This is a genomic window from Asanoa siamensis, from assembly GCF_016862555.1.
Taxonomy (GTDB): Bacteria; Actinomycetota; Actinomycetes; order Mycobacteriales; family Micromonosporaceae; genus Asanoa; species Asanoa siamensis.
Map to the genome: position 1 here is coordinate 1 of NZ_BONE01000016.1, position 57,671 is coordinate 57,671.

At 71.6% G+C, this 57,671-nt stretch carries 46 protein-coding genes and 3 pseudogenes (1 of these 49 running past the window's edge); 32 read left to right on the forward strand and 17 right to left on the reverse strand.

Going from position 1 to position 57,671, the window contains the following annotated elements; translation table 11 throughout:
* Window positions 1-276, reverse strand: a pseudogene (locus Asi02nite_RS12220) (hypothetical protein); the annotation flags it as partial.
* 294 nt (window positions 277-570) lie between these two features.
* Between Asi02nite_RS12220 and glmS the strand changes: the two are divergent.
* Entirely contained in the window at window positions 571-2,469 is a 1,899-nt protein-coding gene (gene glmS, locus Asi02nite_RS12225) for a glutamine--fructose-6-phosphate transaminase (isomerizing) (RefSeq protein ID WP_203712617.1), read from the forward strand.
* Between the two features lie 136 nt (window positions 2,470-2,605).
* Window positions 2,606-3,502, forward strand: a complete 897-nt coding sequence (locus tag Asi02nite_RS12230; protein WP_203712618.1) for an alpha/beta fold hydrolase — start codon at window positions 2,606-2,608, stop codon at window positions 3,500-3,502.
* Here the strand turns inward: Asi02nite_RS12230 and fxsT are convergent.
* The 5 genes from fxsT to Asi02nite_RS12255 form a co-directional block, all read right to left on the reverse strand.
* Window positions 3,480-7,457, reverse strand: coding sequence for an FxSxx-COOH system tetratricopeptide repeat protein (gene fxsT, locus Asi02nite_RS12235; RefSeq protein WP_203712619.1), 3,978 nt, complete (start codon window positions 7,455-7,457; stop codon window positions 3,480-3,482). The genes Asi02nite_RS12230 and fxsT overlap by 23 nt on opposite strands.
* A gap of 51 nt (window positions 7,458-7,508) precedes the next feature.
* Window positions 7,509-8,606, reverse strand: a complete 1,098-nt coding sequence (gene fsxC, locus Asi02nite_RS12240; RefSeq protein ID WP_203712620.1) for an FxsC protein — start codon at window positions 8,604-8,606, stop codon at window positions 7,509-7,511.
* A 134-nt stretch (window positions 8,607-8,740) separates the two neighbouring features.
* Complete coding sequence (locus Asi02nite_RS12245; protein WP_203712621.1) at window positions 8,741-9,556, reverse strand: AAC(3) family N-acetyltransferase; 816 nt, start codon at window positions 9,554-9,556, stop codon at window positions 8,741-8,743.
* The gene (locus Asi02nite_RS12250) at window positions 9,556-11,871 is read right to left on the reverse strand and encodes an FxsB family cyclophane-forming radical SAM/SPASM peptide maturase (protein WP_203712622.1); all 2,316 of its coding nucleotides are present in this window, start codon (window positions 11,869-11,871) and stop codon (window positions 9,556-9,558) included. The genes Asi02nite_RS12245 and Asi02nite_RS12250 overlap by 1 nt, the downstream gene beginning before the upstream one ends.
* On the reverse strand, window positions 11,871-12,119 hold the full coding sequence (locus Asi02nite_RS12255) for a hypothetical protein (protein WP_203712624.1): 249 nt from the start codon (window positions 12,117-12,119) through the stop codon (window positions 11,871-11,873). Before Asi02nite_RS12255 ends, Asi02nite_RS12250 begins: the two co-directional genes overlap by 1 nt.
* Before the next feature lie 458 nt (window positions 12,120-12,577).
* On the opposite strand from Asi02nite_RS12255, the gene Asi02nite_RS12260 reads away from it, so the two are divergent.
* Window positions 12,578-16,459 (forward strand): HEAT repeat domain-containing protein, encoded by a 3,882-nt coding sequence (locus Asi02nite_RS12260; protein ID WP_203712625.1) that lies wholly within the window; start codon window positions 12,578-12,580, stop codon window positions 16,457-16,459.
* Window positions 16,460-16,682: 223 nt separating this feature from the next.
* Here Asi02nite_RS12260 and Asi02nite_RS12265 read toward each other — a convergent pair whose 3' ends face one another.
* Genes Asi02nite_RS12265 through Asi02nite_RS12275 form a run of 3 tightly spaced genes read right to left on the reverse strand, consistent with a single transcriptional unit; the run spans window position 16,683 to window position 19,956 of the window.
* On the reverse strand, window positions 16,683-18,044 hold the full coding sequence (locus Asi02nite_RS12265) for a pentapeptide repeat-containing protein (protein ID WP_203712626.1): 1,362 nt from the start codon (window positions 18,042-18,044) through the stop codon (window positions 16,683-16,685).
* Window positions 18,045-18,074: 30 nt separating this feature from the next.
* Window positions 18,075-19,661: an alpha/beta hydrolase gene (locus Asi02nite_RS12270; protein ID WP_203712627.1), complete on the reverse strand. Its 1,587-nt coding sequence runs from the start codon at window positions 19,659-19,661 to the stop codon at window positions 18,075-18,077.
* A 7-nt stretch (window positions 19,662-19,668) separates the two neighbouring features.
* Window positions 19,669-19,956 carry a hypothetical protein gene (locus tag Asi02nite_RS12275; RefSeq protein WP_203712628.1) on the reverse strand — a complete coding sequence of 96 codons (288 nt, stop codon included), beginning with the start codon at window positions 19,954-19,956 and terminating at the stop codon, window positions 19,669-19,671.
* Window positions 19,957-20,101: 145 nt separating this feature from the next.
* On the opposite strand from Asi02nite_RS12275, the gene Asi02nite_RS12280 reads away from it, so the two are divergent.
* The 12 genes and pseudogenes from Asi02nite_RS12280 to Asi02nite_RS12330 all read left to right on the forward strand — a co-directional run bounded on the left by Asi02nite_RS12280 (window position 20,102) and on the right by Asi02nite_RS12330 (window position 31,249).
* The gene (locus tag Asi02nite_RS12280; RefSeq protein ID WP_203712629.1) at window positions 20,102-20,470 is read left to right on the forward strand and encodes a holo-ACP synthase; all 369 of its coding nucleotides are present in this window, start codon (window positions 20,102-20,104) and stop codon (window positions 20,468-20,470) included.
* Window positions 20,467-21,927, forward strand: coding sequence for an NAD(P)H-hydrate dehydratase (locus tag Asi02nite_RS12285; RefSeq protein WP_203712630.1), 1,461 nt, complete (start codon window positions 20,467-20,469; stop codon window positions 21,925-21,927). Before Asi02nite_RS12280 ends, Asi02nite_RS12285 begins: the two co-directional genes overlap by 4 nt.
* Before the next feature lie 10 nt (window positions 21,928-21,937).
* Window positions 21,938-23,059, forward strand: coding sequence for an alanine racemase (alr, locus tag Asi02nite_RS12290; RefSeq protein ID WP_203712631.1), 1,122 nt, complete (start codon window positions 21,938-21,940; stop codon window positions 23,057-23,059).
* A complete protein-coding gene (locus Asi02nite_RS12295; protein WP_203712633.1) occupies window positions 23,056-24,120 on the forward strand; it encodes an alpha/beta fold hydrolase in 1,065 nt (354 codons plus the stop codon). Before alr ends, Asi02nite_RS12295 begins: the two co-directional genes overlap by 4 nt.
* A pseudogene (gene tsaE, locus Asi02nite_RS41525) lies at window positions 24,117-24,584 on the forward strand (tRNA (adenosine(37)-N6)-threonylcarbamoyltransferase complex ATPase subunit type 1 TsaE); the annotation flags it as partial. The gene Asi02nite_RS12295 and the pseudogene tsaE, both read left to right, overlap by 4 nt.
* Window positions 24,573-25,277, forward strand: a complete 705-nt coding sequence (ung, locus tag Asi02nite_RS12300; RefSeq protein ID WP_239126667.1) for a uracil-DNA glycosylase — start codon at window positions 24,573-24,575, stop codon at window positions 25,275-25,277. The pseudogene tsaE and the gene ung, both read left to right, overlap by 12 nt.
* A 38-nt stretch (window positions 25,278-25,315) precedes the next feature.
* Complete coding sequence (gene tsaB, locus Asi02nite_RS12305) at window positions 25,316-25,981, forward strand: tRNA (adenosine(37)-N6)-threonylcarbamoyltransferase complex dimerization subunit type 1 TsaB (protein ID WP_203712635.1); 666 nt, start codon at window positions 25,316-25,318, stop codon at window positions 25,979-25,981.
* Window positions 25,978-26,418: a ribosomal protein S18-alanine N-acetyltransferase gene (gene rimI / locus Asi02nite_RS12310; protein WP_203712637.1), complete on the forward strand. Its 441-nt coding sequence runs from the start codon at window positions 25,978-25,980 to the stop codon at window positions 26,416-26,418. Before tsaB ends, rimI begins: the two co-directional genes overlap by 4 nt.
* A complete protein-coding gene (gene tsaD / locus Asi02nite_RS12315; RefSeq protein WP_203712639.1) occupies window positions 26,411-27,454 on the forward strand; it encodes a tRNA (adenosine(37)-N6)-threonylcarbamoyltransferase complex transferase subunit TsaD in 1,044 nt (347 codons plus the stop codon). The genes rimI and tsaD overlap by 8 nt, the downstream gene beginning before the upstream one ends.
* Before the next feature lie 11 nt (window positions 27,455-27,465).
* The gene (locus tag Asi02nite_RS12320; RefSeq protein WP_203712641.1) at window positions 27,466-27,720 is read left to right on the forward strand and encodes a hypothetical protein; all 255 of its coding nucleotides are present in this window, start codon (window positions 27,466-27,468) and stop codon (window positions 27,718-27,720) included.
* Between the two features lie 44 nt (window positions 27,721-27,764).
* The gene (locus Asi02nite_RS12325; protein WP_203712643.1) at window positions 27,765-29,462 is read left to right on the forward strand and encodes an ABC transporter transmembrane domain-containing protein; all 1,698 of its coding nucleotides are present in this window, start codon (window positions 27,765-27,767) and stop codon (window positions 29,460-29,462) included.
* Window positions 29,459-31,249: an ABC transporter ATP-binding protein gene (locus tag Asi02nite_RS12330; RefSeq protein ID WP_203712645.1), complete on the forward strand. Its 1,791-nt coding sequence runs from the start codon at window positions 29,459-29,461 to the stop codon at window positions 31,247-31,249. Before Asi02nite_RS12325 ends, Asi02nite_RS12330 begins: the two co-directional genes overlap by 4 nt.
* A 10-nt stretch (window positions 31,250-31,259) precedes the next feature.
* On the opposite strand, the gene Asi02nite_RS12335 is transcribed toward Asi02nite_RS12330, so the two are convergent.
* Window positions 31,260-31,538, reverse strand: a complete 279-nt coding sequence (locus tag Asi02nite_RS12335) for a DUF1707 SHOCT-like domain-containing protein (protein WP_203712647.1) — start codon at window positions 31,536-31,538, stop codon at window positions 31,260-31,262.
* Between the two features lie 237 nt (window positions 31,539-31,775).
* Here Asi02nite_RS12335 and Asi02nite_RS12340 point away from each other — a divergent pair, with 237 nt between their 5' ends.
* The 3 genes from Asi02nite_RS12340 (at window position 31,776) to Asi02nite_RS12350 (ending at window position 35,075) form a co-directional block, all read left to right on the forward strand.
* On the forward strand, window positions 31,776-32,885 hold the full coding sequence (locus Asi02nite_RS12340; protein WP_203712649.1) for a sugar ABC transporter substrate-binding protein: 1,110 nt from the start codon (window positions 31,776-31,778) through the stop codon (window positions 32,883-32,885).
* A gap of 97 nt (window positions 32,886-32,982) precedes the next feature.
* Window positions 32,983-33,804, forward strand: coding sequence for an ATP-binding cassette domain-containing protein (locus Asi02nite_RS12345; protein ID WP_203712650.1), 822 nt, complete (start codon window positions 32,983-32,985; stop codon window positions 33,802-33,804).
* Window positions 33,801-35,075, forward strand: coding sequence for a sugar ABC transporter permease (locus Asi02nite_RS12350; protein WP_203712652.1), 1,275 nt, complete (start codon window positions 33,801-33,803; stop codon window positions 35,073-35,075). The genes Asi02nite_RS12345 and Asi02nite_RS12350 overlap by 4 nt, the downstream gene beginning before the upstream one ends.
* A gap of 646 nt (window positions 35,076-35,721) precedes the next feature.
* Here the strand turns inward: Asi02nite_RS12350 and ybaK are convergent.
* Entirely contained in the window at window positions 35,722-36,207 is a 486-nt protein-coding gene (gene ybaK / locus Asi02nite_RS12355; RefSeq protein WP_203712654.1) for a Cys-tRNA(Pro) deacylase, read from the reverse strand.
* Between the two features lie 9 nt (window positions 36,208-36,216).
* Window positions 36,217-37,377: a class I SAM-dependent methyltransferase gene (locus Asi02nite_RS12360; RefSeq protein WP_444541769.1), complete on the reverse strand. Its 1,161-nt coding sequence runs from the start codon at window positions 37,375-37,377 to the stop codon at window positions 36,217-36,219.
* Between the two features lie 217 nt (window positions 37,378-37,594).
* Between Asi02nite_RS12360 and groES the strand changes: the two genes are divergently transcribed.
* The 3 genes from groES (at window position 37,595) to Asi02nite_RS12375 (ending at window position 41,248) form a co-directional block, all read left to right on the forward strand.
* Complete coding sequence (gene groES / locus Asi02nite_RS12365) at window positions 37,595-37,903, forward strand: co-chaperone GroES (protein WP_505605519.1); 309 nt, start codon at window positions 37,595-37,597, stop codon at window positions 37,901-37,903.
* A 79-nt stretch (window positions 37,904-37,982) separates the two neighbouring features.
* Entirely contained in the window at window positions 37,983-39,620 is a 1,638-nt protein-coding gene (gene groL, locus Asi02nite_RS12370; protein WP_203712656.1) for a chaperonin GroEL, read from the forward strand.
* A gap of 74 nt (window positions 39,621-39,694) precedes the next feature.
* Complete coding sequence (locus tag Asi02nite_RS12375) at window positions 39,695-41,248, forward strand: molybdopterin-dependent oxidoreductase (protein WP_203712658.1); 1,554 nt, start codon at window positions 39,695-39,697, stop codon at window positions 41,246-41,248.
* A gap of 51 nt (window positions 41,249-41,299) precedes the next feature.
* Here the strand turns inward: Asi02nite_RS12375 and Asi02nite_RS12380 are convergent, their stop codons facing one another.
* Complete coding sequence (locus Asi02nite_RS12380; protein WP_203712659.1) at window positions 41,300-41,710, reverse strand: WhiB family transcriptional regulator; 411 nt, start codon at window positions 41,708-41,710, stop codon at window positions 41,300-41,302.
* A 204-nt stretch (window positions 41,711-41,914) separates the two neighbouring features.
* Between Asi02nite_RS12380 and Asi02nite_RS12385 the strand changes: the two genes are divergently transcribed.
* On the forward strand, window positions 41,915-42,736 hold the full coding sequence (locus tag Asi02nite_RS12385) for a helix-turn-helix transcriptional regulator (protein WP_203712661.1): 822 nt from the start codon (window positions 41,915-41,917) through the stop codon (window positions 42,734-42,736).
* A 53-nt stretch (window positions 42,737-42,789) separates the two neighbouring features.
* Here Asi02nite_RS12385 and Asi02nite_RS12390 read toward each other — a convergent pair whose 3' ends face one another.
* Window positions 42,790-43,215, reverse strand: coding sequence for a DUF5319 domain-containing protein (locus Asi02nite_RS12390; protein ID WP_203712663.1), 426 nt, complete (start codon window positions 43,213-43,215; stop codon window positions 42,790-42,792).
* A gap of 104 nt (window positions 43,216-43,319) precedes the next feature.
* On the opposite strand from Asi02nite_RS12390, the gene guaB reads away from it, so the two are divergent.
* From guaB to Asi02nite_RS12410, 4 genes are read left to right on the forward strand one after another with little or no spacing between them, the layout of a single operon-like run.
* Entirely contained in the window at window positions 43,320-44,858 is a 1,539-nt protein-coding gene (gene guaB / locus Asi02nite_RS12395; RefSeq protein ID WP_203712665.1) for an IMP dehydrogenase, read from the forward strand.
* A 15-nt stretch (window positions 44,859-44,873) separates the two neighbouring features.
* The gene (locus tag Asi02nite_RS12400; protein WP_203712667.1) at window positions 44,874-45,992 is read left to right on the forward strand and encodes a GuaB3 family IMP dehydrogenase-related protein; all 1,119 of its coding nucleotides are present in this window, start codon (window positions 44,874-44,876) and stop codon (window positions 45,990-45,992) included.
* A gap of 17 nt (window positions 45,993-46,009) precedes the next feature.
* Complete coding sequence (locus Asi02nite_RS12405; RefSeq protein WP_203712669.1) at window positions 46,010-46,666, forward strand: TMEM175 family protein; 657 nt, start codon at window positions 46,010-46,012, stop codon at window positions 46,664-46,666.
* A 26-nt stretch (window positions 46,667-46,692) separates the two neighbouring features.
* Complete coding sequence (locus Asi02nite_RS12410; RefSeq protein ID WP_203712701.1) at window positions 46,693-48,099, forward strand: M1 family metallopeptidase; 1,407 nt, start codon at window positions 46,693-46,695, stop codon at window positions 48,097-48,099.
* On the opposite strand, the gene Asi02nite_RS12415 is transcribed toward Asi02nite_RS12410, so the two are convergent.
* Window positions 48,096-49,217, reverse strand: coding sequence for an LCP family protein (locus Asi02nite_RS12415; RefSeq protein WP_239126665.1), 1,122 nt, complete (start codon window positions 49,215-49,217; stop codon window positions 48,096-48,098). The two genes, Asi02nite_RS12410 and Asi02nite_RS12415, sit on opposite strands and share 4 nt — an antisense overlap.
* A gap of 61 nt (window positions 49,218-49,278) precedes the next feature.
* Here Asi02nite_RS12415 and Asi02nite_RS12420 point away from each other — a divergent pair, with 61 nt between their 5' ends.
* Together Asi02nite_RS12420 and guaA are read left to right on the forward strand one after the other, a co-directional pair.
* Window positions 49,279-50,940, forward strand: coding sequence for an FAD-dependent oxidoreductase (locus tag Asi02nite_RS12420; protein WP_203712672.1), 1,662 nt, complete (start codon window positions 49,279-49,281; stop codon window positions 50,938-50,940).
* Between the two features lie 124 nt (window positions 50,941-51,064).
* Window positions 51,065-52,618 (forward strand): glutamine-hydrolyzing GMP synthase, encoded by a 1,554-nt coding sequence (gene guaA, locus Asi02nite_RS12425; protein WP_203712674.1) that lies wholly within the window; start codon window positions 51,065-51,067, stop codon window positions 52,616-52,618.
* A 431-nt stretch (window positions 52,619-53,049) separates the two neighbouring features.
* On the opposite strand, the pseudogene Asi02nite_RS42735 reads toward guaA, so the two are convergent.
* Window positions 53,050-53,251, reverse strand: a pseudogene (locus tag Asi02nite_RS42735) (PspC domain-containing protein); the annotation flags it as partial.
* 145 nt (window positions 53,252-53,396) lie between these two features.
* Between Asi02nite_RS42735 and Asi02nite_RS12435 the strand changes: the two are divergent.
* The 3 genes from Asi02nite_RS12435 to Asi02nite_RS12445 all read left to right on the forward strand — a co-directional run bounded on the left by Asi02nite_RS12435 (window position 53,397) and on the right by Asi02nite_RS12445 (window position 56,545).
* The gene (locus tag Asi02nite_RS12435; protein ID WP_203712677.1) at window positions 53,397-54,344 is read left to right on the forward strand and encodes an NUDIX domain-containing protein; all 948 of its coding nucleotides are present in this window, start codon (window positions 53,397-53,399) and stop codon (window positions 54,342-54,344) included.
* 77 nt (window positions 54,345-54,421) lie between these two features.
* Complete coding sequence (locus Asi02nite_RS12440) at window positions 54,422-55,330, forward strand: NUDIX hydrolase (RefSeq protein ID WP_203712679.1); 909 nt, start codon at window positions 54,422-54,424, stop codon at window positions 55,328-55,330.
* Between the two features lie 336 nt (window positions 55,331-55,666).
* A complete protein-coding gene (locus Asi02nite_RS12445) occupies window positions 55,667-56,545 on the forward strand; it encodes a CDP-alcohol phosphatidyltransferase family protein (protein WP_203712703.1) in 879 nt (292 codons plus the stop codon).
* A 69-nt stretch (window positions 56,546-56,614) separates the two neighbouring features.
* Here the strand turns inward: Asi02nite_RS12445 and Asi02nite_RS12450 are convergent, their stop codons facing one another.
* A complete protein-coding gene (locus tag Asi02nite_RS12450) occupies window positions 56,615-57,235 on the reverse strand; it encodes a TetR family transcriptional regulator (protein WP_203712681.1) in 621 nt (206 codons plus the stop codon).
* Between the two features lie 72 nt (window positions 57,236-57,307).
* Here Asi02nite_RS12450 and Asi02nite_RS12455 point away from each other — a divergent pair, with 72 nt between their 5' ends.
* Window positions 57,308-57,671 carry the 5' portion of a biotin transporter BioY gene (locus Asi02nite_RS12455; RefSeq protein ID WP_203712683.1) on the forward strand. Its footprint extends 212 nt past the window's final position, so only the first 364 of its 576 coding nucleotides appear in the window; the start codon lies at window positions 57,308-57,310; the stop codon falls past the right edge of the window.

The following is a 57,671-nucleotide window of genomic DNA, read 5'->3' on the forward strand; positions in this document are numbered from 1 at the left end:
GGAGCTGACCGGCGGCGTCGGCGCTGGGGGCGGAGTCGCATCGACCGGTTGGGTGGCGTCGCCGGCCGAGGACGGGGCCGGCGGCGCCGGGCTGACCGGCGGCGTCGGGGCCGCGGAGACCGGCGCCGTCGCGTCGGCGTCCGGGGCCGGTGGGGCCGGGGTCGACGCCGGGAACGGCGGCGGAGGCGGATGGGCCTGGGTCCTGTCGGCCTGCTGCTCGTCGCCTCCCGGTTCGGGGCCCGCGGCGGCCGGCTCGGGAGGGTTATGACGGCTCATCTGCGCTCCAAGCGAGGGGCGGCCGAGGGCTGGCCACCCGCGGCGCTGGGACGCCGTCGAGCGTCCCCGAATCCGATGCCGTGGACAAGCGGAAATGCGTCAGGAGACGGAAGGGCCCGGCCGCGGCGATACGGCCCGACAGTACCGGTTGCTGTCCACAACGGCCGGTCTCACCCGCGCTGCCCGGCCGGGTCGGCGGACACGGACCGTACTCGATGCATCGCTCATGTCAGATGATTGATAGGCACACTTTCGAGCACGCGCCATGAGCGATTTTCGGCTAGAGTCCTCCTCATGTGTGGAATCGTGGGTTACGTGGGCGCCCGACCGGCGCTCGGCATCGTGCTCGACGGGCTGCGGCGGCTCGAATACCGCGGCTACGACTCGGCCGGCGTCGCCGTCGTCGGGGCTGACTGCCTGCTGACCGAGAAGCGCGCCGGCAAGCTGGCCAACCTCGAGAAGGCCCTCGCCGAGCTGCCGATCGACACCGCCGAGACCCACATCGGCACCGGCACGACCGCCATCGGCCACACCCGCTGGGCCACCCACGGCGGCCCGACCGACCGTAACGCCCACCCACACCTGTCGCGCAACGGCCGGGTCGCGGTCATCCATAACGGCATCATCGAGAATTTCGCGGTCCTGCGGGCCGAGTTGGAAGCCACGGGCATCGAGTTCGCCAGCGACACCGACACCGAGTGCGCGGCGCACCTGATGGAGATCGCCCTGGCCGCCGTGCACCTGGAGCAGCCCCACCTCGACGGCCCGCAGGCGATGGCCGAGGCGATGCGCCGCGTCTGCCGGCGCCTGGAAGGCGCGTTCACACTGCTCGCGACCGACGCCGGCACGCCCGGCGCGGTGGTCGCGGCCCGCCGCAACTCGCCGCTCGTGGTCGGTCGCGGCGTCGACGAGAACTTCCTGGCCAGCGACGTCTCCGCGTTCATCGAGCACACCCGCGAGGCGATCGAGCTCGGCCAGGACCAGGTCGTCCTGATCACCCCCGAGGCCATCGAGATCACCGACTTCGCCGGCGCCCCGGCGGCCGGCCGCGACTTCCACATCGACTGGGACGCGTCGGCGGCCGAAAAGGGCGGCTTCGACTACTTCATGCTCAAGGAGATCGCCGAGCAGCCCCAGGCGATCGCCGACACCCTGCTGGGCCGCCTGACGGAGCACGGCGAGATCCGCCTCGACGAGGTGCGCCTGACCGACCAGGACCTCCGCGACGTCGACAAGATCTTCATCGTCGCCTGCGGCACCTCGTACCATGCCGGGCTTGTCGCCAAATATGCCATCGAGCACTGGACCCGCATCCCGTGCGAGGTCGAGCTGGCCAGCGAGTTCCGCTACCGCGACCCGGTGCTCGACCGCTCGACGCTGGTCGTCGCGATCTCCCAGTCGGGCGAGACCATGGACACCCTGATGGCGCTCCGGCACGCCAAGGACCAGAAGGCCCGAGTGCTCGCCATCTGCAACACCAACGGATCCACGATCCCGCGCGAGTCCGACGCGGTGCTCTACACCCACGGCGGCCCGGAGATCGCGGTCGCGTCGACGAAGGCGTTCCTCACCCAGGTGGTCGCCTGCTACCTGATCGGCCTGCACCTGGCCCAGGTCCGCGGCATCAAGTACGCCGACGAGGTCGGCGCCGTCGTCGCCCAGCTCCAGGAGATGCCCGACAAGCTGCGCGCGCTGCTGGACCGGATGGACCCGGTCCGCGCGCTGGCCCGCGACCTGGCCAGCGCCGGCACGGTGCTGTTCATCGGCCGCCACGTCGGCTACCCGGTGGCGTTGGAAGGCGCGCTCAAGCTCAAGGAGCTCGCCTACATGCACGCCGAGGGCTTCGCGGCGGGCGAGCTCAAGCACGGCCCGATCTCCCTGATCGACCACGGCACGCCGGTGGTCTGCGTGGTCCCGTCACCGGCGGGCCGCGGCATGCTCCACGACAAAATCGTCTCGAACATCCAGGAGGTACGCGCCCGCGGCGCCCGCACGATCGTCATCGCCGAGGACGGCGACGAGGCGGTCCTGCCCTACGCGGACCACGTGATCTCCGTGCCCCGCACCCCGACCCTGCTGGCCCCGCTGGTCACGACGGTCCCGTTGCAGGTGCTGGCCTGCGAGATCGCCGCAGCCCGCGGCCACGACGTGGACCAGCCCCGCAACCTCGCGAAGTCGGTCACCGTCGAGTAAGAATATTTGGGTCATTCGGCGCTTGCTGAAAGGATCGGAAACGGGACAGCCCCTTTCGACGTGAACCGGCCATTCATCCATGCCCGCCAGTTATCATGTTGGCTCGCCATCCACGCCAATACCGGAGGCGGGCCGAATGCCCCACCAAAAGCTGGCCGAGCACGACGTTGTGGTTCACGGGGGACGGCGGTTGGCGGTGGCGGTCTCGGGCGCCCCTGATGGTCATCCGGTCTTTCTGCTGCACGGCACTCCGGGCTCCCGCAGTGGGCCCAAGCCGCGCAGCGGCGTCCTCTACCGCCTGGGCATCCGGCTCATCAGCTACGACCGCCCCGGTTACGGGCTTTCGTCGCGCAGCCCCGGGCGACGCGTGGCCGACGCCGCGCGGGACGTCGACGCGATCGCCGACCATCTCGGCCTCGAACGGTTCGCGGTGGTGGGCCGCTCCGGCGGCGGCCCCCACGCGCTGGCCTGCGCCGCCCTGCTGCCCGACCGGGTCACCCGCACCGCCGCCCTGGTCGGCCTCGCGCCGTCCAACGCCGCCGGGTTGGACTGGTTCGACGGAATGGCGGCCGACAATGTGCGCGGCTATTCGACGGCCGACCGTGACCGGAGCATTCTGGCGGAGCATCTCCGCCTCCGCGCCGACCGAATAATTCGCGACCCGGAGAGCCTGCTCGAATTCCTCCGCACGCAGATGGCCGAATCCGATCGACGGGTGGTCGACAGCGCCGTCTTCCGGCGGTTGCTCACCCAGACCTACGCCGAAGGCCTCCGCTGCGGCCCGTACGGCTGGATCGACGACGTGCTCGCCCTGCGCGACGACTGGGACTTTCCCTTCGACGCCATCGCGGGCCGCGTGCTGCTCTGGCACGGCAAGGACGACACGTTCTCGCCGATCAACCACCTCTGGTGGCTGGCCAACCGGATCCCCGGGGCGGAGGTGCGCGTGCAGACCGACTCCGCGCACTTCGGCGCCGTCGAGGTGCTGCCCCGGATCCTGGCCTGGCTGATCAGAACGGGTGCGGATCGATGATCCGATAGAGATAGTGCCGCCGGCGGAAGGCCCGCACCACGGGGTGCTCGCCGCCGACCCGTTCGACCAGGCGGTGCAGAGCCGTCTCGATCTGCTCCTCCGCCTCCGGCCGGTCGAGCGCCGCGAGGACCAGCGTGACGTTGGCCCGGCAGCGCAACGTGTTGGGATGGTCGGGCCCGACCACCGCCTCCATCGCGTCGGCGGTCGCCTCGAAGATCGTCAGGGCCTGTTCGAGCCGACCGGCGTCGACCTCGCAGATGGCTCGGTTCATGTGCGACGAGAGCGTGTACGGATGCACCGCCCCCAACACGGTCTGCAGTCCCTCGGCCGCCAGGTCCACCCAGATGCGCGCCTCGTCCGGCTTCCCGGCGGCGCGTTCGGCGATGCCCCGGTTGTTGGCGCAGACCAGCGTGTGCGGGTGGTTCTCGCCGAACTTGTCGCGGAAGTAGGCGCCCAGATCCGTGAAGTCCCGCGAGGCCTGGACGGGGTCGCCGACCGCCAGCCGGCTCAGCGCGAGGCTGACCCGACAGCTGAGGGTCTCGGGGTTGTCCTTGCCGAACCGCTCGTTGAGCTTCTCGTAGACCTCCTCGTGGATCTGCACCGCCTCGCTGTGGCGACCCGCGCTGCGCAGCGACACGGCGAGGTTGGAGCGTGAGGTCAGGGCGGCCCGCGACTCGGCGCCGCGGGTCGCCACGCAGGACTCGTACACCGTGGTCAGGGCGACCACGGACCGCTCGTAGTCGCCCGCGTCCCGGATGTCGCGTGCGACGTGGGCGGCCGAGGCGAGCGTGAACGGGTTGGTGTCGCCGAGCGCGACCCGGCGGCCGCGCAGCGTCTGCTCGTCCCGTTCGCGCGCCGTGCGGAAGTCGCCGAGCAGGCGGTTGCAGGCGGCGAGGTTGTTGAGGGCGGCGAGCGTACGCGGGTGCTCCTCGCCGTGGCTCTCCAACCAGGACCGGTAGGTTCGCTGGTCGAGTTCCAGCGCGTCCGCGTACCGGCCGATGCCGCGCAGGTCGCCGGCGAGTCCGCCCGCCGTCATCAGCGTGTGCGGGTGTTCGGGGCCCAACAGTTCGGTCTGCCGCTGCAGCACCTCGGCGTTCATGGCCCGGGACGCCTCGAACTCGCCGAGGTCGCGCAGCAGGTTGCCCATGTTGAACTTGAGGTGCAGCAACTGCCGCTCCAGCGTGTCGCGCTCCTCGCTGCGGTCGGCCGGGATCGCCGCGAGCTTCTCGGTCCAGATCCGCACCGCGTTGGCGGCCCGGACCCGTCCGGAGATCGCGTCACCCTGGATCCACTGGTACCGGACGCGGTCGATGATCAGGCGGCGCACCGCCTCGGAGTCGCTGTGCACCACGTCGGCGATGTCCAGGTGGGGCCAGAGCATCCGGAATCGCGGCCAGTTCTCGTCCTCGTCGACGTCGCCTTCGGGCCGGCCGGCGGCGAGCACGCTCTGCACCTGGCGCCGGGCGTCCTCCAACTCGTCGGCGGACATCCGGGACCGGACCACCGCCTGCAGCACCCGGTGCACCAGGATCTGCCCGCTGCGGCCGCTGTCCCGGCTGTGGCCCTCGCCCCGCTGGTCGACGCGCAGCAGCGCCAGCCGGTTGATCTGCTGGACCAGCGACCCGCGAACGACCCGTTCCGAGACGCTCGCGTCGTACGGCTTGAGGAAGGCGGCCAACTCGTCGCCGTAGACGAGGTCCAGCGCGATCTCCGGGGCCATCACGCTGCACAGTTGGAACAGCCGGTAGGCGGCCGGTGAGCGTTCCCGCAGGCGGTTGAGCGACAGGTCCCAGGTCTTGTCGATCGACTCGTCGGAGGTCGGCTCCTTCATGGCGCTCGGGCCACGGTCGCGGATGAGGCTGAGGTAGTCGTCGACCGACGTGCCGGTGTCGGCGAGCCAGGCACCCGCGGCCGCGATGGCGATGGGCAGGTCGGCGAGTTGCTCCGCGACCGCCCGGGCGTCCTCGGGCCGCATCTCCGGAACCCGCTGGATGAGGTGCGCCACGCTCTCCCGGCGCTGGAAGACGTCGACCGGGAGTTCCTTGGCGCGATCACTCCACGACGGGTTGCGCGAGGTGATCAGCACGTGCCCCCGACCCTCGGGGAGGTAGGCCCGGAGATCCTCGGGATCGTCGGCGTTGTCATAGATCAACAACCAGCGCTCGGCGGTACGGTTCAGCGCCTGCACGACCGCCCGCGCCGTCTCGGGGCCCGACCACTCGGTGTGGATGCCGAGGCGGTTGCCCAGGTCGGTCAGCGAGTTCTCGATGTCGCCGATCGGGTCGGTGCTCATCCACCAGACGACGTCGTACGCGGAACGGAAGCGGTGCGCGTACTCGATCGCCAGTTGGGTCTTGCCCACACCGCCCATGCCCTGCAGCGTGACCGGCATGCCCTGCTGCCCGGTCGTCTGCCGGCTGAGCAGGGCCACCGTGGCGGTGGCACCGGCCTGCAGCAGCGACCGCAGCCGCCAGAGGTGGCTCTCCCGGCCCGTGAACCGGCTGTTGCGCGCCGGCACGTTGAAGATCTCGGTCTCGGTGCCGGGGAACCGGGGCGCGCCCGCCAGCTTGCCCGGCACGTCCACCGGCGAGCGGTTGAGCAGGGCCAGCACCCGTTCCGCCGCGGTGCGCTCCGGCAGGCCCGCGATGAACGCCGAGTTCGGGATCAGCACGTTGTCGAGGGGCGTCATGTCGGCGACGTAGATGGCCAGCGGCTCCTCCGTCGCGGCGTCCGACGGCACGTACACGCTCTGCTCGGCCGCGTTCGCCAGCGAGATGATCGTCAGTTCCCGGGCGGCGCGGGCCGACTGCGTGTCCGGTTCCGGGTCCTCGAGCACCACGTCGGGGTTGACCTCCGGCGGCAGCGCGGGCAGCACCCGGACGCCGGCGGCCGTGAGCACGTGGTCGACCCACTCCGCCCAGACCTGGTCGACCGCCGAGTAGCGCAGCACGACGGCGTCCTCGACCGGGGTCGGCCGGCGCTCGAACCGGGCGTTGACCAGGGCCCGCAGGGCCGGATCGACCACGGGCAGCGAGGTGACCGCACCGTTGGTGATGTAGCCGGCGATCGCCTCGTACGCGCTCAGCAGGGTGCCGGGACTGCCGGGGTTGTCGCCGAACGTGGCCAGCGCCTCCTCGTACGCGTAGAAGGCCTGGTAGGGCACCTGCACCTTGGCCCAGTAGAGCTGACGGTCCTGGTCGGAGAGCTCGGCCGGCAGCCCGGCGAAGCGCTGGAGCGCCACCACGCGACCGGCGTCGGCCTTCTGCTTCTCGGCGGGGTCGACGCGCATCGGCACCGGCAGGATCCGGATCTTGCGACGGCCGTAGTCGTCCCGGACGGTCCGGGCCACCTGCGCGGCGCCGTCGATGCCCTGGCCGCTCAGCGTGAAGCAGTCGACGAGGACGTCGGGCAGTTGCTTGGTGCAGATGTCGGCGACGTCGCTGAGCCCCGTGCGGCTGTCGATCAGCGCGTAGTCATAGTTTGCCTTCATGTCGAGCCGCAGCGCGTCGAAGAACTCGCCGCCGGACCGGTTCTCGTAGAAGTCGTCCCAGCTCGTCGCGGCCAAGGTCGTGGCGTAGTCGTGGTTCTGCTGGCCCGCCGAGAGGAAGTCGAGCGTGCCGTCACCGGGGAAGTCGTCCCAGCGCAGCGAGAACGAGTACTTCTGGACCGTGGCGTACAGCTCGGCCCAGTCGTCGGGCCGGCGCCCGCCGGCGGTCGCCCACTCGTATTCCTGGATCAGCTCGATGACCCCCCGAGCGCTGGGCAGTGCGTCCGGCTTCATGAACGGTGCGAAGAACCGGAACAGCCCCGGCGACTCCAGGTCCCAGTCGACCGCGAGCACCCGCTTCCCGTTCGCGGCCAGGATCCACGCCACGTTGGCCAGAGCCATCGTGCGTCCGGTGCCACCCTTGTACGAGTAGAAGGTGACGACCTGGCCGTTGCGGTTCTCTGTCATCGAAGTCCTCTTCCGGTGGGCGGGAGCTCGACGGGTCGTGCGGACGCTTCGCTATCCGGACGGGTCTTCGTCCGGCGGGCGGTTGAGGTAGTGCCTACGGGCGCGCGAGATCAGCTTCCCGATCTGCTGCTTGAACTCGTCCTGGTCGCGGACGACCTTGTGGTTGGCGTTGCCGCGACCGATCTGGACGACCTCGTCGATCAGCAACGAACCCTGGTCGTACTGGGGGTCGTTGCGATCGACCACGACGACCATCGTCACCCACTGGCGCAAGGCGTCGAACGCCGCGCGGACCATCTCCCGACCGCCGTGGTGCTCGAGCACCCAGGGGTCGACGAGGATCACTCCCGGGGACGTGTCCAGGAAGTTGTCGTTGCCGGCGAAGTCGACGATCAACGTCGGCATGCGCATGGCTCCGGCCACCCGCGCGGTGTGGTCGGCGATCGGCAGGTAGTTGTCGTTCCGGAACGGGCGCCAGTTGGTCGGCCGCGAGTCGTAGCAGTTGCGTTGCCGGTGCGAGGCGATGCGGTTCTCGCTCGGGGCGATCACCGCGATGATGAACGAGATGCCGGCCCGCACTGGCAGCGACAGCCGGACCGGTTCGGCCTGCGCGCCCGCGGCGGGCAGCTCCGCGGCTTCGACGATGCGGCCGGCGAGTCGACGGACGACCGTTCCGTAGTCGTTGGCGTGCGAACGCAGCCGGGACAGGGCCGACAGGCCGTGGCGGGCGTAGTCGGGCAGGTCGCCGCCGAGCTCGAGAGCCGCGGTGAGGTGGGGGAAGCGGCGATCGGGTGGCAGCGGCACCCAGAGGACCGGCTGGACCTTGCTGATCCGCTGCCCCGCGGGCACGTTGCTGTCGAGGAAGAGTTGGCTGTCGCGGGGTGGCGCCGCGACGTATTCGGGGGAGAAGAGCGGCACGAACACCCGCGCGCCGGCCACCGCGCGGTCGATCTCGCTGTCACGGTCCACGCTGGTCGGTTGCAGGTCGCCGGTGCCGATGTCGAGCTCCGGGTTGCGGCGGGGGCGGTCGCGCACCTCGTCATGCAGGTCCTCGAAGAAGGTGCGGACCCAGTAGTCGACTCCACCGGACTTCTGGCGGGCATGACTGAGGTAGAAATATGCCTCGCGGCTCGGCCCGGCGGGGGTCACCGCGCGATGGCCACGGGTCGGGCCGCACGCGAAGCGACGTCGTCAACCTGCATCGAGCCCCCTGGTGAGCGTCCCGTCGGCGGAACCGCGACGTTCTACAGAGGGTAATCCGACTGTGTCAATGTGTCAGCGCCCTAATGGGCCGTTCTCCATCGAGCTATCCACCCGATGGCGTGATCCACCGCGTCTTTGATCGGTATCAGGCGGGCGTACGCGTCTCCGACGGACCCGGTGCGCACGAACGGCCGGCTGTCGAGACTCTCGCCCAACTGGGGGAAGCAACTATCATCAAGGTCAATTGCTCGGAACAGCAGAGTGGTCCGGTGCCGGCCACGGGCGACGAAGCAGCGATATTGCTTGGTCCGCGTCGGCACACCCTTCGGCAGCCGGTATTCCGCGAGATGAAGCGCCGTGCATTTGTCGTAGCCGACGCCCACCATGAGGCTGTATCCGTTGGCGTCGTGCAGGGCCGCGAGCGGCGACTCGTCACCCAGATGCGAATCGAGCCGGTGCCGGGCCATGAGGGTGCCGGCCGACGGGCCGATCGCGGCGAACGACGTCTGCGGATGACCACTGCGGACGGCGTCCGGCCGCGTCCGCACGTGTTCGGCCAGCAGGCCCATCCGGAACGACGGGCTCCGGTCACGGTCGAAGCCGGGCAGCCCCTCGACGTAGCGCTTGCGCTGCCGGCGGCGCATTCCGGCGATCGCCGCGTGGTGGTCGCGGCTGGTCGTCGAGTTGTTGGCCGTCTGGGTCGGCACCACCACGGTGCCGGTCGGCCCGATGACCTGCTGGATGGCGGACAGCAGCGTGTCGGGGCCGCCGCGGACGAAGCCCAGCGCGCGCATCGAGCAGTGCACGAGGACCTGGCCGCCCTGGGGCAGGCCGAGTCGCCGGAGATCGTCGACCAGCCGTTGCAGGTCGTGCGCCCGCTGCGCGACGGGTGTCATCAGCGCCAGGTCTCCGTCGCGCCGGCCATGCGCTCGACGAAGCGCTCGCCGAGGGCCGTGAGGGCGCCGCTGCCGCGCAGGCCGTCGACCGCGGCCAGGGTCCAGGCCCGGTACCGGTCGACGATCTTCTCCGCCTCCGCCTGGTCGGGACCCGGCCGGGCGGCGCGCCGCCCCCAGATCTCGGCCACCGCGAGATGGGCGTACGTGCCCTGGAAGACGCCTTCGATCGGGCGCTCGTCGGGCCGCCAGCCCACCCGCATGGTCACCGGCGAGTTCGGGTCGAACAGGTCGTACATGTCGAGCACGGCGCCGAGCTTGCTGTGCTGGAACTCGTGCACGAGGATCACCGCGAGCGACGCCGGGTCGGTCGGCGCGGCGGCCACCGAGCCGAACGCGTCCCGGGCCGTGGAGGCACGCTTCTTGTCGCCCTCGTCGGCGGCCAGCGGGACGATCGCCATGAGTCCCGCACGCAGCCCGTCGACCTGGTGCGGTGACTCCTCCTTGATGATCGACCACGCGTCGCCGACCGCCTGGCGCCAGGGGGCCTCCTCCGGCGCGCTGGCCAGCCCCCAGCCGTGGCAGTCCCGGTGCGGGTCGCCGTGCTCGATGATCAGGTCGAGCCCGTCGTCGGTGATCCGGGGCGCGGGCTGCCACCAGGGCGCTGCCGGGCCGGCCAGGTCGACGTAGAGCTTCTCGTCGTCCAGGTGCACCGTGAAGCTCTGGTGCCCGGTCGACAGCACGGCCGTGCCGTCGTGCGCTTCGCCCAGCCGCACCGTGCCGAGCCCGGGCAGGTGGACCAGCCCGCCGGCGACCGGCACCACCACCTCGGTCTCGACACCGGCCCGCAGGCCCGCGGCGGCCGCCAGGTTGGCCAACCGGCTGACCCGCTCGTCGGGTTTGTTGAGCATGGCGACGGCCCAGGGACGCAGGTAGGGGTGGGCGAGGACCTGGTCGACGGCGGCGGGCGCGGCGCGCTCGATGGCGACCAGCGTCTCCCAGCCGGCCGTCGCCGTCGTGTCGGCGCGCGGCAGGTCGGCGACGCCGACCACGAGCGCCCGGGTGATGGAGAGTTGGCTGTCGGCCAGCCACCGGATCGCGGTCGTGCCGCCGTGGCCGGTGGCGATCTCGTCCAGGAGGGTGGTGTGCTCCGCCTCGGTCGGCCGGACCCGCGCCTGCTGCGCCCGTTCCGATCCGTCGATGTTCATGATCAGCTCCTGGAGATCGGCGCAGTAGACGCTCGGGTTGTCGAAGCCGCTGCCGGTGCGGAACCGATGGGCGTAGAGGCCCCCGCCGCAACGCCGCACGAGCGGGCAGGCCTGGCACGTCGCGCTCAGGCCGGCGACGCCGATCTGTCGCTCGTGGACGGCCGGGTGCCGGGAGACCTCGTCGACCGAGTGGCTGAACACCGACATGCCGGTGTCGGGCGCACCGGCGTACGCCGTCTTGAGCGAGTCGACCTGCTCCCATGATCCGTCGGTGTCGATCACCAGCAGGTCGGCCGCGTCGGTGCCGAGTTGTTCGCTGCCGCCGGGGCCGCCGTCGGCGGTCGACAGGAGCGACTCGAACATCCGGATCCGCATCGGGCGCCCGTCGGCCACCCAGTTGGCGTGGATGACACCGAGCCAGGTCGCGTACGGGGTGGTGTCGTCACCCGGACGCAGCGGCGGGGTGTCCCACGTGGCGTGCGGAAGAAGGAAGTCGACGCTCGGCGGTCGTTCGTCCCGCAAGGCCTCGTAGACGGCGACGGGGTCGTTGCGAACGTCGATCGTGCACAATATGCCGCCGAACAGCGACCGGTATTCGGGTCGCCGCAGCATGGCCAGTGCCCGGCGCACCTGCTCGTGGCTGCTGGCGCCGTTGCGGAAACGGCGGTGCAGGTCGTTGGCGGATCGGTCGCCGTCGAGGGAGACGCCTATCTTGACGCCGAACTCCAGCAGGACGTCGCAGATCGACTCGGTGAGCAGCACGCCATTGGTCTGCATGACCAGGCGGAGGTCGGTCACCGGCGCTATCGTCGCCCGGAGTTCGGTCAGGACGCTGCGGAGGCCGTGCGCTCCGAGCAGCAATGGTTCGCCGCCGTGCACGATCACGCTGACGCTCGGCAGGTGCCAGGCGCTCGCGTGTTCGGCGATCCGTCCCGCCACCGCGCGTACGGTGGCGGGCGTGATCATTTTGCTCTTCTGACGCCAGCTTTGATCGGCGTGCTCGAAGACGTAACAATGGTCGCAGGCAAGATCACATCGGCCGTGCACCTTCAGCACGAACTGTCGCAGCGGGTGCGGCCCGCCGGTGATCCGACCCGCGGTGTCGGGCATCAGACGGCGGAGCTGAATTTCGCGACGTCCAGCTTGGGCGTGACCGCCTCATGATCGACAATGCGGCGCACCACCTTGGCGACCTGGCTCGCGGAGAGACTGTCCAACCTGGCCTCCCGGATGGTGCCTAACGAGGTGACGAGGCTGTTGGTCCTCACGGCTGCGGCGTTCACTTTGTGCTCCTGATGAGTGAGCTTCCGGACGAGTATTGCCAGCTTGGAGTAACGAGCCTGCGGCGCCGAGGCCACGGCGGTAACCCTCCGTGGTCGTAGCCGGCGTGTGAATTGAACCACAGTCTCATGTGGTGGGTCTTAGGTTGGGGCAGGTTCGCGCGCGGCGGCGCCGAGCTGGCATGTGCCGCTCGCCGCGCGCGGATTCGGCAGCCATCGGCAGAGTACAGAGGGCATGCTCGTCTGCCGACACACCACGAGTCCGTCGGACATCCTGCCCGTCGGAATCGCCGCTGTCACCGATGAAGCTTTATTTCATCGTGAATTTTCCGGGGGGCAGAGATCCGGCCGTTCCGCTGTGCTCCCAAGCCGTGACCGTGTGCTTCCATTGCTGCGGGAGGCCGCCGGTGACGCCATTGCTGCGCTGGACATTGGTTGGCTTGGCTGCGGCCTGCGCATTCGCCGGCACCTGGGTCCTTTGTCAACTGGTGATCGGCCTCGATCCCGATGATTCCAGCGCGATCGGTGGTGCCGCGATGGCGATTGTCACCGCGCCGGTCATCGCGTGGGCCGCGCAGCCGTCGACCGGCCAACGATCGACGGGTCTGCTGACCCGTCCGGCCGACCCTGATGAGCAGGGCGAAATCACCCTCGCGGATTATCTGCGGGCCATCAGAAGTCGTTATAGCAGGGTCGACCTGGAGGTCCTGACTCCGCTGAATGACCAGGATGATTATCCGATCATCCCGCTGATCCAGGTGTTCGTACCGCAACAGGTCAAAGCCGATCCCCCTCCCGTCGAACTCCCGCGTGAGGTGACCCTGCGCCTGCGCGACTCTGATCTCGCCGATCCGCGCCTGCTCCCGGGGTCGATCACCCAGGCCCAACTGAACCGCGTCCGGCAGTACGAGCAGCGCGACCCGGTCGACGTCCTGCCCCTGATCGCCGGCGAGGGCCGACGCCTGGTGCTGCTCGGTGACCCGGGCTCAGGAAAGTCGACCTTGGCCAGGTTCATCGCCCGGCGCCTGGCCGAGCCGACGGTCGACGGCGCCCTGGCCCCGCTGGAGGGTTGGCTGCCGATCCTGGTGGAACTACGCGAGTACGGCCGGCAGGACGAGCACGCCGCCGGTGACTTCATGGACTTCCTCGACCGGCAGCACGCGCAGCACTCGACGGGCCTGCCGCGCGCGTTCCTCGAGGGTCATCTGGAACGGGACGGCCGCGCGATCGTCGTCTTCGACGGCCTCGACGAGATCTTCGACCCGGCCCGCCGCAACCGGGTGGCGGGCCAGATCGCCGGCTTCGCCGAGCGCCACCTGAAGGTGCGGATCGTGGTCACCTCACGGCCGGTCGGCTATCAGCGCTCGGTCCTGGAGGCGGCGGGCTTCAAGCGGTACAAGCTGCAGGACCTCGATCTCGGCCGGATGGCCCTGTTCGTACGCCAGTGGTACGTGATCGCCTGCGGCGGCGACGAAGGCGCGGCGGCGCCGCTGGAACGTCGGCTGATGGACGTGATCGGCTCCTCCACCGCGATCCGTGAGCTCGCCGGCAACCCGATGCTGCTGACGATCCTCGCGATCATCGGCCGCCGGCAGGCCCTCCCGCGTGACCGCTCGTCGGTCTACAAGCACGCGGTGACGGTCCTCGTCGAGCACTGGGACCCGAGCAAGTTCCTGGTCAGCGACCGCGTGGGCGACCTGCCGTTCCTGGACCCGGCCGACCGCCTGGAGATGCTCCGGCTGATCGCCCGCAAGCTGCAGGACAGCGCGGCCGGGCTGTCGGGCAACTACATCACCGGGCCGGACCTGATGGCCGAGTTCGTCGCGTTCCTGCAGCAACGCGACCCGGCCAACATCAGCCTGGGGCAGGCCGGGGTGGCGGCCGAGCAGATGCTGCGCCAGTTCCGTGACAGGAACTTCATCCTGAGTCGCTTCGGCGGTGAGGTGTACGGCTTCGTACACCGATCGTTCCTGGAATATCTCACTGCCGCCGACATCGTCCATCGCTTCAACAACGAGCGCAGCCTCAGCGAGGCGGATCTCGTCGACGGCTATTTCGGGCGGCGGTGCCGGGAGGTGTCGTGGCACGAGGTGCTGCAACTGACCGCGGGGATGCTCGACGAGCGCTTCGTCAACGCGGCCGTGCTGCGCATGCTGTCGGCCGATCCGCACTGGGCCGCCGGCGACGACGTCGAGCCGCACCACATCCTGGTCGCGATCCGGTGCATCGGCGAGGTGCGCAAGCTGGGTCTGCTGGCCGATTCCTGCCGCGCCGCGATCGACCAGCTGATCCGGCTGCTGACGGTGGCCCACCGCCGGGTGACGCGCTCCTACAGCGACTCGGTCAACCGGGCCATCGAACAGTCCGTCCTGCCGGTCCTCATGACCTTCGCGGCGTACTGGCCGGGGCGCGAGACGTACCTCTCCTGGTTCCAGCGCAGCGGCTTCGTCGAGGCGGACGACCCGGTGACGGGGCTGACGGCGACGCGGGTGGCGGTCACCCTGGGCGGGGACGATCCCGAGTTGCGGGCGTTCCTGGAGCTCCGCGCGAGTCACGGCTGGAGCGTCAACCATCGGGTCGCCGCGGCGGTCGGCCTGGTCCAGGGCTGGCCGACCGACCAGCGCAGCCTGGAGATCGTCCGCAGGCAGTGCGCCGCCGACCCGAGCTGGGTCGTCCGGCTCGGCGCGCTGCAGGCGATGGTGGCGCTGGCCGGGCAGCAGAAATCGACCCTGGGCCTGCTGCGGGCGCGCGCGGTGGACGACGAGAACGAGGAGATCCGGCGTACCGCGGTCCGGGCCTTGGCGACGCACTGGATCGACGCCCCGGACACCCGGTCGTTGCTCACCGGACGGGCCACCCGGGACGGGCATCACTACGTCCGCTCCGCCGCGCTGGAGGTGATCGCCGAGCGGTGGCCCGGCGACAGTGCCATCCGGGCGCTGGTCTTCCGGCAGGGCGGCACCGACCCGCACGAACACGTGCGGCAGGCCGCGCTGCGCCTGGTGGCCGCGCTCTGGGCGGGCGAGGTGGGCAGCCGCTCCTGGCTGCAGGACCGGGCCGAGGCGGATCCGAGCGCGGACGTGCGCCGGGCGGGGCTCACGGCGATCGCGAAGGGCTGGCCGGGGGACACCGCGTGGCTGCGGGTCCGTGCCGTGTCGGACCATCACCCCGGCGTACGGCAGGCGGCGGTCACCGCGATCGCGGAGAACGACCCGGGCACCGCGGCGGACCTGCTCGGCCGGCTCGGTGACGAGAGCGGTGAGGTCCGGGAGGCGGTCCTGCAGGCACTGGCGGGCATCGGGTTCGGGGTTCCGGGGTTCGTCGAGGTGCTGCGCGGGCTGGCGGAGCGGGATCCGAGCGCCGACGTGCGCCTCGTCGCGTTGGAGGCGCTGGGCCCGCACGTCCGCCATGACGACGCGCTCCAAGGGTGGTTGCGGCAGCGGGCGCAGAACGACCAGAACGATCGGGTACGCAGCACCGGCGTGCGCCTGTTGAGCGAGACCTGGCACGAGGATCCGCTGGTCGAGATCTGGTTGCGCGAGACGGCGTCGCGGGACCGGTCGGCGTCCGTACGCCGCGCCGCGGTGACGTCGCTGGCCACCGCCGGTCGCGACGACGACGACACGCTGCCGTGGCTGCTGCGGTGCGCGGTCGACGACCCCGACGTCGACGTCCGGATGACGGCGGTCCACCACATCGCTGACGGCTGGGCGGAGTCACCGGGCGTCCGGACCTGGCTGCACGCGCGCTTCGCGAACGAGCCGGCCGAGGACGTCCGCAACCTGGTCATGCGCGCACTGGTGGCCCGCTGGCACAACGAACCGGAGACCTACGCCCTGCTCTGCGCCGGCGCACAGCAGGACCGCCACGAGTTCATCCGCCGCGCGGCGGTCTGGATGATCGCCGACGGATGGCCGGACGAGCCGGGTGCACTGACGCTGCTGCGGGGCTGCGCGATGAACGACACCCACGAGATCGTCCGGCGAGCGGCGGTGCAGGCGGTCGCCGTGGGCTGGCACGACGACCCGGAAACGCTGGGCCTCCTGCTCGGCCGCGCCACGGACGACCCACACGAACACGTCCGCGCGGGCGTCCTACGCTCGATAGCCAGCGGCTGGCACGACGACGCGGCGACCTTGCCGCTGCTGGTCCGCCGCGCGACCGCCGAGCAGCACCCGGCCGTCCGCTCCCTGGTCCTCCAGATCATCGTCTCCGGCTGGCCGGTCACCGCGGAGTCGCTGCACACGGCCCTGACCCTGGCGGCCGGCGACCCGGCACCCGCGGTGAGACTGACCGCGGTGCAGGCACTGGCCCGCTTCTGGCACAGCGACGCCGCGGTCGCGGCCCTGCTCCACCGCCTCGCAACAGACGACCCGGACGAGGACATCCGGCAAGCGGCCCACACAGCGGCCCGCTGAGCCCCGCCCGCGGCCCTGCGTTAGACGAGGACGTCGGGTAGGTGGGGCTGGTACATGCCTTGAGCGAGGACTTCGACGAAGACATGGGGCCAGGCGGTGCTGGTCCGTCCGGGTCCGGACACCGCGCTGCTCGATCTGCCCCGCTGTTGCGTGGCGATCGGGTCGCGGCGAGGCAGGCCGGCGGGCCGCGGACCCTCACCCGTTGGGCTGGCCGGCTTGGCGGTCAGTCGGATGGTTGGGCGGCCTCGACCGGCAGCAGTCGGCCGCCCTTGAGGTCCGTCGGGTCTGTTGTTTCGCGCCAGCCGGCCGGCCAGTCGGCGTGGCGGGTGCGGTCGGCGCGGCGGGCGTCGGTGAAGTCTGGTTCTGTCGCGAACTCCGCGTCGGTGAACCAGGCCTCGCCGCCGAACTCGGCGTGGTCGAACTCCGCGTCGCGGTGGAACTTCGCGTCGCTGAAGGCCGCCGCCTCCGCGAACGAGACCGCGCTGAAGTTGGCTCGGCGGTGGAACGTGGTCTCGCGGAAGCCGCCCACCCCCGTGAACCGGGCCGTGCGGAACAGCGCCCGGCCCAGGAACGTCGCGGCGGCGAAGCCGGCGGCCCGGCCGAACACCACGTCGCTGAACTCAGCGTCGTGTGCGAAGACCGCGCGGTCGAAGTCGGCGACCGCCCCGAACGAGGCCTCCTCGAACGTGACCACGCCCTGGAACCGCACGTCGTCGAACCGCGCCGGACCGTCGAACCGCACCTTGCCGAAATCGACCTGTGCGGCGAAGACGGCGCCCGCGAAGCTCGCCGCGTCGGCGAACGAAGCACTGTCGAAGCGGGTTCGGCCGTCGAAGGTCGCCCTGGTGAAGACAGCGCGGTGCAGCCGGCCCCGTTCGATGCTCCAGTCGACCAGCCGCGCGCCCGTGAGGTCGATGTCGATGCCCGGCCAGAACGTCTGCTCAGGGCTCCCGGCGACATCCGCGTCGGCGCTGCCGGGTGGACAGCAGAGGTGTCGCGTCAGGATGCCCTGCGCCGTGACCCGGACCTGGAGCTGCTCGTTCGGATCCCGGCCACCGTTGCGGGCACCCCGCTGACCCGGCGCGACCGGCGGCGCGAACGGCATGCGCAGCAGCGCACAGACCACGTTGACGATGGGCTGCCGCTGCCCGACGTTGTCCTGGGCCAACCGGTCCAGGGCGTAGAGGGCGCCGAGCCGCACCGCCGCGTCCGGCGAGCCGAGCAGCTCGACCGCCTTCGTGTAGAGCTCCGTCACCCGCCGCTCCCGCGCGTCCTGCTCGGTGTGGGCCTGGGTCTGCTGCGCCAACTCGTACGCCCGCTCCGCCAGCCGCTGCCGGCGCACCGCGAGCAGGAGCGCCGCCAGCCCGCCGGCAGCCGCCACATATCCGACGCCGTACTTGATGGCGTCGATCCGCAGCGTCGACCGTTGCGCCGCCGTGGGTGCGTCGCCGGCCACCTGCAGCATCCACAGCAACGCCGTGAGTCCGAGGGCCATCGTCGCGACCACGGCGGTCGCGATGCCACGGTCGGTCACCAGCCAGGGCAACCGATCCTCGCCGGCGGTCGCGGGCCCGCGCGTCCACATAGCTGCATGGTGCCTCACCCGATCAAGCGCTCACGAGACCTCCGACTGGTGTTCCGGGCCCAGGGCGATGCGGGCGATGTCGGTCAGGGCGTCGTTGTCCGTGCGCCAGTAGCCGCTGTGGCCGTGGGCGTCGCCGTCGAAGACCTGGGCGCCGAAGGATGGGTCCGTCGGGTTGCGGCCGAACCACAGGTGTTCGTAAGGGCCCGTGTCGAACGGGTCGCGGAAGCGGGTCAAGGGCTCCCGCCAGCCCGGCGCCAGGTAGGCGATCGGGTCGTTGGGCGCCGTGCTCGACCAGATGTCGGTCGCCGGCCGGCCCAGGTCTGTCGCGTGGTCGACGCCCACGCCCGGTGAGCCCACGAAGACCAGGTCGTCGGCTGCCAGGCCGGTCGTGCGGACCGTCGTGCCCACCGTCAGCGAGCCGTAGCTGTGGCCCAGCACCGTCTGCTGCGCCGGTGGGCCCTCGTGGGTCGCGCGTAGGCCCTCCGCGAAGTCGTGCAGTGCCGGCCCCGCCGCCTGTGCCTTCGCCGTGAACATCGCCTCGTCGAGGAACGACGGTGCGTCGTAGTCGAGCCAGAGCACCGCCGCCGTGCGTTGGCTCGGGTCCAGCGCCGCCGCGCGGGCGGCCACCGCCTCCACGCGGCTCAGGTCGTCGCGGACCGCGCCCAGGCTGGCCGTCATGCCCGGCACGTAGGTCAGGACGTTGTCGGCCCTGTCGGGGTCGCCGACCGCGAGCACCACCCGGCCGTCGTCCTCGGCGACCAGGCTCAGGAGATAAGCCCGCTCGCCTGTCTCCGCCCGGAGTCGCGCGTCGACCGCGTCGATGCCCGACATCAGGCCGACCAGCCGGTGGCTCGCCGAGACCGCCCCGTGGCGGGGCATCGCCGTGCGGACCGCCTCGGCCCGTTCCCGCACCAGGGCCGCCCGTTGCCCCGCGAGCAGGGACCGGTTGGCCTGGTCGCGGGCCGCCACCGGCACCCCGTGGAGCCGGCCCACGTAGGCCGGCTGGTGCACGACCAGCCACCGCCGCTCGGTCTCGGACAGACCCGCCCACCAGCGCCGCACCGCGTCGGGCCGGGCGCCGAGCGGCGGGCGGAACCGCGGCGGCGTCGTCGGCCAGCCCGCGGCGGCCGCTGCCGCGAGCCGGTCGAGGTGGGTGGCGGCCGCGCGGTCGGCCGCCGAAGCCGCGTGCAGGGCGTCGGCTATCCCGGCCCCGACCCGGTCAGCCGCGCGCAGCGCGGCCGCCCGGTCGATCCCCGTGACCGTGACATCCGGCGCCGTGCGCCCCGACCGGTCGATCTCGACGTGGGCGGGCCCGGCCGACGACACCGCGGCCGCGAGCATGCCCCGGGCCCGCACCAGCGCCGCCGCGAGGCCCGACAGCACCTGGTCGGTCTCGACGAACGCCGACCGGGCCGCGTCGAGCGGCGCGCGTAACCGCCGCACATGATCACCCGCCGCCGAACCGGCCGCGCCCTGCCACCCGTCGGTGACCCGACCGGCCACCGCGCCGAGCGCCGCCGCCCGCTGCCCGACCGCGTCGGCCAACCGGCTCCACGCGGCGCCCGCCGCCCGCCAGGCCCCCGGATCGGCCTGCCACAACTGCGCGTAGGTCACCACCGCCCGCTCACCCCACCCGGTGGAGCCGCCGCGCGGCCCGCAGGTCGGCGTCTTCGTAGGACTGGGCCGCCTCCCGCAGCAGCCCACCGGAGTGCGCGACCCGACCGGCGGCCGCGCCCAACTCCGCCGACACCGCGCCGGCCAGCCCGACCAGGGCGGCCCCGGCGGCCCACGACGGCGCCGGCACGATCAGGTCGGAGCCGCCGACCACCGACGCCAGCGCCCGGGCGACCGAGTCGAGGTCGCCCGCCCGGTCGCGCAACAGCCCGGGATCGACCCGGAGATCACCGTCCACGTCCCACCTCCCAGCAGCGAGAACCACACGCTAGAAGGGCGGCAAGCCCGGAAGGCGAGCCTGTGGACAACGCCCGACCCGAGGGCGGCGGCGCTGTCCACAAGGCTTCCCCACCGCGTACACCTCGTGCTAATAGGCTGGACCGATGATCGTCGCTGTCGGGATCGACGTGGTCCTCGTCGAACGGTTCACCGGAGCGCTGAGCCGCACACCGCTGCTCGGTGACCGGCTGTTCACGGAGTCGGAGCGCTTCACGAGTGCCGGCAACCAGCGCTCGCCGGAGTCCCTGGCGGCCCGGTTCGCCGCCAAGGAGGCCGTGGCCAAGGCCCTCGGCGCACCCGCCGGCCTCCGCTGGCACGACTGCGAGATCGTCACCGACCCCGACGGCCGACCCTGGCTCACCGTCAGCGGCACGGTCGCCGCGGCGGCCGCCGAGCGCGGTGTCAACCGGTGGCACCTGAGCCTCTCGCACGACGGCGGCATCGCCTCCGCGATGGTGGTGGCGGAGCAGTGAGGCCGGCCTGGCGGGTCGCCGACGTGCGCGCGGCCGAAGAAGCGCTGATGGCCCGCCTCCCGGAGGGCACCCTGATGCAACGCGCCGCCGCGGGCCTCGCCCGCCGCTGCGCACTCCTTCTCGAGCAGGTGTACGGCGCCCACGTCACGCTCCTCGTCGGCGCGGGCAACAACGGCGGCGACGCGCTGTACGCCGGCGCCATCCTGGCGAGAAGAGGAGCCGCCGTCACCGCCGTCCTCCTCGATCCGGCGAAAGCCCACGAAGAGGGCCTCCAAGCCCTCAGGCAGCAAGGCGGCCGCACCGCGGACAACCCGCCGGCCACCATCGACCTCCTCGTCGACGGCATCGTCGGCATCGGCGCCAAGGGCGGCCTCCGCGACGCCGCCGCGGCCGCCCTCCACAAAGCAACGGACCGCGGCCGACGCCCCACCATCGTCGCCGTCGACGTCCCCAGCGGCGTCGACGTCGACACGGGCGACGTACCCGGAAAAGCCGTTCAAGCCGACGTCACCGTCACCTTCGGCTGCCTCAAGCCGGCCCACGTCGTCGGCCCGGCCGCCCCGCTCGCCGGCGAGGTCGAGCTGGTCGACATCGGCCTGCGCCCCTGGCTGCGCGCCGACCCGGCCGTCCTCGTCCCGGACCGCGCCGACATCGCCGAGGCCCTGCCGAAGCACCGCCCGACCGACGAGAAGTACACCCGCGGCGTCGTCGGCGTCGCCACGGGCTCGAAGACCTACCCCGGCGCCGCGATCCTCTCGACGGCCGGTGCCCTCGCCGGCCCGACCGGCATGGTCCGCTACGCCGGCACCGCCCGCCAGTACGTCCTGCAGGCCCACCCGAGCGTCATCGCCACCGACCGCATCACCGACGCCGGCCGCGTACAGGCCTGGGTGATCGGCAGTGGTCTCGGCACCGACGCCGCCGCCGCGACCGCCCTGCGCACCGTGCTCGCCACCAGCCTCCCCGTCGTGCTCGACGCCGACGCGCTCAACCTGCTCGTCGACGGCGCGATGGCCGACCTGATGCGCGGGCGCAACGCGCCGATGGTGCTCACCCCGCACGACCGCGAGTTCGCCCGGCTGGCGGGCGAGGCGCCCGGCCCCGACCGGGTCGCCGCCGCGCTGAAGCTGGCCGCGCACACCAACGCGGTGGTCCTCCTGAAGGGTGACCGCACGATCGTGGCCACCCCGAGCGGCACCGCGTACGCCAACCCGACCGGCTCACCCGCACTGGCCACCGGCGGCACCGGCGACGTCCTGGCCGGCCTCCTCGGCTCCCTGCTGGCCGGCGGCCTGCGCCCCGAGGTGGCCGCCGTCACAGCCGCCTACCTGCACGGACTCGCCGGCCGCGAAGCCGCCCGGCACGGGCCGGTCGCCGCGCCCGACGTCGCCGCCGCCCTCCGCCCCGTCCTCGCCGACCTCGCGTCACCTGACGCAGCGGCAGCTACCCACAAGTAGGCTGGGCCTCATGTGGCAAGCCGAAGTCCGCGTCGACCTCGACGCGATCCGTGCCAACGTGGCCCGGCTGCGCGCTGGCACGGATGCCGCGGTGATGGCGGTCGTCAAGGGCGACGGTTACGGCCACGGCATGGTCCCGGCCGCGCGGGCGGCGATCAAGGGCGGCGCGACCTGGCTCGGCGTCTGCACCCTCGACGAGGCGCTTGGCCTGCGCCGGGCCGGCATCACCACGCCCGTGTTGGCCTGGCTGCTCGCCCCTGGCCTGCCGCTGCACGAGGGCGTCGCCCACGACATCGACCTGAGCGCCGCCAGCCTCGGCCAGCTCGACGAGATGATCAAAGCTGGCCAGCAGGCGCGCAAGCCCACCCGGGTGCACCTCAAGATCGACACGGGCCTGTCCCGGGGCGGCGCCACCGCCGACGACTGGCCCGCGCTGGTCGAGGCGGCCGCCAAGGCCCAGGCCGACGGCGCGATCGAGATCGTCGGGATCTGGAGCCACTTCGTCTACGCCGACGCGCCCGGCCACGAGACCATCGACCACCAGCTCGACGCCTACCGCGACGCGCTGGCCGTGGCCGAGCGCCTGGGCGTGCGCCCGCGGTTGCGGCACATCGCCAACTCCGCCGCCACCCTGACCCGGCCCGACGCCCACTTCGACCTCGTACGCCCGGGCATCGCGGTCTACGGTCTGTCGCCGGTGCCCGGCGAGCAGTACGGCCTGCGCCGCGCGATGACCGCCCGCGCCCGGATCATGCTGGTCAAGCGGGTGCCCGCCGGCACCGGCGTCTCCTACGGCCACACCTACACCACGACCCGCGAGACCACGCTCGCCGTCGTCCCGCTCGGCTACGCCGACGGCGTGCCGCGGCACGCGTCCAACGTCGGTCCGGTCGCCATCGGCGCCGGCCGGCACACCATCGCGGGCCGGGTCTGCATGGACCAGATCGTCGTCGACGTCGGCGACCAGCCGGTCGCGCCCGGCGACGTGGCCACCCTGTTCGGCAGCGGCGACGGCGGCGCACCCACCGCCGACGACTGGGCGGCCGCCATCGACACCATCAACTACGAGATCGTGACCCGGTTCGGGAGCAGCAGGGTTCCCCGGGTCTACGAGGGCGAGGACGGTGAATGAGTACCCGACGCCGCGCGGGAATCGTCGGCGCGGTGGTCGGTCTGGCCGCGGCCGGCATCGCCACCGGCATAGCGGTCGAGCGTGCGGTCGTCCGGCGATCGAAGCGCGGCGTGACTGACCCCTATGTGGACGAGCCCTTCGACCGCCTGCCGTACGACGAGTCCCTGGCCGTCAGCACCGCGGACGGCACGGACATCCACGTCGAGGTGGTCGAGCCGACGGTGGCCGAGCCGAAGGAAGCCACCATCGTCTTCGTCCACGGCTTCTGCCTCGACATGGGCACGTTCCACTTCCAGCGCACCGCCCTGACCGCCCGCGGCGAGCACCGGATGGTCTTCTACGACCAGCCCGGCCACGGCCGCTCCGGCAAGCTCGAGACCGGCGAGTACGAGCTGCCCGCGCTCGGCGAGACGCTGCACGCGGTGCTCACGGAGACGGTCCCGGACGGCCCGCTGATCCTGGTCGGCCACTCGATGGGCGGCATGACCATCATGGCGTTCGCCGAGCTCTACCCGGAGTTCTTCGAGGACCGGGTCAAGGGCTGCGTGCTGATCGCGACCTCCGGTGGCCTCATCGACGAGACCCGGATCGGCCTGCCCGCGCTGATCGGCCGCGTCGGCGGCCCGCTGCTGCCGCTGGTCAACAGCGCGACCCGGCTCACCGGCCCGGCCATCGACCGCGCCCGGGTCGCGGCGACCGACCTGGCCTGGCTGCTCACCCGCCGGTACGGCTTCGGCGAGTCACGACCGAGCCCGTCGCTTGTGTCCTATGTGGAGAAGATGAACGCGCGGACCTCGGTCGACACCGTCGCCCGCTACCTGCGCACCCTCTACACGCACGCCCGCTACCCGGCGCTGGTCGCCCTCGAGCGCACGCCGACCATCATCATCGTCGGCGACAAGGACATGATCACTCCGGTCGCGCACTCCGAGGAGATCCTGCGGCACCTGCCGGACGCCGAGTTCGTGAAACTGAACGACAGCGGCCACGTCGTCATGCTGGAACACGCCGACGAGGTGAACGCGACGCTCATCGCCTTCCTGGAGAAGATTTCCAAATGATCGAGCTGACCACAGTGGACGACACCCGGGCGTTCGGTGCGCGCCTGGCCGCGCTGCTGCGCCCCGGCGACCTCGTCGTGCTCACCGGCCCGCTCGGCGCCGGCAAGACGGCGCTGGTCCAGGGCATCGGCGCCGGACTGCACGTGACGGGCGACATCACCTCGCCGACGTTCGTGATCGCCCGGGTGCACCGGCCCGACCGCGCGCGGGGCGGCGTCATCCCGCTGGTGCACGCCGACGCGTACCGGATCGGCGCCGCCGCCGACTCGATCGCCGAGATCGACGGCCTCGACCTGGACGCGTCGATGGACGACTCGGTCACCGTCGTCGAGTGGGGCGAGGGCGTCGTCGAGCAACTGCGCGACGACCACCTGCGGGTACGCATCGACCGGCGCGACGACGACACCCGCGTGATCGCGCTCGAGCCGACCGGAGGAGACTGGGCCGCCCGGATCACGACTCTCACCCAGGACGCCCCGGTGAACCTGCACGACCTGCTGCCGCCGGAGTGGCGTGCCGCGCTGGCGCCGCACCTCGACCCGGCCGCCACCGCCGACCTCGGCGCGTTCGTGGCCGCCGAGTACGCGGCGACGACGGTGTTCCCCCCGCTGCCCGACCTTTTCACGGCTTACCAGCTCTGCCCGCCCGCTGACACTCGCGTCGTGATCCTGGGCCAGGACCCCTACCACAAGGCCGGCCAGGCACACGGGCTCAGCTTCAGCGTCCAGGCCGGTGTGCGGGTGCCGCCGTCGCTGCGCAACGTCTACAAGGAGCTCGCCGCCGACCTCGGCGCGGCCGCGCCCGACGGCGGTGACCTGCGTGGCTGGGCCAGGCAAGGGGTGCTGCTGCTCAACGCGGTGCTGACGGTGCGCGAGGGGGCCGCGGGATCGCACGCCAACAAGGGCTGGGAGGCGTTCACCGACGCCACGATCAGGGCGCTGCAGGACCAGCCCGACCGGGTGGTCTTCCTGCTCTGGGGCAGCTACGCCCGCAAGAAGGCCGCGCTGGTCACCAACCCGGCCCACGTGGTGCTGGAGGCAGGTCACCCGAGCCCGCTCAACCCGCGTGGTTTCCTGGGCAGCCGCCCGTTCAGCGCCGCCAACAAGGCCCTCGCCGACGCGGGCCTGACCCCCATCGACTGGAGCAGGTCCGCCTGACGAGCAGGTGGACCACCGCGCCGGATAAGGTGCATATCGTGCTCGTTCTCGTCCTCGACACGTCGACCCCCGCGGTGACCGCGGCCGTGGCCGACGTCACCCCGACCGGTCATGCCGTGGTCGCCGAGTTGCGCGCGGTCGACGGGCGGGCGCACGGCGAGCTGATGGCACCCGAGATCGACGAGGTGCTGCGCAAGGCGGGCGCGTCCGTCCGCGACCTGCGCGCGATCGTCGCGGGCACCGGCCCCGGCCCGTTCACCGGCCTGCGGGTGGGCCTGGTGACCGCGGCCAGCATGGGCCAGGCATTGGGCATTCCGGCTCACGGTGTCTGCTCGCTCGACGCCATCGGCGGCGTGCCCGGCCAGGTGACGCTGGTGGCGACGGACGCCCGCCGGCGCGAGGTCTACTGGGCGCTCTACGACCAGGCCGGCGCCCGGGTCGAGGGTCCGCACGTCGACCTGCCCGAGGCGGCCGTCGAGCGGGCCGCCGGGGCCACCGTCGCGGTCGGCGACGGCGCGATGAAATACGCCGACCGGCTCGGGCTCGAGGTGCGCGACGAGCCGCGCTACCCCCGGGTCGACGCGTTCGTGCGACTGGCCGCCGAGCGCGTCCGAGCCGGTGCCCCCAGCGAGCCGCTCACTCCGCTCTATCTCCGCCGCCCGGACGCCGTCGCGGCGGGAGGGCACAAGCCGGTGCTGCGGTGACCGTCACGCTCAGCCGGCTGCGCTGGTGGCACATCGCGGAGTTGCTGCCGATCGAGCAGGACCTGTTCGGCGACGAGAAGTGGTCGGCCGGCATGTTCTGGAACGAGCTGTCCAGCGGCCACTTCTACCTGGTGGCCGAGGACGAGGACGGGCGCGTCCTGGGTTACGGCGGTCTGGCCGTCAACGCCGACGAGGCCTGGATCCAGAACATCGCGGTACGACGGGACGCGCAGCGCCAGGGCATCGGCCGCCGGATGCTCGAGGCGCTGCTGGCCGAGGCCGAGCGCCAGCGGGCGCGGGCCGTGCTGCTCGAGGTCGCCGTCGACAACGCGCCGGCCCAGAAGCTCTACGCCACCTACGGTTTCGAGCCGATCGGCGTACGCCGTGGCTACTACCAACCAAGCAACACCGACGCGCTGGTGATGAGACGTGACTGACGAACCTCTGGTCCTCGGCATCGAGACCTCCTGCGACGAGACAGGCGTGGGCATCGTCCGTGGGACGACCCTGCTCGCCGACGCGCTCGCGTCCAGTGTGGACCTGCACGCGCGGTTCGGTGGCGTGGTCCCCGAGGTGGCCAGCCGGGCGCACCTCGAAGCCATGGTGCCGACCATGCAGCGGGCGCTCGACGAGGCCGGCGTGACGCTCGCCGACGTCGACGCGATCGCCGTGACCTCCGGCCCGGGTCTCGCGGGCGCACTGCTGGTCGGTGTCGCCGCGGCCAAGGGCTACGCGGTCGCGGCCGAGAAGCCGGTCTACGGCGTCAACCACCTGGCCGCGCACGTCGCGGTCGACACCCTGGAGCACGGCCCGCTGCCCGAGCCGGCGATCGCGCTGCTGGTCTCCGGCGGGCACTCGTCGCTGCTGCTGGTCGACGACCTGGCCGGCGGGGTGACGCCGCTCGGCTCGACCATCGACGACGCGGCGGGCGAGGCGTTCGACAAGGTGGCCCGGCTGCTCGGCATGCCGTTCCCCGGCGGCCCGCCGATCGACAGGGCGGCCCGCGACGGGCAGGCCACCATCGCCTTCCCGCGTGGCCTCACCGCGGCCAAGGACCAGGCCGCGCACCGCTTCGACTTCTCCTTCAGCGGCCTCAAGACCGCGGTGGCCCGCTGGGTCGAGGCCCGCGAGCGGGCGGGGGAGCCGGTGCCGGTCAACGACGTGGCGGCCTCGTTCCAGGACGCGGTCTGCGACGTGCTGACCGCGAAGGCGATCGACGCCTGCCGCCAGCACGGCGTCGACACGCTGGTGATCGGCGGTGGCGTGGCCGCCAACTCCCGGCTGCGCGCGCTGGCCGAGGAGCGGGCCGCGAAGGTCGGCATCACGGTGCGGGTGCCGCGCCCCAAGCTGTGCACCGACAACGGCGCGATGGTCGCCGCGCTCGGCTCGCACCTGGTCGCCGCGGGTGTCCGGCCCAGTCGGCTGGATCTGCCGGCCGACTCCGCGATGCCGTTGACGCTCGTGAGTGTGTAGTGTCCGGCAACGTGATCGTCCGCATGTGGGAGGCCCGCGCCGAGCGCAACCGCCTGCCCGAGCTGGTCGAGTGGGTCTGTGACACCGCCCTCCCGCGGGTCGAGGTGAGCCCCCTGCACATCGCGAGCGAGGTGTTCTCGTCGTCCGACGACCGCTGCGTCGTGATTTCCAAATGGCGCGGTGAGCCCGAGGGCCTGCCCGCCCCGCCGACACGGCTGGTAGCCAGGGCTCCGCACGAGTGGGACTTCACCCAGGTAGACCGATAAATCAGTGGCGTGGCCCGAAGTTGATCATTTAGCTTCGGGCTGTTATGCGGCCCTTACCCGTCGCCGATCCCGGCGATCCCGACGTCCGGTCGGCCACCAGATACCTCCTGTGGCTGGCGGCCCGCAACTGGCGTCCGCTCTCCGCGGCGATCGTCTTCGCGACGCTCTGGATGGTCAGCCAGGCGCTCGTCCCGGCCACCGTGGGTCGGGCGATCGACGCCGGCCTGACCGCCCGCGACCCCGGCGGGCTGCTGCGCTGGGGCGCCGTGCTGCTCGGCCTCGGCATCGTCACCGGCGCGACCGGCATCCTGCGCCACCGGATGGCGGCGTTCAACTGGCTCTCGGCCGCCTACCGCACCGTACAGCTCACCGTCCGGCAGGCCAACCGGGTCGGCGCCACGCTGCCCAAGCGGCTCGCGACCGGCGAGGTCGTCAGCATCGGCACGTCCGACATCAACCACATCGGCAACGCGCTCGACATCACCGCCCGCGGCACCGGCTCGCTGGTCGCCGTGGTCACCGTCGGCGCCATCCTGCTGAACACGTCGGTGCCGCTCGGCCTGGTCGTCGTGCTCGGCGTGCCGGTGATGATGCTCGTGGCCGGCAGCCTGATCAAGCCGCTGCAGCGCCGCCAGCAGGTCTACCGCGACCAGGAGGGCAAGCTGACCACCCGCGCCGGCGACATCGTCACCGGCCTGCGGGTGCTGCGCGGCGTCGGCGGCGAGGCGACCTTCGCCGGCCGCTACCGGGCCGAGTCGCAGGACCTTCGATCCGCCGGCGTACGCGTCGCGCGGATCGAGTCGCTGCTGGCCGCCTCGGAGATCCTGCTGCCCGGCATGTTTCTCGTGCTGGTCACCTGGCTCGGCGCCCGGTTCGCCCTGCGCGGTGAGATCACCGCGGGCGAGCTCGTCGCCCTGTACGGCTACACGGCGTTCCTGGTCAGCCCGCTGCGCCAGCTCACCGAGGCGATCGACAAGGTCACCAAAGGGCACGTCGCGGCCCGCCGGGTGGTGCGGATGTTCACGCTCCAGCCCGAGTTCAGCTCGCCGGCCACGCCGCGGACCGCGCCGCCCGGGCCGCTGGCCGACCCCGAGTCCGGCCTGACCATCCAACCTGGACGGTTCCTGGCGGTGGCCGCCAAGGATCCGGGTGACGCGGCCGCGATCGCCGACCGGCTCGGCCGGTTCGCCGACGGCGCGGTCACCCTGTCCGGCGTACCCCTGGCCGACCTCGACCTCGCCGACGTGCGCGGGCGCATCCTCGTCGCCGACAACGACGCGCGGCTGTTCGCGGGCCCGCTGCGCGGCGAGCTCGACCCGCGCGCGGCGGGCGACGGCGCCGTCGCCGCGGCCCTCGACACCGCCAGCGCGGTCGACGTGGTCGACGCGCTGCCCGCGGGCCTCGACGCCCTCGTCGCCGAGCGGGGCCGGGAGTTCTCGGGCGGCCAGCAGCAGCGGCTCAAGCTGGCCCGGGCGCTGGTCGCCGACCCCGAGACCCTGGTGCTGGTCGAGCCGACCAGCGCCGTCGACGCCCACACCGAGGCCCGGATCGCCGCCCGCCTCGGTGCCGCGCGGGCCGGCCGCACCACGGTCGTCTGCACCACCAGCCCGCTCGTCCTCGATCGCGCCGACGAGGTGGCCTTCGTCGTCCACGGTCGCGTGGTCGTCACGGGCACCCACCGCGAGCTGCTGCGCGACCGCCCCGACTACGCCGCCGCCGTCACCCGGGAGGAAGACGAATGAGCAACCAGCTCCCGGTCGCGGACGCGGCGGAGGTCCGCCGGTACGCGCGCCGCCTGGTCCGCCGGCACCCCCGCGAGCTCGGCCTCGCCCTCGGCCTGCACGGGCTCGCGGCGGTCGCGGGTCTGGTCGCGCCGCGGCTCCTCGGCAACCTCGTCGAAGGGCTCTCCACCGGCACCACCACGCGCACCGTCGACGAGATCGCGGTGGCCATCGCCACCTTCGTGGTGGCCCAGGCGGTGCTGACGCGGTTCGCCAGCTTCTGGTCGGCCCGGCTCGGCGAGCGGGTGCTGGCCGAGCTGCGCGAGGAGTTCGTCGACCGGATCCTCGCCATTCCACTGTCCACGGTGGAGCGCGCCGGCACCGGCGACCTGCTGACCCGCACGTCGCGCGACGTCTCGGCGCTGTCGCACAGCGTCCGTTTCGCCATGCCCGAGACGCTGATCGCGCTCGTCACCGCGGCGTTCGTGGTCGGCGCGATCGTGCTGACCAGCCCGTTGCTGGCCCTGCCCTGCCTGATCGCGGTGCCGATGCTCTGGTTCGGCACCCGCTGGTACCTGCGCCGGGCGCCGGCCGGCTACCTGCGGGAGAACGCCGCCTACTCGGACATCACCGACGGCATCAGCGAGACCGTCGAAGGCTCCCGCACCACCGAGGCGCTGCGGCTGCAGGACCGTCGCCGCGCCCGCACCGACGCCGACATCGCCCGGTCCTACGCCGCCGAGCGCTACACGCTGATGCTGCGTACCGTCTGGTTCCCGATCGTCGAGGTCGGCTACGTGGTGCCGGTGGTGGCCACGCTGCTCTTCGGTGGCTGGTTCTACCTCGAGGGTTGGGTGACGCTCGGTCAGGTGACCGCGGCGACGCTCTACGTGCAGGCCCTGGTCGACCCGCTCGACCGCCTGCTCTCCTGGCTCGACGAGTTGCAGGTCGGCGGGGCGTCGCTGGCCCGCCTGCTCGGCGTCGCCGGCAAACCCGCCCCGGTGGAGTCCGGGGCGGCGCAGCCGCGGGGCGAGCGCCTGGTGGCCACGGACGTGCGATACGCCTATGTGGAGGGTCGTGACGTCCTGCACGGCATCGACCTGACCGTCGAACCGGGGGAGCGGCTGGCCATGGTCGGCCCGTCCGGCGCGGGCAAGTCGACGCTGGGCCGGCTGCTGGCGGGCATCCACGCGCCCACCGCCGGCTCGGTCACCGTCGGCGGCGTCCCGCTCGTGGACCTGCCGCTGGGCGACCTGCGCTCGCGGGTCGCGCTGGTGACCCAGGAACACCACGTCTTCATCGGCACGATCCGCGACAACCTGGTGATGGCCCGGCCGGGCGCGACCGACGACGAGGTGCGGGCCGCGCTGGCCGCGGTCGACGCGCTCGACTGGGTCACCGCGCTGCCGTCCGATTTGGACACCGTGGTAGGCACAGGCGGGCAGGCGGTGCCGCCGGCCCAGGCCCAGCAACTCGCGCTGGCGCGCCTCGTGCTGGCCGACCCGCACACGCTGGTGCTCGACGAGGCGACCTCGCTGATCGACCCGCGGGCCGCCCGGCACCTGGAACGGTCACTCGCCGCAGTCCTGGCGGGGCGCACCGTGATCGCCATCGCGCACCGGCTGTTCTCGGCGCACGACGCCGACCGGGTGGCGGTGGTGGAGGACGGGCGGATCACGGAGCTCGGCTCGCACGCCGAGTTGGTCGCGGCCGGGGGCTCGTACGCGGCGCTCTGGCGGTCCTGGCACGGCGCCGAGGAGCCTTCCGCCCAGAATCGGCGCGAAAGTCCTTATTCGACAGTGGCGTAACGGCTCGTCCTCAGCGGGTCACGGCCATGTATAGCCCCAGTAACAACAAGGTCACGGCGGCGATCGCGAAGATAACAAGTAGGTCCCGGTGCACCCGGCCCGGCTTCTCAGGAAGCGGCGGAAGATCGCTGGTTACGACGGCGAGATCACGGAGCGTACGGGCGCTGTAGGCGTTGTCGACACGGTCGGTGAACTCTTCCAGCGTGAGGCGACCGACGGCGGTGTGCTCCTGTAACAGTTCGACCACGCGCTGTCGATCGTCGTCCGACGCACGAGTATCCAAAGTCAACCTATCCCCTCTCCGCGGGCGAAAGCGTACGCTCTGAGAGCGCTTTCTCGCCTCGTACGAACGCGCTGTAGCCGGTTCCAGTGCCGTGACCGGATCGTTACGGCAGCGTGTCAGCCGCGCGAGGTTGCTCAACAAATGCGCGAGTATTTTGTGTTTCGGATCGCGAGGGTCCGGGAGGTCAACAGTGCCGTTCGCCCCCGCGCGGTCCGCTCAACGGCCATGAAGGAGTCCAAGGTTATGCGTAACCGATTTCTGTCGGTCGTCGTCGCCGCTGCTGCGGTCGGCGCACTGGCACTTGCGGGTTGTGGATCCGATGACGGCGGCAGTGGTGACGCCGGCGGCGGCACCGCGGCCAAGAAGGTCGGCGTGATCCTGCCCGACGCCGCGACCTCGCCCCGCTGGGAGGCCAACGACCGTCCGCTGCTCAAGGCGGCGTTCGACAGCGCCGGCATCACCGCCAACATCCAGAACGCCGACGGTGACAAGGCCAAGTTCGGCACCCTCTGCGACAGCATGATCAGCGAGGGCGTGTCCGTCCTCCTCATCGTCAACCTCGACTCTGACTCCGGCAGCGCCTGCCTGAAGAAGGCCCAGGGCGCCGGCATCAAGACGATCGACTACGACCGCCTGACCCTCGGCGGCGAAGCCTCGTACTACGTCTCCTTCGACAACGTCCAGGTCGGCAAGCTGATGGGCGAAGGCCTCACCAAGTGCCTGACCGACGCCGGCAAGACCAAGGCCAACATCGTCCAGATCAACGGCGACCCGACCGACAACAACGCCGCGCTGTTCAAGCAGGGCTACGTCGAGGGCCTCAAGCCGAAGGTGGACGCGGGCGACTACACCATCGTCGGTGACCAGACCGGTAAGTGGGACGCCACCGTCGCGGGCACCGCGTTCGAGCAGATCTACACCCAGGCCGGTGGCAAGGTCGACGGCGTCATCTCCGCCAACGACACCATGGCCCAGGGCATCATCGCCCGTCTGACCGCCAACGGCCTCAACGGCAAGGTGCCCGTCACCGGTCAGGACGCCAGCAAGGAAGGCCTCCAGGCCATCCTCTCCGGCAACCAGTGCATGACGGTCTACAAGGCCATCAAGAAGGAGGCCGACACCGCCTCCAAGCTCGCGATCGCGCTGATCAACGGCGAGACCCCGGGCAGCGACCTGGTCAACGGTTCGGTCAAGGACACCGTCCTGAACAAGGACGTCCCCTCGGCCCTGGCGACCCCGCAGGCCATCTACAAGGACTCCGTCAAGGACGTCATCGCGGACGGCTTCTGGAAGGCCAGTGACATCTGCACCGGCCAGTACGCCGCCCTCTGCACGTCGGCCGGCGTTCAGTAACCAACGCCAAGGGGCCCGGCGGGGATGACCTGCCGGGCCCTCTGGGCGCTTAAGGCCACGGTTACTGCCGGGCCGGGAAACAACTAGTGAGGTGACCATGACGGTGCCGGAGGCCGCCGCGGGGGCGGCGGCGACAACGGAGGACGCCGCACCGCTGCTTTCGTTGCGGGGTATCAACAAGAGCTTCGGCGCGGTCCACGTCCTGCAGGACGTGGACTTCGACGCATATGCGGGACAGGTGACCGCCCTCGTCGGCGACAACGGCGCGGGCAAGAGCACCCTGATCAAGGGGATCGCCGGCAGTCAGCCGTTCGATTCCGGGGAGTACGTCTTCGACGGCCACGCGGTCACGGTGACGAACCCCAAGCACGCCAACGAACTCGGCATCGAGGTCGTCTACCAGGACCTGGCGCTCTGCGACAACCTGGACATCGTCGACAACCTGTTCCTGGGCCGCGAGGTCACCAAGAACGGCATCCTCGACGAGGCGACCATGGAGCGCCGGGCTCAGGAGACGCTGGCGGGCCTGTCGGTCCGCACGGTGAAGTCCATCCGCCAGGTGGTCGCCAGCCTTTCCGGTGGCCAGCGCCAGACGGTGGCGATCGCCCGCGCGGTGATCTGGAACTCCAAGCTGGTCGTGCTCGATGAGCCGACCGCGGCGCTCGGTGTCGCACAGACCGAGCAGGTGCTGCGGCTCGTCCGCCAACTGGCCGACAACGGCCTCGCGGTCGTGCTGATCAGCCACAACCTCAACGACGTGTTCCAGGTGGCCGACCGGATCTCGGTCCTCTACCTGGGTCGCATGGCGGCGCAGATGAAGACCAAGGACGTGAAGAGCAACCAGGTCGTCGAGGTCATCACGACCGGTAGGTCGGACGCCATCGGCGGCATCACCAACGGGAACGGGGAGTTGAAATGAGCACCCCGACCAAGGTCGAAGCGACCGAGCCGGCCACCCAGCCGACGCCGCCGGCGGGCAACCCGATCGTCGGCGCCATCGGCGACTGGTGGGCCAAGGTCCGCGGCGGTGACGCGGGCTCGCTGCCCGCGACGCTGGGCATCATCGTGCTGGTCATCGTGTTCGCGTCGTTGCGGCCCAACACGTTCACCAACGCGTTCAACTTCGCCAACCTGATCCACCAGGCGGCGGCCGTCATCGTGATCGCGATGGGTCTGGTCTTCGTCCTGCTGCTGGGCGAGATCGACCTCTCCGCCGGTTACGCGGCGGGCACGGCGGCCGCGACGATGGGCATCGTCGTCACCCGATGGGGCTGGTCCTGGCCGCTGGGCATCCTGACCTGTCTGGTCACCGGTGCCGTGGTGGGTCTGCTGATCGGCCTGCTGGTCGCGAAGCTGGGCATCCCGTCGTTCGTCGTGACGCTGGCGGCGTTCCTCGCCCTGCAGGGCGTGCTGCTGAAGTTCATCGGCGAGGGCGGCACGATCCCGATCCGCGACGAGACGCTGCGGGCGATCAACAACAACGACATGCCCGTCTGGCTGGGCTGGGTGATGTACGCCCTGGTGGTCGGCGGCTACGCGGCGATCGTCCTGCGGCGCGGTGCCAAGCGCCGAGCCGGCGGCCTCTCCTACGAGGCGGTCCAGGTGACCCTGGCCAAGATCGTCTCGCTGGCGGTGCTGCTGGGCCTGGTGACGTACTGGCTGAGCATCGAACGCAGCCGCAACGCGGCCGTGACCTCGATCAAGGGCGTCCCCATCGTGGTGGCGGTCCTGCTCGTCCTGCTGGTCGGTCTGACCTTCCTGCTGACGAAGACATCCTTCGGCCGGCACGTGTACGCGGTCGGCGGCAACGCCGAGGCGGCCCGCCGGGCAGGCATCAACGTGGCGATGGTCAAGCTGGCCTGCTTCATGATCGGATCGACGTTGGCAGCGGTCGGCGGCATCATGCTCGCCAGCCGCGACAACTCGATCTCGCCGTCGACGGGTGGCGCGTCCACCCTGCTCTACGCGGTGGGCGCCGCGGTCATCGGCGGCACCAGCCTCTTCGGCGGCAAGGGCCGGATCGTCGACGCCATCCTGGGTGGCTTCGTGATCGCGATCATCATCAACGGCATGGGCCTGCTCAACCAGCCCTCCAGCGTCGTCTACATGGTGACCGGTCTGGTGCTGCTGGTGGCGGCCAGCGTCGACGCGATCTCGCGCCGGCGGGCTCGGTCTACCGGTCGGGTTTAGCTGTTTGTTGGGAAGGCCCGGCGGCTTTGGCCGCCGGGCCTTTTCTTTGGTCGCGGGTTGCTTGGGCGGATCTGGTTGTCGGGCTACGCCCGACGACGAGATTCGCCCCCTTCGGGCCCCGGGGGTGGGGGTAGGCAGGTCGGGTGTGGCGGTCCGGTCGGGGAAGTCGCGGGCCCGCCTGCCACGAGCCAACCGCCGGTCGGTCGCGGCGTGTGGGCAGGGAAGTTGCGTTACCGGCAACAAGACTTGGAACACGCTGTCATCAGCTCGCGGTTTGTTCGTGACCTGCGAGCCGATTGCGTGTTGGGGCGGCTGACGGCCTGGTCTCCTGACCGCTGTTGGCTTGGGGTCTGCTGGTGACGTGCGGGCCGATGGTTTGTGCGGCGGGTGATGGATCCCCGATCGTGCGCGTCGCCGCGCAACGGCTGGACAACCTAGCCGCGAGAACACCAGCCGCCCCCACCCCTGCCCCCGGGGGCGGGGTGGATCTCCTCGTCGGGCGTAGCCAGACCAATCAGGATCTCCGGATGGGGCCAAGGTGGAGCGCCCCACCGGACGAACGACCTTGGCCCCATCCGGAGATCCTGATGCCCTAAGGCGAAGCCCGACGAAGAGATCCACCCAAACGGCGCGCAACCAACGAAGACTACGAAGTAGCGATGAGAGCGACCGCCGCCCCGGTGAGATGCACCAGGTCCGACGGCGCCAGCTCCAACTGCAGCCCACGCTTCCCTGCCGACACGAAGATCGTCGCGTGCGCCATCGCCGACTCGTCCAGGACGATCGGTAACCGCGAGCGTTGGCCCAGAGGGGAGATGCCCCCGGTGACGTAGCCCGTCGCCCGCTCCGCGGCCGCCGGCTCCGCCATCGCCGCTTTCTTGCCTCCCAGCGCCGCCGCCAGGGCCTTCAGGTCAAGCGAGCGGGCTACCGGAACCACCCCGACGCCGAGCTGGCCGTCGATCGAGGCCACCAAGGTTTTGAAGACTCGCGGTGGGTCGATGCCCAGCGCCGCCGCCACCGCCTCCCCGTAGGACGGGGTTTTCGGGTCCACCGAATATGGATGCGTCGTGAACGGGACCTTCTCGCGGGTCGGTACCACCGTCGCAGGGGTTCCCTGGGCTCGCTTGGCCACCCTCGAAGGCTATAAGGCCACCGGCTGTGCCAGCACGGCGACCTGCGCGCCCGCCACGCGGGTCAGGAGCAGCGACGTTGACTCCCGGCCCGAGAGGCGCAGGTCGCGGCGGAACGCGGCCGGGTCGATCGCCGAGCCCCGCTTCAAGATCTCGACCGTGCCCACCTCGCGGGAACGCAACTCCGCCCGCAGCCGCTTGAGCGAGAACGGCAGCACGTCGGTCACCCGGAAGCAGCGCGCGAAACCGGTCGCCACCGCCGAGGGAGCCCAGACGTACGCGATCGTCGGGTCGCCCAACCGGCCCGAGACCAGCGACGCGAACTCGGCCACCAGGCCCGCCCGGACCACCGCGCCGTCCGGGTCGTAGAGGTAGTCGTCCACCGGGCCCACCGGGGCCGCCGCCGCGCCCGAGCCCGTCAGCGTGCCCGCCACCCCGCCCCGGAGCACCGTCGCCCGGCGGGGCACCGATGCCAGTGCCCCGCACCACAGCGTCGCCTCCACCACCTCGCGGTCCACGCTGACCAGCTCCGTCTCCGCGCCCGCCGGCACCCGGTCGTGGTCGAAACCCGGTGCCACCTTGACCGCCAGGCGCGGCACCCGGGCCGCCAGGCCCTCGACGAAGTCCCACGGCGGCGAGTACGCGGCCGGGTCGAACACCCGCCGCCCACCAGTCGCCCGGCGGGCCGGATCGCAGAACACCGCGTCGAACCCGCTCACATCGAACGTGGTGGCGTCGCCGTGCACGACCGAGAACAGCCCTGCGCCGTTGGCCGCCGCGACCTCCGCCGTGGCCTCGTCGCGTTCGACACCGACGACCCGGATCCCGGCCCGGGCGGCGGCCAGCGCATCAGCCCCGATGCCGCATCCGAGGTCGGCCAGGGAGCGCACCCCCGCCGCGACCAACCGCTCCGCCCGCCGCCGCGCGACCACCGCGCGGGTCGCCTGCTCGAGCCCCGCCCGGGTGAAGAACATGCCCGCGGCGTCCGGACCGAACTTCGTCACCGCCTGCCGGCGGAGGGTGGTTTGGGTCAGCGCCGCGGCCGCCAGGTCGGGCGGGACGCCCCGCGAGCGCAGCGCCGCCGCCGCGGCCAAGGGGTCACCGCCGGCCAGGGAAGCGGCCGCGGCGAGCGCGGCCTCGCCATCGGGGGTACGCAGGGCAGCCAGGCTCACGCCACCGATTCTCCCGCGGTGTGGCGAGCTGGCACTCTCCTTGACGGAGTGCTAGTCGCGGAATAACCTGCGATTAGCACTCTCGGTCTGAGGGTGCCAACAACGCCAGGCAGGCCCGGCACCCGCGACGACGGACCCGCCCTGGTGGCATGAGGCAAATTGGCGCCGGCCGGATCCTCGGCCGGCTACGAACCTGATACCCCAGGAGGGTATGCCCGTGACTACCGCGACCAAGGTTGCGATCAAGCCTCTCGAGGACCGGATTCTCGTCCAGGCCAACGAGGCTGAGACGACCACGGCGTCGGGCATCGTGATCCCCGACACCGCCAAGGAGAAGCCGCAAGAGGGCACCGTCATCGCCGTCGGCCCGGGCCGGGTCGACGACAACGGCAACCGCGTCCCGGTTGACGTGAAGGTCGGCGACACGGTGATCTACTCGAAGTACGGCGGCACCGAGGTCAAGTACGCCGGCGAGGAGTACCTGGTGCTCTCCGCCCGCGACGTCCTCGCGGTCATCGAGAAGTAACCAACCAGAAGCTGAAATGCGCGTCGCCCCGGACCGGTTCTGCCCGGGCCGGGGCGACGTGCGTTCGAAGGGACTTTAAATGGCGAAGATCCTGAGCTTCTCGGACGACGCCCGGCACCTGCTCGAGCACGGCGTCAACACCCTCGCGGACACGGTCAAGGTCACCCTCGGCCCCCGCGGGCGCAACGTCGTCCTCGACAAGAAGTTCGGCGCTCCGACGATCACCAACGATGGCGTGACCATCGCCAAGGAGATCGAGCTCACCAACCCCTACGAGAACCTGGGCGCCCAGCTCGTCAAGGAGGTGGCGACCAAGACCAACGACGTGGCTGGTGACGGCACCACCACCGCGACGGTCCTGGCCCAGGCGATGGTCCGCGAGGGCCTGCGCAACGTGGCCGCCGGCGCCAACCCGAGCGACCTCAAGCGCGGCATCGACGCGGCCGCGAACGCCGTGTCCGAGGCGCTGCTCGGCAAGGCCGCCGACGTCGACACCAAGGGCTCCATCGCCAACGTCGCCACCATCTCGGCCCAGGACGCCACCATCGGCGAGCTGATCTCCGAGGCGATGGAGAAGGTCGGCCGCGACGGTGTCATCACCGTCGAGGAGGGCTCGACGCTGGCCACCGAGCTCGAGATCACCGAGGGTCTGCAGTTCGACAAGGGCTACATCTCCCCGCACTTCGTGACCGACCCGGAGTCGCAGGAAGCGGTCCTCGACGAGCCGTACATCCTGATCACCACCCAGAAGATCTCCGCGGTCGAGGAGCTGCTCCCGCTGCTGGAGAAGGTCGTCCAGTCCGGCAAGCCGCTGCTGCTGGTGGCCGAGGACGTCGAGGGCCAGGCGCTCGCGACGCTCGCGGTCAACGCGGTGCGCAAGACGCTGAAGATCGCCGCCGTCAAGGCGCCAGGCTTCGGTGACCGCCGCAAGGCGATGCTGCAGGACATGGCGATCCTGACCGGCGGCGAGGTGATCGCCCCCGAGCTCGGCTACAAGCTCGACCAGGTCGGTCTCGACCAGCTCGGTTCGGCCCGCCGCATCGTCATCGACAAGGACAACACCACCGTCGTCGACGGCAAGGGCAACGACACCGAGGTCGCCGAGCGGATCTCGCAGATCCGCAAGGAGATCGAGGCCTCCGACTCCGACTGGGACAAGGAGAAGCTGGCCGAGCGGCTCGCCAAGCTGTCCGGCGGCATCGCGGTGATCAAGGCCGGCGGCGCCACCGAGGTGGAGCTCAAGGAGCGCAAGCACCGCATCGAGGACGCCATCGCGGCGACCAAGGCCGCGGTCGAGGAGGGCACCGTCCCCGGCGGCGGCGCCGCCCTGGTGCAGATCGCCTCGGTCCTCGACGGCGACCTGGGCCTGACCGGCGACCAGAAGACCGGCGTGTCGATCGTCCGCAAGGCGCTCAACGAGCCGCTGCGCTGGATCGCCGAGAACGCCGGCCACGACGGCTACGTCATCGTGGAGAAGGTCAAGGAGAAGGGCTGGGGCACCGGCCTCAACGCCGCGACCGGCGAGTTCGTCGACCTGGCCAAGACCGGCATCATCGACCCGGTCAAGGTGACCCGCAACGCGGTGCTCAACGCCGCGTCGATCGCCAGTCTGCTGCTCACCACCGAGAGCCTCGTGGTCGAGAAGCCGGAGAAGGCGGAGCCCGCCGAGGGCGGTCACGGCCACGGCCACGGCCACCAGCACGGCCCGGGCTTCTGACAAAACGATTACGAGATCCGCGCGGCCGGGGGCGACCCCGACCGCGCGGTTCTTTTTGGAGCACACTTGCCGCTGTGACACGCACGTCGTGGAAGTTCGGCGCGCTGGCCGGCGTGGCCGCCGCCGCTGTAGCGCTCGGCCTGGCCGAGGTGGTCGCCGTGTTGACCGGGTCGCGCAGCGCGCCCCTGGTCGCCGTCGGCGGGGTGGTCGTCGACCACGTCCCGGAGAGTCTCAAGCAGTTCGCGATCACCCTGTTCGGCGTGCACGACAAGACGGCCCTGCTGATCGGCACCGCCGTGCTGCTCCTCGCGTTCGCCGCGCTGATCGGCGCGCTGTCGGTGCGCTGGCCGGCGGCGGGCTTCGCCGGCATCGGGCTGTTCGCCGCGATCGGCGTCGCCGCCGCGCTGACCCGCCCGGACGCGGGCATCGGGGCCGCGTTCCCCGCACTGCTCGGCGCGGCCGCCGCGGGCGCCACCCTCTGGCTGCTGGTGCTGGGCCCGCTGGCGCCGGCCGAGGTCACCGCGCTCCCCGCACCGTCCGTGCAGGAGGAGGAAGAGGCCGTCGCCGGCCGGCGCCGGTTCCTGCGCAGCGGGCTGCTCTTCATCGCCGGTGCGGCCGTGCTCGGTTTCGCGGGCCGGTTGCTCTCGACGCGCCGCAGCGTCTCGTCGGCCCGTGCCGAGGTGCGGCTGCCCGCGCCGGCCAGCCCCGCACCCGAGGTCCCGGCCGGCGCCGACCTGCGGCTGGCCGACCTGTCCTCCTACGTCACGCCGAACGACGCCTTCTACCGGATCGACACCGCGCTCGTCGTGCCGCAGGTCGACCCGCTCGACTGGAGCCTGCGCATCCACGGCCGGGTGCGCAAGGAGATCCGGCTCAGCTACGCCGACCTGCTGGCCCTCCCGATGATCGAGCGGTACGTGACGCTGGCCTGCGTCTCCAACGAGGTCGGCGGTGACCTGATCGGCAACGCGCGCTGGCTCGGCGTGCCCCTGAAGCGGCTGTTGGACGAGGCGCAGCCGCTGGACGGCGCGGACCAGGTCGTCGGGCGTTCGGCCGACGGCTGGACCTGCGGCACGCCGACCGAGGTGCTGCGCGACGGCCGCGACGCGATGCTCGCCGTCGGCATGAACGGCGCGCCGCTGCCGATCGAGCACGGCTTCCCCGTACGCGTGGTCGTCCCGGGTCTGTACGGCTACGTGTCGGCGACGAAGTGGGTCGTCGAGCTGGAGGTGACCAGCTTCGCCGACTACGACGCCTACTGGGTGCCGCGCGGCTGGTCGGCCAAGGGTCCGATCAAGACGCAGTCCCGGATCGACACCCCGCGCGGCCGCGGCGACCTGAAGCCCGGCCCGGTCACCGTCGCAGGCGTGGCCTGGGCGCAGCACCGCGGTATCGCCAAGGTGGAGGTACAGGTCGACGACGCGCCGTGGCAGGAGGCCCGGGTGGCCCGCGCGGTCTCCGACGACACCTGGGTGCAGTGGTCCTGGCACTGGGAGGCCGAGAGCGGTGACCACGTGCTGCGGGTGCGGGCCACCGACAAGAACGGCGAGACCCAGACCAGCCAGCCGGCCGAGGTGATCCCGGACGGCGCCACCGGCTACCACACCGTGTCGGTCACCGTCGCGTAAACAACGGTCCGGGACCCTGACGGGGGTCCCGGACCGCGAGAATGGGGAGTGTCAGCTCGCGCGCCGCTGGGCCGGCGCGGGGGTGGGCCGGATCGCGGCCGGCACCGTTGACTTGTGGGGGCGGCCGAGGCGCGCCTCGAGCCGCTCGACATCGACCCGCGTCTGCCGCCGGTCGGCCAGGTCCTCCCAGCCGGTGGCCAGCAGCCGGAGCCGCTCTGACTCACTGAACCCGCCCCACACGCCGTAGGGCTCGCGCACCGCGAGGGCGTGCGCGGCGCACTCGGCGCGCACCGGGCAGGTGCCGCATACCATCTTGGCCTTCATCTCACGCCGGTTGCGGGACGAGCCGCGCTCACCGTCGGGATGGAAGAACTGGGCACTGTCGCGACCCCGGCAGGCACCCAGCCGCTGCCAATCCCAACGCTCGTCGATGGGCCCGGGCAGCCTGCGTACGTTGGACATCGGCAACCCCTCCTTCCGCGCGATACCTGGACTAGGGCCTCACTACCCCGAGCGGTGTCGCCTCACACGTGCCTGATCGATTCGATGCGCGCACCTACCGCATCGGCGTGGCGAACTGTCCGGAACTTTCCTGTTCTTTCCACTGAAACGCCGTAATGATCTCAGCGCTCCGTGGTCCTCTTCTATGAGGAGAGGAGGACCACCGTGCGTACTGTCCTCGTTTGCGTTCGGACATCGCAGGCCGCGCAGAACGTCAATGCGGCAGCGGCCCGGCTCGGAGTAGCCGGCGCCGTCAGAACTGCGGTATCCGAGCCCGAGGTATTGCTCCGTCTCGCCGAGCGCCCCGCTGATGTGGTGCTCGCGGACACCGCCGTCACCAGACCGGACACCGTCGGATTCACCCAGCGCGTGCTGGGCCGGGCACCCGGCGCGACGATCGTGCTCTTCGGGTCAGAGGACCCGCGGATCGCGGCCGCCGCCGTCAACGCCGGAGCCCGGGCCCTGATCCAGGGCACCGACCAGGACCTGGTCAGCGTCGTCGCCAAGACCGTGCTGCTGCTCTTCGTCGCCGGCCGCGTGCCGGCCGCGGTCGGCGGGCTCGCCGGCGCCGCGGCCGGGCGTAACGCCGGGCCGATGCGGATGCAGGCCGGTGTGGGCGCCGGCCACCCCCAGCTCGGCCTCGCCGAGGCGGCGTCCGCCGTCGTGCCGGTGCAGCGTGGTGACGTCGGGCCTGGCATCGACGTCCGCGACAACGCCGAGGAAGGTCGGTATTTCGGCCCCCAGGCCGACCCGGTCAACCGCTACGGGCGCGACGAGCCGGTCACCCGCCGCGCCGCGCTCACCGAGCGGGAGCTCCAGGTGCTGCGGGGCATGGCTGACGGGAAGAGCAATGCCGAGATCGGGCGCGAGCTGTTCGTGTCCGAAGACACCGTGAAGACCCACGCCCGCCGGCTGTTCCGGAAATTGGGCGCGCGGGACCGCGCGCACGCCGTAGCCGCCGGGTTCCGGTCGGGCTTGGTGGCCTGACCCGCGGACAGGCCGGCCGCACCCCTCTCCTTGGCCGGCCTACCGCGCGGTGATCACGATCCCGGGCTGCCCGTTCTGCCGGGTGGCTCGGGATCGTCGGCTTCGTCCGCCAGGGTGTCGTGGACGCCGTCCGCGTACCCCTTGGCGTATTCCCAGGTGACGTAGTGATCGGGATCGGGGTCGTAGGCAGGCTCGTGCACGCGGGGCCGGCCCGAGGTCAGCAGGTGCCGCAGGTTGCCGCGGAGCAGGTCCCAGTCGAAATAGTGGGGTTCGTGGCAGTCCTCACACTCGATGACCAGCCCGCGGATCCCGACAGGCCCGAGCAGGGCCTGGTAAACCTCGAGGTCGGCGAGGTCTTCGAGCACGTCCTGCCGCTCGACCTCGGTCAACGGGTCGAGTGCCGGGTCGTCGTCGCCCGCGTCGTCGGAGAGCCCCGCGGTGGGGTCGTCCTTGAACGGATCGATGGGCTCGTCGTTCACCCTTCCCACCGTAGTCGTTTTCCGGCCCAGCGCGCCTGCCCGGAGCGGGGCGCGCCGACCAGGCGCGGGTAAGCTGACGTATCGCGCCGCTGAGGGGACAAACCATGGACAACTCGCCCGTCAACGACCTGCCGTTCGGCACCTTCGAGGACCCGGGAGCCGGGCCCGCGGCGACCGTGCCGCTGGGCTTGACCTTCGACGACGTCCTCCTCCAGCCGGGCGAAAGTGACGTCGTGCCGGGACAGGTGGCGACCGGCACACTCCTCACCCGCAACGTGCGTCTCGGCATTCCGCTCATGTCCAGCGCGATGGACACCGTCACCGAGGCCCGCATGGCGATCGCGATGGCCCGCAACGGCGGCATCGGCGTGCTGCACCGCAACCTGTCGATGGAAGACCAGGCGCTCCAGGTCGACCTGGTCAAGCGCTCCGAGGCCGGCATGATCACCAACCCGGTGACCTGCAGCCCCGACGACACCATCCGCGACGTCGACGCCCTCTGCGGCCGCTACCGCATCTCGGGCGTCCCGGTGGTCGACAACGCCGGCGCGCTGGTGGGCATCGTCACCAACCGTGACATGCGCTTCGTCACCAACGGCAGCACCCTGGTGCGCGAGGTCATGACCCGGATGCCGCTGGTCACGGCCCCGGTCGGCGTGAGCAAGGACGAGGCGCTCGCGCTGCTGCGCACCCACAAGATCGAGAAGCTGCCGCTCGTCGACGACAGCGGCCGGCTGCGCGGCCTGATCACCGTGAAGGACTTCACCAAGAGCGAGCAGTACCCCAACGCCACCAAGGACGACGCCGGTCGGCTCCGGGTCGCCGCCGCGGTGGGTGTGGGTGACGAGGCCTACAAGCGGTCGCGGCTGCTGATCGACGCCGGCGTCGACGTGCTGATGGTCGACAGCTCGCACGGGCACAGCCGCAACGTGCTGGAGATGGTGGCCCGGCTCAAGCGCGAGACGTCGGTCCAGGTCGTCGGCGGCAACGTCGCCACGTACGCGGGCGCCAAGGCGCACATCGAGGCCGGCGCCGACGCGATCAAGGTCGGCATCGGCCCCGGCGCGATCTGCACCACCCGGGTCGTCGCCGGTGTCGGCGTGCCGCAGATCACCGCGATCATGGAGGCCACCCGGGCCGCCCGCCCGGCCGGCGTGCCGGTGATCGCCGACGGCGGCATCCAGTTCTCGGGCGACATCGCCAAGGCGATCGTGGCCGGCGCCCACTCCGTGATGCTGGGCAGCCTGCTGGCCGGCTGCGAGGAGAGCCCCGGCGAGCTGATCTTCGTCAACGGCAAGCAGTTCAAGACCTACCGGGGGATGGGTTCGCTGGGCGCGATGCAGTCCCGCGGCCAGGGCCGGTCCTACTCCAAGGACCGCTACTTCCAGGACGACGTGCTCAGCGAGGACAAGCTGGTGCCCGAGGGCGTCGAGGGCCAGGTGCCCTACCGCGGCCCGCTGTCCCGGGTGGCCCACCAGCTCATCGGCGGCCTGCGGGCGGCGATGGGCTACGTCGGCGCGGCCGACATCGAGCAGATGCACCGGCGTGGCCAGCTCATCCGGATCACCGCGGCGGGCCTCAAGGAGAGCCACCCGCACGACATCCAGATGACCGTCGAAGCCCCCAACTACCACACTCGTTAAATTTAGGAGCCCCCGTTGCGTGACGTGGTCGAGATCGGCTTGGGGAAGACCGCGCAGCGCGGCTATCACCTCGACGACATCGCGATCGTGCCGAGCCGTCGCACCCGCGACGTCGACGACGTGTCGACGGCGTGGCAGCTCGACGCGTACCCGTTCAAGATCCCCTGCGTCGGCCACCCGAGCGACGCCACCATGAGCCCGGCCTCGGCCGTGGCGTTGGGCCAGCTCGGCGGCCTCGGCGTGCTCAACGTCGAGGGCCTGTGGGCTCGCTACGAGGACCCCCGCAAGATCCTCGACGAGCTGGCCGGGCTCGACGAGGACGCGCCGGCCACCCGCCGGCTGCAGGAGGTCTACGCGGAGCCGATCCGCCCCGAGCTGATCGGTGAGCGGGTCCGCGAGATCCGCGAGGGCGGCGTCACGGTCGCCGTCCGGGTGTCGCCGCAGCACACCCTCGCGCTGGCCCCGGTGATCCTCGACGCGGGCGTCGACCTGCTGGTCATCCAGGGCACGCTGGTCTCGGCCGAGCACGTCTCGACCACCGACGAGCCGCTCAACCTCAAGGAGTTCATCGCCGACCTCGACCTGCCGGTCATCGTCGGCGGTTGCACCGACTACAAGACCGCACTGCACCTCATGCGTACGGGCGCCGCCGGCGTCATCGTCGGCGTGGGTGCCGACGAGTGGTCGACCACCGACAGCGTGCTCGGCATCCGGGTGCCGATGGCCACCGCGATCGCCGACGCCGCCGCGGCCCGCCGCGACTACCTCGACGAGACCGGCGGCCGCTACGTGCACCTGATCGCCGACGGCGACGTGCAGACCTCCGGCGACATCGCCAAGGCCCTGGGCTGCGGTGCCGACGCGGTGATGCTCGGCGAGCCGCTCACGCAGGCCGCGGAGGCGCCGGCCAAGGGCGCCTGGTGGCACTCGGTGTCCAGCCACCCGAAGCTGCCGCGCGGCGCGTTCGGCGTGGGCGGGCCGTCGCTGGGCAACCTCGAGCAGTTGCTGTTCGGCCCGGCCGACGACCCCGACGGCCAGCTCAACCTGTTCGGCGGGCTCAAGCGAGCCATGGCCAAGTGCGGCTACCGCGATCTCAAGGAGTTCCAGAAGGTCGGTCTGGTCATCGATCGTTAGGCCCCATACTGGGGCTTATGTCCGATCAGCCGGACGCCATACGCGAACGGCGCGGTCGAAATCTCGACCGCGCCGTCAGCTTCAGCGACGCCGTCATGTCGATCGCGCTCACCCTGCTCGTGCTGCCCCTGGTCGACATCGCGACCGACAACGCGGACGAGCCGATCCTGGACCAGCTCGACCGGTTCGAACCACAGATCCTCGGGTTCGTCGTCTCGTTCCTGGTGATCTCGCAGTTCTGGGGCGCCCACCGTCGCGTGTGGTCCTATCTCGCGGACTACGACGAGAAGCTGCTCACGATCAACACGTTCTGGCTGCTCCTGATCGTCTTCCTGCCGTACCCGACCGCCTTGTTGTTCACCGAGAGCGACACCAACTCGGGCTCGGCGATCTTCTATCTGCTGGTCCTGCTCGGCATCGGCGGGCTGATGCTGCTGCAGGCCTGGTACGTCGCCCGGCACCCGTGGCTGCGGCACGTCGACGACCAGAGGTCGGTGCGCGCCCAGGTGCTCCCGACCGTCGTCACCACCGCCGTGTTCGCGCTCGCCATCCTGTTGACGCTGGTCGACCGCAGCTTCGGCCTGCTTTCGCTGCTCCTGCTGATACTGGTGCAACGGTTCGCCGCGCAGAAGGACGAACCCGTCCGCAAGCCGCGTCCCGAGACGCGCCCGTGACCCCGGAAGAATAGGCTCTCGTGATGATGATCAGGCGTTCGGCGCTCGCCGCCCTGGTGGCCCTGACCATCGGCGGCGCGGCCGCCTGCACCGACTCCGGTCAGGCCGACGAGGGGTTCGGCCCCGGCGCGGCCGGCATCGGTGACCCCTATTTCCCGACCTACGGCAACGGCGGCTACGACGTCAAGGACTACGCGCTGGTCCTGCGTTACGACCCCGGCAGCGACCGGCTCGAGGGCACCGCGACGATCACCGCGACCGCCACCCAGAACCTGTCACGGTTCAACCTGGACTTCCGGGGCCCCGAGGTGTCGGCGGTGACCGTCGACGGCGCGGCCGCCGCCGAGCAGAAGCGGGAGGCCGACGAGCTCGTCGTGACGCCCGCCGCCGGCCTGCGCAAGGACAGCACGTTCACCACGGTCGTGACCTACGGCGGTGTGCCGCAGCCGATCACGAGCCCCGAGCTGGGCACCGGCGGCTGGCTGGCCACCCCGACCGGCGCGATCGCGCTCGGCCAGCCGGAGTCCGCGAGCAGCTGGTACCCGGTCAACGACCACCCGCGCGACAAGGCCACCTTCGCGCTCGAGATGACCGTGCCGAACGGCACTTCGGCGCTGAGCAACGGCGCGCCGGGGGAGAAGACCGAGAAGGACGGCTGGACCACCTGGCGCTGGCGGGAGTCGGCGCCGATGGCCAGCTATCTGTCCACGGTGGTCATCGGCGACTTCCGGGTCACGACGGGCAGCCACCAGGGCAAGCCGATCGTGACCGCGGTCGACAACACGCTGGCCAAGGACTCCAACGCCGACAAGGCGATGGCCCGCACCGGCGAGGTCGCCGACTTCCTGGCCACCCAGTTCGGGCCTTACCCCTTCGACGCGTACGGCGGTGTCGTGGTCGTCGACAACCGCATCCGGTACGCGCTGGAGACGCAGTCCCGCCCGGTCTACAGCGACTCGTTCTTCAGCAGCTCCACCAGCGAGTGGGTGGTCGCGCACGAGCTGGCCCACCAGTGGTTCGGCGACAGCGTGTCGATCGGGGCCTGGCGCGACATCTGGCTCAACGAGGGCTTCGCCACCTACGCCGAGTGGCTCTGGGCCGAGCACGACGAGGGCGTGCCGGTGCGGACCTCGTTCGATCGCGCGTACGAGACGATCCGCTGGGAGGACCCGACCTTCGACCCCGGCACCTCCGGGCTGTTCGGCAACTCCGTCTACATCCGCGGCGGGCTGACGGTGCACGCGCTGCGGGAGGAGGTCGGCGACGACTCGTTCTTCCGCATCCTGAAGGAATGGACGGCGCAGAAGCGCAACGCCAACGCGACGACCGAGGAGTTCATCGCGCTGGCCGAGCGGATCTCCGGCAAGCCGCTGCGCGAGTTCCTGATGGCCTGGCTCACCTCGAAGACGCCGCCCCCGAAACCCGGCGACTAGCGCTTGACGACCAGCTTGGGGTTGGCCTTGAGGTAGGCGTCGGCCTTGCCGGCCCGCAGCTCGGTGATGAAGCCCCGGCCGACCGCGGTGAGCTGCTCGCCGCGGTAGCCGCTGCCGCGGCCCACGCCGGCGCCCGGCAGCGAGACCAGCGTCAGGTTCTCCGGGCGCAGCTTGGACAGCGCGAAGCCGTACTCGATCGGGGTGCGGTCGCCGGCGATGAAGTCGACGGAGTTGCCCAGCGCCCGGAACAGCCGCTCGATGCCCGCCGCGTCCGTCGGCAGGCCGGTGGAGAGCGCCTTCGCCAGGATCGCCTTGATCAGCTGCTGCTGGTGACGCTGCCTCGTGTAGTCACCGCCGGCCGTGTAGCGCTGCCGCGCGTAGTCGATCGCCTGCCAGCCGACGAAGTGCCGGTTGCCCGGGTTGTAGGTCATCTGCGGGCCCTGGTAGTCGCCCCCGCGCAGGGTGCGCGATTCGCCGTCGGGCCGGCGGTGCATCGAGACGACCTTCTGGTCGACGTACATGTCGACGCCGCCGAGTTCGTTGACCAGCTTCTCGAAGCCGCCGAAGTTGAGGATCGCGCCGACGTGGAAGGTCTTGATCCCGGTGTACCGGCTGACCGTCTGTCGCAGCAGCTCGAAGCCCTGCGCCGCGGAGGGTTCGGCCTTGCCGCGCCGGCTGCCGTAGCTCATCGCGTGCGTCAGCTTGGTGTTGCCGCCGCGGTAGCCCGACTTCGGGAACGCCGGGATGTCGACGACGAGGTCGCGGGGCAGCGAGTAAAGATAGCCGCGGTCGAGGTTCTCGGTGACGTGCAGGATCAGCACCGCGTCGGCGTGGGGCTCCCATCCGGGCACGGAGACCCGGGTGTCGACGCCCACCAGCAGGATGTCGAGCGGGCCCTTGATGTCGAGGCCGGGCTGCACGGTCGGGCTCGGTGTCGGCGCGCTCTCGGTCGGCCGGTCCGACGTGGTCGGTGCGGCGGCGGCCGGCGCCCGCTCCTCGCCGCCGGTGCGGGTCACCGCGAAGACCGCGCCGCCGATCAGCAGCACCGCCACGACGGCGGCCCCGACAAGCAGCGTGAGCCTGTGTCGCCCGAGCGCACCGATCCCCGTCCCAGTCACGCCGAAATGATGACGGAACTTCACGATGGCGCAATACCTACCGACGGGTAATGATGTCGGGATGAGGTACGACGTGGTCGTCATCGGCTCCGGTTTCGGGGGCAGTGTCGCCGCGTTGCGCCTGGTGGAGAAGGGCTACTCGGCGCTGGTCCTGGAGGCGGGGCGGCGGTTCGCCGACGACGAGCTGCCGGCGACGTCCTGGCGGCTCCGCCGTTTCCTCTGGGCGCCGCGGCTGCGTTTCTTCGGGATCCAGCGGCTGCGCGTGCTGCGGCCGGCCGGGCGGCGCGGGCGCGGCGACAAGGTGCTGGTGCTCTCCGGCGCCGGGGTCGGCGGCGGTTCGCTGGTCTACGCCAACACCCTCTACGAGCCGATGCCCGACTTCTACGCCGATCCGCAGTGGGCCGCGATGGCCGACTGGCGGGCGGAGCTCGCGCCGCACTTCGACCAGGCGAAGCGAATGCTGGGTGTCGCGACGTACCCGTCGCGCACGCCGGCCGACCGGGCCATGCGGGCCGTCGCCGCCCGGATGGGGGTCGAGTCGACGTTCCACCCGACGCCGGTGGGGATCCACTTCGGGCGACCGGGCGAGACCGTTCCCGACCCTTACTTCGGTGGGGCCGGCCCGGCGCGTACGGGTTGCCTGCACTGTGGTGCGTGCATGACCGGGTGCCGGCACGGCGCGAAGAACAGCCTGGTGAAGAACTATCTCCATCTCGCCGAGCGGGCGGGTGCCGAGGTGCGGCCGCTGACGACGGCGGTCGCGGTGCGGCCCGCGGGCTCCGGCTACGAGGTCTCCACGGTCCGGACCGGCGGCCGGCGGCGCACGGTGGTCGCGGCCGACCAGGTCGTGTTCGCGGCCGGCGCCCTGGGCACCGTGGAGCTGCTGCACCGGATGCGGGCATCGAATGCGTTGCCGGGGCTGTCCGCCCGGCTGGGCACGCTGGTCCGCACCAACTCCGAGTCGATCCTCGGTGCGACGATCCCGGGCCGGTCGGCCGTCGACTACACGCAGGGTGCGGCGATCACGAGCTCGTTCCACCCCGACGCGCGTACGCACATCGAACCGGTCCGCTACGGCCCCGGCTCCAACGCGATGGGGCTGCTGCAGTCGGCGCTGGTCGACGGCGGGCCGCACCGGGTCCGGCGGCTGCTGGCGACCCTGGCCGGGCGACCCCTGACCTACCTGCGCGCGCTGTCGGTGCGTGACTGGTCCCGGCGCACCGTGATCGCGCTCGTCATGCAGTCACTGGACAACTCGCTGACGCTCGACTGGCGGCGGGGCCGGCTGGTCAGCACGCCCGGGCACGGCGCCCCGAACCCGACCTGGATCCCGGCCGGCAACACCGCCGCCCGGTTGCTGGCCGAGGAGATCGGCGGGGTGCCGGGCGGCTCGCTGACCGAGGCCTTCGACATCCCGCTGACGGCGCACATCCTGGGTGGCGCGGCGATCGGGGCCACGCCCGCGGCCGGGGTGGTCGACGGGTGGCAGCGCGTCTACGGACACCCGGGCCTGCACGTCGTCGACGGGGCGGCGGTGCCGGCGAACCTGGGCGTCAACCCCGCGCTGACGATCACCGCGCTGGCCGAGCGGGCGCTGTCGTTCTGGCCCGAGAAGGGTGCGGTCGACCCTCGGCCCGCGCTCGGATCCGCGTACGCCCCGGTCCCTCGGGTCTGGCCGGGACGGCCCGCCGTGCCGCCCGCGGCGCCGGGGGAGCTGCGCTGAGCGTGCCCCCTGATGGTCCTGGGCTTCGTGATGTCGTGACCTTGGTTACGGCGGTGGTCGCGGGCCGCTCCGTGCGGGTGAGCGCGCGTCGGGCGGCCCGGCCCGGTCGGTAAACTCCGGACACATGACCACGCCTCGCCCGGTTCTCGTCGTCGACTACGGCGCGCAGTACGCACAGCTCATCGCCCGCCGGGTGCGGGAGGCCAAGGTCTACTCCGAGATCGTGCCGCACACCATGCCGGTCAAGGACATGCTGGCCAAGGACCCGGTGGCGATCATCCTGTCCGGCGGCCCCTCCAGCGTCTACGAGGTTGGCGCCCCGCAGGTCGACAGCGACCTGTTCGAGACGGGTGTCCCGGTGTTCGGCATCTGCTACGGCTTCCAGGCGATGGCCCAGGCGCTGGGCGGCACGGTGGCGCACACGGGCGGGCGCGAGTTCGGCGGCACCCAGCTGACCGTGGCGCCCGAGGCCGGTGTGCTGCTGCGCGACCTGCCGGCGTCGCTGCCGGTGTGGATGAGCCACGGCGACAGCGTGACCGCGGCGCCGGCCGGGTTCACCGTCACCGCCGCGACGCCGGGCGCCGAGGTGGCCGCGTTCGAGGACCTGGCCGGCCGGCGGGCCGGCACCCAGTTCCACCCCGAGGTCATGCACACGGCGCACGGGCAGGACGTGCTCACCCGCTTCCTGTACGACATCGCCGGCATCGCGCCGAGTTGGACGCCGGACAACATCATCGACGACCAGGTCGAAGCGATCCGAGCCCGCGTGGGTGACAAGGAGGTCATCTGCGGCCTGTCGGGTGGCGTCGACTCCGCGGTGGCGGCGGCGCTCGTCCACAAGGCCGTCGGCGACCAGCTCACCTGCGTCTTCGTCGACCACGGGCTGCTCCGCGCGGGTGAGGCCGAGCAGGTCGAGAAGGACTACGTCGCGGCCACGGGCGTCAAGCTCAAGGTCGTCGACGCGGCCGACCGCTTCCTGGCGGCGCTGGACGGCGTGACCGACCCGGAGCAGAAGCGGAAGATCATCGGCCGCGAGTTCATCCGGGTCTTCGAGCAGGCGGCCCGCGAGGTCGCCGCCTCGGGCGACGTCGAGTTCCTGGTGCAGGGCACGCTCTACCCGGACGTCGTCGAGTCGGGCGGCGGCACGGGCACGGCCAACATCAAGTCCCACCACAACGTGGGCGGGCTGCCCGAGGACCTGAAGTTCGCGCTGGTGGAGCCGCTGCGCACGTTGTTCAAGGACGAGGTACGCACGATCGGCCACGCCCTGGGCCTGCCCGAGGCGATGGTATGGCGGCACCCGTTCCCGGGCCCGGGCCTGGCCATCCGGATCATCGGCGCGGTCGACCGCGACCGCCTCGACATCCTGCGGGCGGCCGACCTGATCGCCCGCGAGGAGTTGACGGCGGCGGGCCTCGACCGGGACGTCTGGCAGTTCCCGGTGGTGCTGCTGGCCGACGTCCGCAGCGTGGGTGTCCAGGGTGACGGCAGGACCTACGGCCACCCGGTGGTGCTGCGGCCCGTCTCCAGCGAGGACGCCATGACGGCCGACTGGTCACGCCTGCCGTACGACGTGATCACCCGCATCTCCACCCGGATCACGAACGAGGTCCGCGAGGTGAACCGCGTGGTCCTCGACGTGACGAGCAAGCCGCCGGGCACGATCGAGTGGGAGTGATCCGGCCGGTAGGCCGTCTCGCCTAGTCAATACCGTCCCCGTTTGGCCCGGACCCCCGCGGCGGTCGGCCGCCGGGATGCCGGCGGCAGGCAGGCAGCGCGTCGACCACGGCGTCGCCGAGACGGCCGAGCGACGCCGGGGTGGCCGGCGGCCCGCTGGCGCGGGCCGGCCGGCCTTCGACGACCGGGTCCCCGATGTGGACCGTCAGGCCCGGGTATTCGGGTCGTCGCCCTCGTGCGTGCCGGTCCCGGTGTCCATCCCGGACGCCGGCGCCTGGTAACCCTGCTGGCCGCCGGGCGCCTGGTAGGCCTGCGGCTCCGGGTTGGCCGGCGGCTGGTATGTCGGCGGCTGGTAGGTGCTGGTCCCGCGCGTCTGGGTCTGCCAGTTCGCGGACGCTCCGCCCTGCCACAGCCCCGAGCCCGGGCCGGCGTCCTCCGGCATCAGGAACCACAGCACCGGGTAGGCGAACAGCGCCAGGCCGCCCGTGAGGACCACGGTGACCGCGAAGATCACCCGCATCAGCACCGGGTCGACGCCGAAGTAACGACCGAGGCCGCCGCAGACACCTGCGATGATCTTGTCGTCGGTCGTCCTGCGTAGTTGTTTGTACGGTGGGTTCGCGCTCGTCGTCATGCTTCTACGGTCCACCCGACAGGACGGATCTACCTCGGGTACCGCCCGGAGGCTTACCCTGAATCTGGACCCCTGCGGGTGATCAAGTGTCAGCAATCCGACTCCGGCCCGGAGGTGTCGAGTGATTCGGGAAGAATCTCCCTCTGTGACCCCTGCGCTCGAACCGGTACGCCGCATCGCGGCCTACGCCGTCTGCACCGACGCCGGCGGCCGCGTGCTCCTGGTCCGAGCCTCCACCCGGTCCGGCACCCCCGGCGCCTGGTCCCTCCCGGGCGGCGCCGTCGATCATGGTGAGGACCCCAACCACACCGTCGTACGCGAGTCCGCCGCCGAGACCGGCCTGTCGATCGCCGTCACCGGCCTGCACGACGTCCTCGCCGACATGCGGGCCCTCCCGCACCGCGGTGTCACCATCCACACCGACCGCCTCATCTACGCCGCGTCGGTCCGCGGCGGCACCCTGGTCGACCGCGTCGGCCAGCCCACCGACCTGGCCCGCTGGCACACCCTCGACGAGGCCAAGGGCCTCGCGCTGCGCCCGTTCACGGCCAACGCGCTGGGCCTGCCGCCGGCCACCATCGACCTGCGCCCCGACGAGACGCCCGACTTCCCGAGCTTCTACGCCGCGCCCGGCCCCGACGGCCTGCACCGCGCCCAGCGGTTCGCCGCCTACGCGGTCGCCACGGATCCGGCCGGTCGCGTCCTGCTGACCCGGGTCGCCGCGGGCTATCCCGGCGCCGGCTGCTGGCACCTCCCGGGCGGCGGCACCGACTTCGGCGAGCAGCCGGGCCAGGCCCTGCTCCGCGAGCTCGTCGAGGAGACGGGTCAGACCGGCCGCCTGGTCTCCCTGCTCGGCGTGGCCAGCCACCGCGACGCGGCGTCGCTGGGCCCGGAGGGCTACCCGATCGACTGGCACGGCGTCCGCGCCTTCTACCGCGTCGCCGTCGAGACCCCGGTGACCCCCAAGGTCGGCGACGTGGGCGGCTCGACCGACGCGGCCCGCTGGTTCCCGCCGGAGGAGCTCCGCGACCTGCCGGAGGCCGCGATCACCGAGGTCACCGCCGACGCGGTCCGCGCCGCGTTCCCCGCCTGACCCGACGGGCTCGAGTCACCTTCCGCGCCCCGGGGTCGTGAATCCGCGACCGGGCGCCGGGTGAGATCGTTTGGGTCATGCAGCGACGGCGGCGGATCGGGGCCTACGGTCTGTGCCGGGACGGTGGTCGGGTCCTGCTCACCCGGACCTCCGACCGGTCCGACTTTCCCGGTGTGTGGCAGCTGCCCGGCGGCGGCCTCGAGCACGGCGAGCCGCCCGCGCACGCGCTCGTCCGCGAATATCAGGAGGAGACCGGCCTGGAGATCGAGGTCGGCCGCCCCGTCGCCGCCCTCGCCTCCGTGCGCGAGCTGTGGGACATCGACCTCGCCTGGCATTACGACCTGATCGTGTACGAGGTCCGCGTGCGTCGCGGTGCGCTGCGCGGTGAGGTGGCCGGCACGAGCGACGAGGTCGCCTGGGTGCCCGAGCGCGACCTGGCCGACCTGCGGCTGATGCCGTTCACCGCCGAGATCCTCGGGCAGCCGGTCGTGCCGCTCGACTTCGCCGCGCCGCATCCCCTCGGTCGCCGGGTGGCGCCGGCGCCGCTGCCGGCCGCGCAGGGCCAGCGCTTCGCCGCGTACGGGCTCGTGACGTCGCCGCGCGGCGTACTCCTGACCAGGATTTCCCAAGGTTTTCCCGGTGCCGGGAAGTGGCACCTGCCCGGCGGCGGCACGGACTTCGGTGAGCAGCCGGCGGCTGGGTTGCTCCGTGAGCTGGCCGAGGAGTCGGGTCAGGCCGGCGAGATCGTCGAGCTCCTCGCGGTGTCCGACCACCGCAACCCGCGGGCGCTCGGTCCCGAGGGCTATCCGATGGACTGGCACGCGGTACGGGTGGTCTACCGTGTCGATGTCCCGGCGCCGACGGAGCCCCGCGTGGCCGAGGTGAACGGATCGACGGCGGACGCGCGCTGGTTCGCCCGCGCGGAGGTCGACGCGCTGACCCTGACGGACGTGGCCGCGGCGGCTGTCCCGATCTGGGCGGGCTGAGCTGCGCAGACGGCACAAATCACCAATGTTGCCGCCTAGACCCTATAATCGGTGGTTGGGCCAAGAGCTCGTACCGTCGCTTATGCCGTTCAAGTCAATATTGTCGCGTTCGTGCTGGTTCATCCGATAGAACCGTGTACGAGTCTCGCCAATCAGAACCATCTGTGCGATGGTGTAGACCGCAAGATCGGGCGGTCGCTCGACTTGGCGGCGCAGAGATCCGATCCGGACCTGGAGGACCACGTGCCGAGAGCCCCTTGGCGTCGGCGTAGCACCACCGATAGTCCGCGTCTCGCTTTCGACAGCCCGCGCCCCGGTGGTCGCCGGTGGTACGGCCTGCGTCGTGGCGGCAGCACCCTCGCCCGGCAGGTCCTGCGCGTGCGGGTGGGCCGGCGCTCCCGGGTCGCCGTGGTGCATCCCGACAGCCACTCCATCGACCCGTTGGCCATCCGCGAGATCCAGGCGATCGCACCGGTCAGCCCCGCGGTCGGCCCGAGCGAGCCGGCCCCGGCCGTCGGCATGGCGATCCCGCTGCTGCCCGGCGAGCGCACGCTGGCCCGCCGCGCGAAGTTCGCGCTGGTCAACGGCTGCACGCTGGCCAGCCTCGGGCTGGGCCTCCTGGCCATCTTCCTGGCGATGCAGGGCGACATCCAGATCGCCGCGATCTGCCTGGTCGCCTGCGTGGTCTTCGACGGCCTCGACGGCATGCTGGCCCGCCGCCTCGGCGTCGCGAGCCCGTTCGGCGCCCAGATGGACTCGCTGGCCGACATGTGCTCGTTCGGCCTGGCGGCGCCGGTGGTGGTCTACGCGTCCCTGCACGGCACGGTCTCGACGGCCGCGGCGGCGATAGCCTGCGCACTGGTCGCGGGTTGCGCGGCGATCCGGCTGGCCAGATTCAACGTCTCGCCCAAGGACGGCCGCTTCTTCTGCGGGGTGCCGACCACGATGGCCGCCGCGGTGCTGGCCCTGGCGGTGCTGATCGGCCTCCCGGTCTCGGGCACGTTCGTCGTGGCAGGCGTAGCCCTGCTGGCCTTCGCGATGGTGTCCAGCTTCCCCTACGCGAAGCTGGCACGCCTGGTGAAGCTCCCGCCGTGGCTGCTCCTGGTCCCGGTGGTGGGCGCGCTGCTCGACATCCGCGCGACGTTCTTCGCGATCGTCATCGCCTACCTGGTCAGTGGCCCGCTGCTCTGGCTCCGCCAGCGCAACACCGCCTGACACCAGCCCAACCAACCGCGGCCCCTGCCAAACCGGCGGGGGCCGCGCCATGTCCAAGCCGCAACGGGCCTAAGGTCGCCGCACCTGGGCGTCCAGGCCTGCGACCAGCAGTGTGATGCCCAGGTCGAAGGCCTGCGGCTCCCGCGCCACCGGGTTCTCGTTGTCCACCGAATGTGCCCCCGCCACCGCGCCCAAGGTGTCCGCCTGGATGCGCTGCTGGCGGTGGAACGCGTGCCCCACGATGAAGTGGACCATGGTCTCCGCCGCCAGTGACGTGGTTCGTTCGTCGAAACCGCCACTGCCCAGAGCCGCAACCAGCCGATCCTGCAGCGCCTCCGCTCCCAACCCCAGCGCGAGCGTGCTCGACACCACCTCGGCGCCGTCCTTGTAAGCGAGCAGCGCGTCGTGCAGCGCCCCCGCCTCCGCCCGGACCGCGGCGCGCCAGTCGTCGGCCCGAGCCCGAGGCCCCGCCGGGCGGGCGCCCGCGATGATCCGGTCCGAGACCGCCGCCAGGAGTGACTGCTTGTTGGGGAAGTGCCAGTACAGCGCGCTCGGTGCCACCTCCAGCGTCGCCGCCAGGTGGCGCATGGTCAGGTCCGGCAGGCCCTGCCGGTCGAGGATCTCCAGCGCGGCGGCGACGACGTCGTCGCGGCTGTTGCGGACGTGACCGCTGCTATCCGATCTCGGCATCCCACCACTATAGTGAACGCCGTTCTAGAGAACGCTGTTCAGGTGAACGGCGTTCAGGAGGGGGAGGCTTCAGTGGACCGACGCGGGCTCGACACGCGGGACGTCACCCGGATCGTGGCATTCGCGGCCATCCTGGCCGTCCTGGGTCTGCCGGGCGCCATTCCCATCGGCGGGTCCGTGCCGATCACGGCACAGACCCTCGGCGTCATGCTCGCTGGCGCCGTCCTCGGCGCGTGGCGCGGCGCCGCCGCCGTCGTCCTCTTCCTCGCCCTCGTGCTCGCCGGCCTCCCGCTGCTCTCCGGCGGCCGAGGCGGCGCGGGCGTGTTCGTCGGCCCCTCGGCCGGCTACCTGTTCGGCTGGATCCTCGGCGCGTTCGTGGTCGGCCTCGTCGTGCGGCTCGGCGGCCGGCGCCCCGTCTGGTGGCGCACCGCGGTCG

Bases quoted from the DNA above. Each gene is read 5' to 3' on its own strand.
- glmS (WP_203712617.1), top strand. From the start codon at position 571: ATGTGTGGAATCGTGGGTTACGTGGGCGCCCGACCGGCGCTCGGCATC.
- Asi02nite_RS12230 (WP_203712618.1), top strand. From the start codon at position 2,606: ATGCCCCACCAAAAGCTGGCCGAGCACGACGTTGTGGTTCACGGGGGA.
- fxsT (WP_203712619.1), bottom strand. From the start codon at position 7,457: ATGACAGAGAACCGCAACGGCCAGGTCGTCACCTTCTACTCGTACAAG.
- Asi02nite_RS12245 (WP_203712621.1), bottom strand. From the start codon at position 9,556: ATGACACCCGTCGCGCAGCGGGCGCACGACCTGCAACGGCTGGTCGAC.
- Asi02nite_RS12250 (WP_203712622.1), bottom strand. From the start codon at position 11,871: ATGCCCGACACCGCGGGTCGGATCACCGGCGGGCCGCACCCGCTGCGA.
- Asi02nite_RS12260 (WP_203712625.1), top strand. From the start codon at position 12,578: ATGGCGATTGTCACCGCGCCGGTCATCGCGTGGGCCGCGCAGCCGTCG.
- Asi02nite_RS12265 (WP_203712626.1), bottom strand. From the start codon at position 18,044: ATGTGGACGCGCGGGCCCGCGACCGCCGGCGAGGATCGGTTGCCCTGG.
- Asi02nite_RS12280 (WP_203712629.1), top strand. From the start codon at position 20,102: ATGATCGTCGCTGTCGGGATCGACGTGGTCCTCGTCGAACGGTTCACC.
- alr (WP_203712631.1), top strand. From the start codon at position 21,938: ATGTGGCAAGCCGAAGTCCGCGTCGACCTCGACGCGATCCGTGCCAAC.
- Asi02nite_RS12295 (WP_203712633.1), top strand. From the start codon at position 23,056: ATGAGTACCCGACGCCGCGCGGGAATCGTCGGCGCGGTGGTCGGTCTG.
- Asi02nite_RS12325 (WP_203712643.1), top strand. From the start codon at position 27,765: ATGCGGCCCTTACCCGTCGCCGATCCCGGCGATCCCGACGTCCGGTCG.
- Asi02nite_RS12330 (WP_203712645.1), top strand. From the start codon at position 29,459: ATGAGCAACCAGCTCCCGGTCGCGGACGCGGCGGAGGTCCGCCGGTAC.
- Asi02nite_RS12340 (WP_203712649.1), top strand. From the start codon at position 31,776: ATGCGTAACCGATTTCTGTCGGTCGTCGTCGCCGCTGCTGCGGTCGGC.
- Asi02nite_RS12345 (WP_203712650.1), top strand. From the start codon at position 32,983: ATGACGGTGCCGGAGGCCGCCGCGGGGGCGGCGGCGACAACGGAGGAC.
- Asi02nite_RS12350 (WP_203712652.1), top strand. From the start codon at position 33,801: ATGAGCACCCCGACCAAGGTCGAAGCGACCGAGCCGGCCACCCAGCCG.
- groL (WP_203712656.1), top strand. From the start codon at position 37,983: ATGGCGAAGATCCTGAGCTTCTCGGACGACGCCCGGCACCTGCTCGAG.
- Asi02nite_RS12380 (WP_203712659.1), bottom strand. From the start codon at position 41,710: ATGTCCAACGTACGCAGGCTGCCCGGGCCCATCGACGAGCGTTGGGAT.
- guaB (WP_203712665.1), top strand. From the start codon at position 43,320: ATGGACAACTCGCCCGTCAACGACCTGCCGTTCGGCACCTTCGAGGAC.
- Asi02nite_RS12405 (WP_203712669.1), top strand. From the start codon at position 46,010: ATGTCCGATCAGCCGGACGCCATACGCGAACGGCGCGGTCGAAATCTC.
- Asi02nite_RS12410 (WP_203712701.1), top strand. From the start codon at position 46,693: ATGATCAGGCGTTCGGCGCTCGCCGCCCTGGTGGCCCTGACCATCGGC.
- Asi02nite_RS12420 (WP_203712672.1), top strand. From the start codon at position 49,279: ATGAGGTACGACGTGGTCGTCATCGGCTCCGGTTTCGGGGGCAGTGTC.
- guaA (WP_203712674.1), top strand. From the start codon at position 51,065: ATGACCACGCCTCGCCCGGTTCTCGTCGTCGACTACGGCGCGCAGTAC.
- Asi02nite_RS12440 (WP_203712679.1), top strand. From the start codon at position 54,422: ATGCAGCGACGGCGGCGGATCGGGGCCTACGGTCTGTGCCGGGACGGT.
- Asi02nite_RS12450 (WP_203712681.1), bottom strand. From the start codon at position 57,235: ATGCCGAGATCGGATAGCAGCGGTCACGTCCGCAACAGCCGCGACGAC.